At 33.8% G+C, this 57671-nt stretch carries 55 protein-coding genes, 2 tRNA genes, 3 pseudogenes and 1 riboswitch (2 of these 61 only partly in view); of the genes and pseudogenes, 38 read left to right on the top strand and 22 right to left on the bottom strand.

Features of this window, described 5'->3' with window-relative positions; translation table 11 throughout:
• Both fabG and OPR37_RS06335 read right to left on the bottom strand, forming a co-directional pair.
• On the bottom strand, nucleotides 1-701 hold the 5' portion of the coding sequence (gene fabG / locus OPR37_RS04445; RefSeq protein ID WP_007302563.1) for a 3-oxoacyl-[acyl-carrier-protein] reductase. The gene continues 34 nt to the left of window position 1, outside the view; only the first 701 of its 735 coding nucleotides appear in the window; it begins with the start codon at nucleotides 699-701; the stop codon falls past the left edge of the window.
• A 473-nt stretch (nucleotides 702-1174) separates the two neighbouring features.
• Nucleotides 1175-2115, bottom strand: a pseudogene (locus OPR37_RS06335) (IS5 family transposase).
• Nucleotides 2116-2252: 137 nt separating this feature from the next.
• Between OPR37_RS06335 and OPR37_RS04425 the strand changes: the two are divergent.
• The 6 genes from OPR37_RS04425 (at nucleotide 2253) to OPR37_RS04400 (ending at nucleotide 8929) form a co-directional block, all read left to right on the top strand.
• Nucleotides 2253-2384: a hypothetical protein gene (locus OPR37_RS04425; protein WP_007302564.1), complete on the top strand. Its 132-nt coding sequence runs from the start codon at nucleotides 2253-2255 to the stop codon at nucleotides 2382-2384.
• 65 nt (nucleotides 2385-2449) lie between these two features.
• Nucleotides 2450-5104 (top strand): pyruvate, phosphate dikinase, encoded by a 2655-nt coding sequence (gene ppdK, locus OPR37_RS04420; RefSeq protein ID WP_213863927.1) that lies wholly within the window; start codon nucleotides 2450-2452, stop codon nucleotides 5102-5104.
• Nucleotides 5105-5292: 188 nt separating this feature from the next.
• Complete coding sequence (locus tag OPR37_RS04415) at nucleotides 5293-5508, top strand: hypothetical protein (RefSeq protein ID WP_265016836.1); 216 nt, start codon at nucleotides 5293-5295, stop codon at nucleotides 5506-5508.
• A gap of 1 nt (nucleotide 5509) precedes the next feature.
• Nucleotides 5510-6577 (top strand): hypothetical protein, encoded by a 1068-nt coding sequence (locus OPR37_RS04410; protein WP_265016835.1) that lies wholly within the window; start codon nucleotides 5510-5512, stop codon nucleotides 6575-6577.
• A 257-nt stretch (nucleotides 6578-6834) separates the two neighbouring features.
• A complete protein-coding gene (locus OPR37_RS04405; RefSeq protein WP_250147227.1) occupies nucleotides 6835-7869 on the top strand; it encodes an efflux RND transporter periplasmic adaptor subunit in 1035 nt (344 codons plus the stop codon).
• A gap of 148 nt (nucleotides 7870-8017) precedes the next feature.
• Nucleotides 8018-8929 (top strand): hypothetical protein, encoded by a 912-nt coding sequence (locus OPR37_RS04400; protein ID WP_264684832.1) that lies wholly within the window; start codon nucleotides 8018-8020, stop codon nucleotides 8927-8929.
• 57 nt (nucleotides 8930-8986) lie between these two features.
• Here the strand turns inward: OPR37_RS04400 and grxD are convergent, their stop codons facing one another.
• Both grxD and OPR37_RS04390 read right to left on the bottom strand, forming a co-directional pair.
• Complete coding sequence (gene grxD, locus OPR37_RS04395) at nucleotides 8987-9304, bottom strand: Grx4 family monothiol glutaredoxin (RefSeq protein ID WP_007302570.1); 318 nt, start codon at nucleotides 9302-9304, stop codon at nucleotides 8987-8989.
• A 16-nt stretch (nucleotides 9305-9320) separates the two neighbouring features.
• Nucleotides 9321-9539, bottom strand: a complete 219-nt coding sequence (locus OPR37_RS04390) for a BolA/IbaG family iron-sulfur metabolism protein (protein ID WP_007302571.1) — start codon at nucleotides 9537-9539, stop codon at nucleotides 9321-9323.
• A 119-nt stretch (nucleotides 9540-9658) separates the two neighbouring features.
• On the opposite strand from OPR37_RS04390, the gene OPR37_RS04385 reads away from it, so the two are divergent.
• Nucleotides 9659-10573 carry a P44/Msp2 family outer membrane protein gene (locus OPR37_RS04385; protein WP_019236934.1) on the top strand — a complete coding sequence of 305 codons (915 nt, stop codon included), beginning with the start codon at nucleotides 9659-9661 and terminating at the stop codon, nucleotides 10571-10573.
• A 10-nt stretch (nucleotides 10574-10583) separates the two neighbouring features.
• On the opposite strand, the gene OPR37_RS04380 is transcribed toward OPR37_RS04385, so the two are convergent.
• The gene (locus tag OPR37_RS04380) at nucleotides 10584-11906 is read right to left on the bottom strand and encodes a malic enzyme-like NAD(P)-binding protein (RefSeq protein WP_082241867.1); all 1323 of its coding nucleotides are present in this window, start codon (nucleotides 11904-11906) and stop codon (nucleotides 10584-10586) included.
• Between the two features lie 121 nt (nucleotides 11907-12027).
• Between OPR37_RS04380 and pgsA the strand changes: the two genes are divergently transcribed.
• The 8 genes from pgsA (at nucleotide 12028) to OPR37_RS04340 (ending at nucleotide 18122) form a co-directional block, all read left to right on the top strand.
• Complete coding sequence (gene pgsA, locus OPR37_RS04375) at nucleotides 12028-12570, top strand: CDP-diacylglycerol--glycerol-3-phosphate 3-phosphatidyltransferase (RefSeq protein WP_019236935.1); 543 nt, start codon at nucleotides 12028-12030, stop codon at nucleotides 12568-12570.
• Between the two features lie 99 nt (nucleotides 12571-12669).
• Nucleotides 12670-13626, top strand: coding sequence for a hypothetical protein (locus tag OPR37_RS04370; protein ID WP_007302576.1), 957 nt, complete (start codon nucleotides 12670-12672; stop codon nucleotides 13624-13626).
• A gap of 67 nt (nucleotides 13627-13693) precedes the next feature.
• Nucleotides 13694-14380 carry an outer membrane protein assembly factor BamD gene (gene bamD, locus OPR37_RS04365; RefSeq protein ID WP_019236936.1) on the top strand — a complete coding sequence of 229 codons (687 nt, stop codon included), beginning with the start codon at nucleotides 13694-13696 and terminating at the stop codon, nucleotides 14378-14380.
• A gap of 7 nt (nucleotides 14381-14387) precedes the next feature.
• Nucleotides 14388-15128 carry a YebC/PmpR family DNA-binding transcriptional regulator gene (locus tag OPR37_RS04360; RefSeq protein WP_019236937.1) on the top strand — a complete coding sequence of 247 codons (741 nt, stop codon included), beginning with the start codon at nucleotides 14388-14390 and terminating at the stop codon, nucleotides 15126-15128.
• The gene (locus tag OPR37_RS04355) at nucleotides 15125-16165 is read left to right on the top strand and encodes a M23 family metallopeptidase (RefSeq protein WP_019236938.1); all 1041 of its coding nucleotides are present in this window, start codon (nucleotides 15125-15127) and stop codon (nucleotides 16163-16165) included. Before OPR37_RS04360 ends, OPR37_RS04355 begins: the two co-directional genes overlap by 4 nt.
• Nucleotides 16149-17018 carry an SPFH domain-containing protein gene (locus tag OPR37_RS04350; RefSeq protein WP_019236939.1) on the top strand — a complete coding sequence of 290 codons (870 nt, stop codon included), beginning with the start codon at nucleotides 16149-16151 and terminating at the stop codon, nucleotides 17016-17018. The genes OPR37_RS04355 and OPR37_RS04350 overlap by 17 nt, the downstream gene beginning before the upstream one ends.
• Before the next feature lie 76 nt (nucleotides 17019-17094).
• A riboswitch (TPP riboswitch) is annotated at nucleotides 17095-17197 on the top strand.
• The gene (locus tag OPR37_RS04345) at nucleotides 17186-17470 is read left to right on the top strand and encodes a SemiSWEET family sugar transporter (protein WP_026097271.1); all 285 of its coding nucleotides are present in this window, start codon (nucleotides 17186-17188) and stop codon (nucleotides 17468-17470) included. It overlaps the preceding riboswitch by 12 nt.
• The gene (locus OPR37_RS04340) at nucleotides 17442-18122 is read left to right on the top strand and encodes a thiamine diphosphokinase (protein ID WP_213863930.1); all 681 of its coding nucleotides are present in this window, start codon (nucleotides 17442-17444) and stop codon (nucleotides 18120-18122) included. The genes OPR37_RS04345 and OPR37_RS04340 overlap by 29 nt, the downstream gene beginning before the upstream one ends.
• 544 nt (nucleotides 18123-18666) lie before the next feature.
• Here the strand turns inward: OPR37_RS04340 and OPR37_RS04335 are convergent.
• The gene (locus OPR37_RS04335) at nucleotides 18667-20643 is read right to left on the bottom strand and encodes an ankyrin repeat domain-containing protein (RefSeq protein WP_007302582.1); all 1977 of its coding nucleotides are present in this window, start codon (nucleotides 20641-20643) and stop codon (nucleotides 18667-18669) included.
• 78 nt (nucleotides 20644-20721) lie between these two features.
• On the bottom strand, nucleotides 20722-21870 hold the full coding sequence (locus OPR37_RS04330) for a Bcr/CflA family efflux MFS transporter (RefSeq protein ID WP_214303343.1): 1149 nt from the start codon (nucleotides 21868-21870) through the stop codon (nucleotides 20722-20724).
• Between the two features lie 149 nt (nucleotides 21871-22019).
• Between OPR37_RS04330 and ubiE the strand changes: the two genes are divergently transcribed.
• The 5 genes from ubiE to argS all read left to right on the top strand — a co-directional run bounded on the left by ubiE (nucleotide 22020) and on the right by argS (nucleotide 28637).
• Complete coding sequence (gene ubiE, locus OPR37_RS04325) at nucleotides 22020-22718, top strand: bifunctional demethylmenaquinone methyltransferase/2-methoxy-6-polyprenyl-1,4-benzoquinol methylase UbiE (protein ID WP_006012444.1); 699 nt, start codon at nucleotides 22020-22022, stop codon at nucleotides 22716-22718.
• Between the two features lie 159 nt (nucleotides 22719-22877).
• Nucleotides 22878-24575, top strand: coding sequence for an ABC transporter ATP-binding protein (locus tag OPR37_RS04320; protein WP_007302584.1), 1698 nt, complete (start codon nucleotides 22878-22880; stop codon nucleotides 24573-24575).
• Between the two features lie 743 nt (nucleotides 24576-25318).
• Nucleotides 25319-25732 carry a hypothetical protein gene (locus OPR37_RS04315; protein WP_264684830.1) on the top strand — a complete coding sequence of 138 codons (414 nt, stop codon included), beginning with the start codon at nucleotides 25319-25321 and terminating at the stop codon, nucleotides 25730-25732.
• A 257-nt stretch (nucleotides 25733-25989) separates the two neighbouring features.
• A complete protein-coding gene (locus OPR37_RS04310; RefSeq protein ID WP_265016834.1) occupies nucleotides 25990-26757 on the top strand; it encodes a hypothetical protein in 768 nt (255 codons plus the stop codon).
• A gap of 179 nt (nucleotides 26758-26936) precedes the next feature.
• Complete coding sequence (argS, locus tag OPR37_RS04305) at nucleotides 26937-28637, top strand: arginine--tRNA ligase (protein ID WP_264684828.1); 1701 nt, start codon at nucleotides 26937-26939, stop codon at nucleotides 28635-28637.
• Between the two features lie 62 nt (nucleotides 28638-28699).
• Here argS and ccmA read toward each other — a convergent pair whose 3' ends face one another.
• Complete coding sequence (ccmA, locus tag OPR37_RS04300; RefSeq protein WP_007302587.1) at nucleotides 28700-29323, bottom strand: heme ABC exporter ATP-binding protein CcmA; 624 nt, start codon at nucleotides 29321-29323, stop codon at nucleotides 28700-28702.
• A 3-nt stretch (nucleotides 29324-29326) separates the two neighbouring features.
• Nucleotides 29327-29758 carry a hypothetical protein gene (locus tag OPR37_RS04295; RefSeq protein WP_052265043.1) on the bottom strand — a complete coding sequence of 144 codons (432 nt, stop codon included), beginning with the start codon at nucleotides 29756-29758 and terminating at the stop codon, nucleotides 29327-29329.
• 429 nt (nucleotides 29759-30187) lie between these two features.
• Here OPR37_RS04295 and OPR37_RS04290 point away from each other — a divergent pair, with 429 nt between their 5' ends.
• A complete protein-coding gene (locus OPR37_RS04290) occupies nucleotides 30188-32269 on the top strand; it encodes a hypothetical protein (RefSeq protein ID WP_264684827.1) in 2082 nt (693 codons plus the stop codon).
• Nucleotides 32270-32757: 488 nt separating this feature from the next.
• On the opposite strand, the gene OPR37_RS04285 is transcribed toward OPR37_RS04290, so the two are convergent.
• From OPR37_RS04285 to secG, 4 genes are read right to left on the bottom strand one after another with little or no spacing between them, the layout of a single operon-like run.
• Nucleotides 32758-33165: a nucleoside deaminase gene (locus tag OPR37_RS04285; protein ID WP_265016833.1), complete on the bottom strand. Its 408-nt coding sequence runs from the start codon at nucleotides 33163-33165 to the stop codon at nucleotides 32758-32760.
• A 17-nt stretch (nucleotides 33166-33182) separates the two neighbouring features.
• Nucleotides 33183-33476, bottom strand: a complete 294-nt coding sequence (locus OPR37_RS04280) for a hypothetical protein (protein ID WP_007302591.1) — start codon at nucleotides 33474-33476, stop codon at nucleotides 33183-33185.
• A gap of 38 nt (nucleotides 33477-33514) precedes the next feature.
• Complete coding sequence (locus OPR37_RS04275) at nucleotides 33515-35122, bottom strand: CTP synthase (RefSeq protein ID WP_052265041.1); 1608 nt, start codon at nucleotides 35120-35122, stop codon at nucleotides 33515-33517.
• The gene (gene secG / locus OPR37_RS04270; protein ID WP_214303352.1) at nucleotides 35122-35442 is read right to left on the bottom strand and encodes a preprotein translocase subunit SecG; all 321 of its coding nucleotides are present in this window, start codon (nucleotides 35440-35442) and stop codon (nucleotides 35122-35124) included. Before secG ends, OPR37_RS04275 begins: the two co-directional genes overlap by 1 nt.
• Before the next feature lie 116 nt (nucleotides 35443-35558).
• Between secG and OPR37_RS04265 the strand changes: the two genes are divergently transcribed.
• Nucleotides 35559-36083 (top strand): gamma carbonic anhydrase family protein, encoded by a 525-nt coding sequence (locus OPR37_RS04265; RefSeq protein WP_015588396.1) that lies wholly within the window; start codon nucleotides 35559-35561, stop codon nucleotides 36081-36083.
• Here OPR37_RS04265 and OPR37_RS04260 read toward each other — a convergent pair.
• The gene (locus OPR37_RS04260) at nucleotides 36073-37113 is read right to left on the bottom strand and encodes a hypothetical protein (protein WP_264711277.1); all 1041 of its coding nucleotides are present in this window, start codon (nucleotides 37111-37113) and stop codon (nucleotides 36073-36075) included. The genes OPR37_RS04265 and OPR37_RS04260 overlap by 11 nt on opposite strands.
• A 340-nt stretch (nucleotides 37114-37453) precedes the next feature.
• Here OPR37_RS04260 and tnpA point away from each other — a divergent pair.
• Nucleotides 37454-37872 (top strand): annotated as a pseudogene (gene tnpA, locus OPR37_RS04255) (IS200/IS605 family transposase).
• A gap of 16 nt (nucleotides 37873-37888) precedes the next feature.
• Here tnpA and OPR37_RS04250 read toward each other — a convergent pair.
• Nucleotides 37889-38635, bottom strand: coding sequence for a hypothetical protein (locus OPR37_RS04250; protein WP_213863941.1), 747 nt, complete (start codon nucleotides 38633-38635; stop codon nucleotides 37889-37891).
• A 213-nt stretch (nucleotides 38636-38848) separates the two neighbouring features.
• Between OPR37_RS04250 and OPR37_RS06235 the strand changes: the two are divergent.
• A pseudogene (locus OPR37_RS06235) lies at nucleotides 38849-38962 on the top strand (IS481 family transposase); the annotation flags it as partial.
• Nucleotides 38963-39260: 298 nt separating this feature from the next.
• Here the strand turns inward: OPR37_RS06235 and glmS are convergent.
• From glmS to OPR37_RS04235, 3 genes are all read right to left on the bottom strand, one after another.
• Nucleotides 39261-41072, bottom strand: a complete 1812-nt coding sequence (gene glmS, locus OPR37_RS04245) for a glutamine--fructose-6-phosphate transaminase (isomerizing) (RefSeq protein ID WP_007302597.1) — start codon at nucleotides 41070-41072, stop codon at nucleotides 39261-39263.
• A gap of 8 nt (nucleotides 41073-41080) precedes the next feature.
• Nucleotides 41081-41494 (bottom strand): preprotein translocase subunit YajC, encoded by a 414-nt coding sequence (yajC, locus tag OPR37_RS04240; protein WP_006012489.1) that lies wholly within the window; start codon nucleotides 41492-41494, stop codon nucleotides 41081-41083.
• Nucleotides 41495-41624: 130 nt separating this feature from the next.
• Nucleotides 41625-41701 (bottom strand) — tRNA-Asp (locus OPR37_RS04235).
• Nucleotides 41702-41882: 181 nt separating this feature from the next.
• Here OPR37_RS04235 and rpsB point away from each other — a divergent pair.
• From rpsB to OPR37_RS04210, 5 genes are all read left to right on the top strand, one after another.
• Nucleotides 41883-42698, top strand: a complete 816-nt coding sequence (rpsB, locus tag OPR37_RS04230) for a 30S ribosomal protein S2 (protein WP_012482019.1) — start codon at nucleotides 41883-41885, stop codon at nucleotides 42696-42698.
• Nucleotides 42695-43540: a translation elongation factor Ts gene (tsf, locus tag OPR37_RS04225; protein WP_052265040.1), complete on the top strand. Its 846-nt coding sequence runs from the start codon at nucleotides 42695-42697 to the stop codon at nucleotides 43538-43540. Before rpsB ends, tsf begins: the two co-directional genes overlap by 4 nt.
• Complete coding sequence (gene pyrH / locus OPR37_RS04220) at nucleotides 43524-44267, top strand: UMP kinase (RefSeq protein WP_265016832.1); 744 nt, start codon at nucleotides 43524-43526, stop codon at nucleotides 44265-44267. The genes tsf and pyrH overlap by 17 nt, the downstream gene beginning before the upstream one ends.
• 7 nt (nucleotides 44268-44274) lie before the next feature.
• Nucleotides 44275-44832, top strand: a complete 558-nt coding sequence (frr, locus tag OPR37_RS04215) for a ribosome recycling factor (protein ID WP_007302601.1) — start codon at nucleotides 44275-44277, stop codon at nucleotides 44830-44832.
• Nucleotides 44833-45025: 193 nt separating this feature from the next.
• A complete protein-coding gene (locus tag OPR37_RS04210; protein ID WP_012482020.1) occupies nucleotides 45026-46042 on the top strand; it encodes a substrate-binding domain-containing protein in 1017 nt (338 codons plus the stop codon).
• A 102-nt stretch (nucleotides 46043-46144) separates the two neighbouring features.
• Here OPR37_RS04210 and OPR37_RS04205 read toward each other — a convergent pair whose 3' ends face one another.
• Nucleotides 46145-47113, bottom strand: a complete 969-nt coding sequence (locus OPR37_RS04205) for a hypothetical protein (protein WP_007302603.1) — start codon at nucleotides 47111-47113, stop codon at nucleotides 46145-46147.
• A gap of 124 nt (nucleotides 47114-47237) precedes the next feature.
• Here OPR37_RS04205 and OPR37_RS04200 point away from each other — a divergent pair, with 124 nt between their 5' ends.
• Both OPR37_RS04200 and dcd read left to right on the top strand, forming a co-directional pair.
• Nucleotides 47238-48695, top strand: a complete 1458-nt coding sequence (locus OPR37_RS04200; protein ID WP_213863942.1) for a TrkH family potassium uptake protein — start codon at nucleotides 47238-47240, stop codon at nucleotides 48693-48695.
• A 71-nt stretch (nucleotides 48696-48766) separates the two neighbouring features.
• On the top strand, nucleotides 48767-49324 hold the full coding sequence (gene dcd, locus OPR37_RS04195; protein ID WP_006012513.1) for a dCTP deaminase: 558 nt from the start codon (nucleotides 48767-48769) through the stop codon (nucleotides 49322-49324).
• Here the strand turns inward: dcd and OPR37_RS04190 are convergent, their stop codons facing one another.
• The 3 genes from OPR37_RS04190 to OPR37_RS04180 form a co-directional block, all read right to left on the bottom strand.
• On the bottom strand, nucleotides 49325-49630 hold the full coding sequence (locus OPR37_RS04190; RefSeq protein ID WP_264684825.1) for a hypothetical protein: 306 nt from the start codon (nucleotides 49628-49630) through the stop codon (nucleotides 49325-49327). It lies immediately after the preceding gene.
• A 78-nt stretch (nucleotides 49631-49708) separates the two neighbouring features.
• Nucleotides 49709-50350, bottom strand: a complete 642-nt coding sequence (locus tag OPR37_RS04185) for a hypothetical protein (protein WP_264684824.1) — start codon at nucleotides 50348-50350, stop codon at nucleotides 49709-49711.
• A gap of 126 nt (nucleotides 50351-50476) precedes the next feature.
• Nucleotides 50477-51712: a metallophosphoesterase family protein gene (locus OPR37_RS04180; protein WP_052265037.1), complete on the bottom strand. Its 1236-nt coding sequence runs from the start codon at nucleotides 51710-51712 to the stop codon at nucleotides 50477-50479.
• A gap of 190 nt (nucleotides 51713-51902) precedes the next feature.
• On the opposite strand from OPR37_RS04180, the gene OPR37_RS04175 reads away from it, so the two are divergent.
• The 7 genes from OPR37_RS04175 to OPR37_RS04145 all read left to right on the top strand — a co-directional run.
• Nucleotides 51903-51990, top strand: a tRNA-Leu gene (locus OPR37_RS04175).
• Nucleotides 51991-52010: 20 nt separating this feature from the next.
• Entirely contained in the window at nucleotides 52011-53096 is a 1086-nt protein-coding gene (locus OPR37_RS04170) for a GTP cyclohydrolase II (protein WP_213863944.1), read from the top strand.
• Between the two features lie 72 nt (nucleotides 53097-53168).
• Nucleotides 53169-53849 carry a VirB8 family type IV secretion system protein gene (locus tag OPR37_RS04165; RefSeq protein ID WP_007302609.1) on the top strand — a complete coding sequence of 227 codons (681 nt, stop codon included), beginning with the start codon at nucleotides 53169-53171 and terminating at the stop codon, nucleotides 53847-53849.
• Nucleotides 53836-54627 (top strand): P-type conjugative transfer protein VirB9, encoded by a 792-nt coding sequence (gene virB9 / locus OPR37_RS04160; RefSeq protein WP_029237539.1) that lies wholly within the window; start codon nucleotides 53836-53838, stop codon nucleotides 54625-54627. The genes OPR37_RS04165 and virB9 overlap by 14 nt, the downstream gene beginning before the upstream one ends.
• Before the next feature lie 16 nt (nucleotides 54628-54643).
• Nucleotides 54644-56155: a TraB/TrbI/VirB10 family type IV secretion system protein gene (locus OPR37_RS04155; protein ID WP_264684823.1), complete on the top strand. Its 1512-nt coding sequence runs from the start codon at nucleotides 54644-54646 to the stop codon at nucleotides 56153-56155.
• Between the two features lies 1 nt (nucleotide 56156).
• Nucleotides 56157-57149, top strand: coding sequence for a P-type DNA transfer ATPase VirB11 (virB11, locus tag OPR37_RS04150; protein ID WP_007302612.1), 993 nt, complete (start codon nucleotides 56157-56159; stop codon nucleotides 57147-57149).
• A 30-nt stretch (nucleotides 57150-57179) separates the two neighbouring features.
• Nucleotides 57180-57671, top strand: partial view of a type IV secretory system conjugative DNA transfer family protein gene (locus OPR37_RS04145; RefSeq protein ID WP_149168822.1) — the beginning only. 1527 nt of this gene lie beyond the right edge of the window; 492 of the gene's 2019 nt are visible here — the first part of the coding sequence; the start codon lies at nucleotides 57180-57182; its stop codon lies off the right edge, out of view.

Here is a 57671-nt window from a genome sequence, read left to right as displayed (position 1 = left end):
TGTCCCGTTATATATTTTGCCTCATCGCTTGCTAAAAACAATACTCCTGCTGCTATTTCTTTTCCTGTTCCCATTCTTTTCATTGGGATGTTATCTAATATTTTTTCCTTTTGTCCTTCATTTAAAACTTCAGTCATTTTAGTATCTATAAATCCAGGAGCAATGCAATTTACTGTTACACCGCGACTTGCAACTTCTTTTGCTATAGATTTGCTCATAGCTATTATTCCAGCTTTTGATGCTGCATAATTTACTTGCCCGGCATTTCCTGTCAATCCTACTATTGAAGAAATATTTATGATTCTTCCCCAATTATTTTTAATTAATTTCTTGCATGCTTCTCTATTTAGCTTAAATGTGGAGGTCAAATTAATATCAATCACCTTTTGCCATGCTTCATCTGTCATTCTCAACAATAAGCTGTCTTGTGTAATTCCTGCATTGCATATGAGTCCATCAAAGCCTTTCATCAACTCACTTGCTTTATTTATTAGTTGATTTACCTCTTCAGGATTTGATAAGTTGCAAGGAAGTACGTGAATGTTTTTTTCATATTTTTTAGCAACTTCTTCGAGTATTTCTTTTTTTGTACTAGAAATACATAAAGTTGCTCTGGCCTTATGCATAATTTCTACAATTGCCTGGCCTATTCCGCCTGATGCACCAGTAATCAGAAATTTCTTATTCTCTAATCCAAACATAATAATTTTTATTTGTTCCAGCTCTTAACAGAATATTAAAAGACTTGCAATAGATTTTTTGCATAACTTTCATTTAATAGAAGCTTCTTGATAAATCTTGTGTTTATTGGCGAAATTATGGCGGTTGCATGCCTTTTTTTATTTTTTTCTATTCAGCCTAAACACGCTTCGTTTAAGCGTTAGCACATTATCAATTACAGTAATAAAATCAGCACCATGTGGATTCTTTTGCCTTTTTTTGATTGGTAAATTTCTTAATACTTATAGCTAAAGTAATTTAAGAGAGCCAGCGCGTGACTAGTTCTTATTACTTGATCAGTCTTCTGGATCCCAGTGTCTGGGCACTGGGATGACAGGAGTGTGAGATAAGGCTACATTCATACTCTAACAGGTATGACGGTGTCATTCCAGCACTTGACGCTGGGATGGCTTTGTTGCACAGCTCTTCGGATAGTGGGTAATGTATAATAAATTCATGAAGCCATATCAAACTTAGCCATGCCTATTTCAGTAAATTTGTTAAGCAAATAACACTTGAGTAGCAGTTCCTTCTCACGATTAATCTCAGATTTATTCCTAAAACTAAATCCAAATATTTGCTTCAGTCGCGAGAAAAAACTTTCTATATAAGATCTCTTCCAATAATTTATCTCTTTTTTCCACCTCTTCATACCATCTTCATCATATGACTTTATGAGCTTGATTGTAGAATTTCTCTCATTCATATAATCCAACTTTGGATGCTCTACTGCATTATTTTGCGGAGGAATCCTTGTCTTTATGTCAAGCTCATCGCACAGTTTGTATAACTTCTTTCGATCTATCTGCATATATCGTGCTTATGTTATACTTGGTATCCACTCTTTCAATAAGATCACAGGCTCCATAGTGGTCGGAATAAACTCCACTACTGTATTTTGCAGCTATAACTTTTTTACTACCTATCTCTAGCATTACATCTTGTTTGCTCATAGCGGCGATACTTTCTATCTGTACCATTTGCCTTACTATGGCCTGGAATATTATTGTAGATGCTGATACCTGTACTATCTATAGCAATTTCAATATCTTCCATATCGTTCTTATCAACTCTGCAGTCGTTGATTTTGATATTAAGCTTTTTAAACCTTCTTGAAGCCTGCGAATAGCTGATAATTTGCAAAATTTTCCCTATTTGCTCAAGATATTTCTCTATAAATCCCACTGTTTGCCTAAGACCAATCCTGAATAGATAGGTTATTATGTGAATTAGAATCACTACTTTGTCGCTGTAGACATTGTTGCCACCTGCTACTTTTGGACTATTTTCGTACCAATTTTCAATGGCATCGTTGATATAATGAAAAACATTTCCCCTTTCTTGAAGAAATTTGTTATATTCATTGCAGTTACTGACTTTCATTCTTATTGGCATATTTTTCCTTTGTCGGCTAAATATCTATTTTATAACAAATTCCATCAGTAACTGCCTGTTCTTTCCTTGAGTGGTGCAACAAAGCCTGCTGGAATCCAGAAGTCTTTACTATAAATAAGCATATTGAGCACAAAATTATGCTAAAACACAACGTTTTTGTTGAGATTATGGACGAACTGGATTCCAGCGTCATGCGCTGGAATGACATCATAGAGGTCATTGAGATGACAGAAAAGAGTACTGGAATGAAAGGAAAAGAGGCTATTTAATTGTGCTGAATTTTACAAAATTTATTACTCCTGCCTGACAAATTTATTAGAATAGTATGTATAGTATGTTTATTAGTGAAAATCCGAAAAAAATGCAAGAAAAGTTAATATATTACTTTAGCCAAAGCAACTGTGAAGGTAATGCAGCAATGAGAAATCTACTAGGAGGGAAGGGAGCAAATCTGGCAGAGATGTGTAACATTGGCATTCCTGTTCCACCTGGTTTTACAATTTCCACTGCTGTTTGTCAGGCCTATTGTCAAGATAATGAATTGTCTTGTGATCTACGTAACGAGATAAAAAACTACATGGCGATGCTCGAAAGTGACATCGGTTGTAAATTCGGGGATTCAAATAATCCTTTATTAGTTTCCATACGCTCTGGTAGTGTGAATTCAATGCCGGGCATGCTCGATACAGTCCTAAATGTTGGCCTAAATGATGCAACCGTTGTTGGGCTTGCAAAAAAAAGTGGCGAACGTTTTGCCTATGATAGCTACTGTCGTTTCATCATGATGTACTCGAGTGTTGTACTACAGCTTGACCATCACTTATTTCAAGACATTGTTGATAGTGAACAGCAAAAAAGTGGAGCAAAAAGCTTAGCTGATCTTAATGTTGATGTTTTAAAGAAAATTGTTAATGATTTTAAAGAGATAGTATGTGAAAAAACTGGAAAGCATTTCCCGCAGAACGTTGAAGAGCAATTGTTAAACTCGGTTAATGCAGTATTTGCCTCTTGGAAAAACGATAGGGCTGTTTCCTATAGAAGAATACATAATATTCCTGAAAACCTTGGAACAGCGGTCAACGTGCAAGCAATGGTTTTTGGTAATTTAAATGATAATTCTGCAACCGGCGTGATATTTACACGTAATCCTTCAACTGGAGAAAAAAAGCTTTTTGGTGAGTTTTTAGTTAATGCTCAGGGTGAGGATGTGGTTTCTGGTGTTTATACTCCTATGCCAATTGACGGGGAGCAAGAAAGTACCATGGAGAAGTTGCTACCAAGTGTCTACCGAGAATTATGCGCGGTATGTGAAAAACTTGAAAGTCATAATAAGGACATGCAGGATATCGAATTTACTGTACAGGACGGTAAGTTATGGATTTTGCAGACTAGGTCTGGCAAGCGCACAGCCGAAGCTGCTATTCGCATAATAGTTGATATGGTAAACGAAGGAGTGATTACAAAAGAGGAAGGAATATTGAGAATTGATCCAAAAACTTTTGACAATTTATTGCATCCAGTTCTTGATGTTAAAATCGATCAAGAAGTAATAGGCAAAGGACTGCCAGCTTCTCCAGGTGTTGCTTCTGGATATGTAGTATTCAGTGCAAGTGATGCTGAAAAAGCTGCAGAGCAGGGTAAAAAAGTAATTTTGGTAAGATCAGAGACGAGCCCTGAAGATATTAATGGAATGAATGCTGCAAGTGGAATAGTAACAGCGCGAGGAGGTATGACCTCGCATGCCGCTGTTGTAACTCGTGGAATGGGTAAACCATGCATTTGTAGTCTAAATGGACTTTATATTGATAAAGATGAAAAATTTCTTTCTATGGGGGATATAAAAGTAAATAAAGGTGAATCAATCACCATCAATGGAGGAACAGGAGAGGTTATGCTTGGTATTCTTCCTACAATTTTGCCTGAATTATCTCAAGAATTCAAAACGATAATTAACTGGGTAGATGAAATCAAAACAGTGAAGGTGAGAGCGAATGCTGATACTCCAAAAGATGCAAAAATTGCAAAAGAATTCGGTTCAGAAGGTATAGGATTATGTCGCACAGAACATATGTTTTTTGCTAGTGATAGAATCGAATTCATTCAAAAGTTGATAATAGCTGATGATGAAAATGAAAGGACAAATGCATTAAATAAACTCGAAGAAATGCAAAAGTCTGATTTCAAAGAAATATTTTCTATTATGGAGGGCAGGGAGGTTACTATACGTTTACTTGATCCACCTCTACATGAGTTTTTGCCCCACAATCAATCTATTATAGAGAAAATTGCCAAATCACTGAATAAGTCAGTTGAATCAGTAAAAAATAAAATAGCACAGTTATCAGAAAAAAATCCAATGCTTGGCCATCGAGGTTGTAGACTTGCTATTTCTCATCCTGAAATATATGGCATGCAAATTAGGGCAATACTCAGTGCTGCAAGTGAATTAAGGAAAGAAAAGAAGATAGAAGTGAAACCTGAAATCATGATTCCTTTTATCATGAGTGAGAAAGAGTTTATTCTGATATGCGAGTTAATAAAGAAAGAAGCCGAAAATTTCGATGTGAACTATTCAATTGGAACGATGATAGAACTGCCAAGAGCAGCACTTATTGCTGACAAACTCGCAAAACACGCAGAATTTTTTAGTTTTGGCACTAATGATTTAACACAAACAACTATGGGACTTTCACGAGATGATTCAGTTAATTTCCTCGATTCTTATAAGGAAAGCAACATATTCAAAAACGATCCCTTTGAGGTGCTAGATGTCGAAGGGGTAGGGGAATTAATCAGAATAGCTATCGAAAGGGGCAAAAAAACCAGAAAAGAAATTAAACTTGGTATATGTGGAGAGCATGGAGCGAATCCACAGTCCATAGAGTTTTTCATCAAATCAGGGGTTGATTATGTGTCATGCTCGCCTTATAGAGTACTGGTTGCAAAATTAGTGGCAGCACAGCTTAGCATAAGTTTGTTGGGTAAATAGCGATAACTAACTGTGCGAACATAGATTCGGCTAACAAGTAGCGGAATGATGATTTTTCAAATTGTCGATAAATCTAAGTCAGTTTAGCTATTTTGCTGCTGCTTTTTCTTTTCTTAATATCTTAAGAAAGATTGACTTTTTGTCTAAAATAATAAATATAGGATAAAATAATAGTGAGTGAGGTAAAAATGTCAATATCAAAAGAACGTAAGGAATATTTACTAGAAAAGTTTAAATATGCTGCCAAAGAATTTGGCAAGTCTGGTACAAAGTCCAATCATCTAGCAGTACCAAAGGAACAGCAACTCTCTATTGATTTAGGTAATAGAAAAGTTTTTGGTATCATAAATAAGATTCTGTATTGGATAGAGAATAATTTTACTTATTTTTTTTCCACGATATAATTTGTTTCCAGAAGTTGGAGTTGAAGGAAGAAAAATTCCTGGAACTAATACAAGGGTTAAGTATTTTAACTCTGATGAACAATTTGATCAAAGAAAATTTATTGGCGAGCAAGATGGGGAACTTAAGTTATACAACTTAGAGGGCAAATTATATGATACAACTGATAAAATTAGTAAGGGTAAAAAAGGTTGTGTAGCTTATGTTATCACGCTTGATGGAAAATTAGTAACTCATGAACATATTAATGTTAACAAAAGCGAATGGGCTTATCGTCATTCAACTCTTGCAGGCGGTAAGCCGATTTTATGTTCTGGTTTAATGAAAGTGGTAAATGGTAAAATAACTTATATAGACAATAATAGCGGGCATTATAAACCAGAATCAGCAAACTTATACAATGCAGTGAAAAAGTTAGAAGGTCTATTTTCGAAAGATGCGAAAGTTGTTTGCTTACCATATTGGATTAGCTTGAAAAAACAAATTCCGCTTATACGCAAAATTAATCTAGCCAAACGAGAGCCAGTAGAGGAATTCTTGAAAAGGATGGAGAAAAAAGGGAAAGATGGATTGACTCAATATGAAAGACATTTTCACAGGATAAAAGAATTTAATGAAAAATACTCAGAGAAATTAGAAAGCCAGTCGGTTTATGCTAAAGTAGATGCCTGCAGTAATCCTAAAATAATAAAAATGGCAATAGAACACTCAATAAGGAGAATTATTGGAGCAAATTATGGCCATAAGCCTACAGTTGCGCTTGCTAAGGCACAGGTAATAGATAAAGATGGAAAGCTGCAAGAAACGGACGAAATAGTAGGTATAAATGTTGCTTTTCACCATGAGAATGATCGTGATGGCTTTGCTAAACTTCTAGATTTTAAAAAGTATAGCTATATTTGCGAACCTCATTTGCAAGATAAAAAAAATAGAGCAGATATGGAAAAATTAATGCCCAATAAACATGCAGTTTTTATGAGTACAGACCAGGCTAATAAATTTATAAAGGGCACTTTACAAATTAAAATTGATAGTGTTGAGCAATTGGGTGTTGGTTTAGTGATGGGCTAAAGCTCTGTTTAAATATATATTTAGTTTTGTTACAATATTCTTATTTTCATCATATAATATGATGGAAATTTTATGCACAACTTTTTTATTTGATTAAAAATTGCATTTTTGCAATAAAAACTTATTTATTGTAAGAAAACTTGCTCATATAAAACTATTTATAGAGTGACAATAGCTGTGTTATACTTACACTTCTGATTCGAAAATTTATGCAGTTATTTCTAACAAGATTGGTCAATAAATTTTACTGTTTAAGGATGAGAAACAAAGTAATCATCGTTTCCGGTATTGCTCTTATTCTACTGTTTTTTATCAACAGTACATTTTTAAAAAAAGATCAGGCGGTTCATAGTGATAATCCAATTAGTAGTTTTTCATTAAAAACTCAGGATTATACTCCACAAAATCGCACTGTATATTTAAATTTTTCTGGTACGGTAAATCCCTTGCATAGGGTCAGCCTTGTCTCAAGAACAAGTGGTCAAGTTATTGCTATTTATTTGTCTGATGGTGAAAAAGTAAAAAGAGGCGATGTAATTTTAAAGATAGAAGATTATGACAGAGTTGAGCAAGTTGAAAAAGCCAAAGCTTTATTAAATCAGCGTGAAATTGAGTATGATTCCTCTCGAAAATTGAATACAAAAGGGTATGGAGCACAGATAAGAGTGGAATCAGCTTTTACTGCATTGCAGAGTGCAAAAGCTGACCTAAAAAGGCTAGAGTTGGATTTAGAAAATACTGCGATTAAATCCCCTATTGATGGTTATGTAGATAAGATCAACGTAAATGAAGGGGATTTTGTTAATCTTGGACATAAGATAACTGACATAGTTAATTTTGATCAGGTTCTTGTGGTGTTATATGTTTCAGAAAATGAAGTAAATAAAATAAAGCTAGGTAGCACAGCGCAAATTAATTTGCTAGACGGAAGGGAATTAGTAGGTGAAGTGAGTTTTATTAGTAAAATTGCTGAGCCTAAAACTGGATCTTATAGAGTGGAGGTAAAGGTAACTGATAATGAGATTATATCTTTGCAAGGACTGACTGCTAGTGTAAGCCTCCCTTCAGGTGAAAGATTTGCATATAAAATTCCTTCTTCGGCCTTAAGCTTAAATGACGATGGTATTCTTGGAATAAAGATTGTTGATGATAATAATTATGTAGTATTTACAGCAATAGAAATTGTTGATTATGAAGACGATGGAGTTTGGGTAGTCGCAAATAATGAAAGTAAGCCTATAAAGTTAATAACATTGGGTCATCTATTTGTTAAGCCTGGTGATAAGGTTTAGCTTGTATATACACTTTTAGTAAAAATCAGATAAAATTCCGTGTTAGCAATAATTATAAAAATACTTACTAATATACTTATCTAAGTATTGACAATTATTAACAAGAAAGCTAGTTGTATAAATGTTTTATAAAAAAAGAGTGTATTATATGCCACGTATTAGTGAAGAAAAGTATAAGCGTTATCGTGAGTTGAATAACCTTGACTTAAATAAAAAGTTAAAAGAAGCTATAAATGAGCTAGATTATAATAAGATAAGGAGTATTATTTTTGACAATGAATTGGAGTCAATTGACGATGAAATATATGGTGCATTATTTTTGAATAAATATCCTAGCTTTCCCAAATTTTTACTTATGCTAGGAGACAGTAGTTCAAGTGATGTAGTTAACTTTTTTATACAACATGTTCCAAGTAAACTTTTGTGTGGAGAAGGCCCTAGAAATAGTTTGGGTAATATTCCATGCATAGAATTTATCTTTAGTTACAGACAAGACGCAATACCTACTCTATTAGAGGCTGTTTCAAAATCAGACAGAGACGATACTATCGTATTTGGAAAAGGTTTAGTTTCTAGTGTAAAGAAGAGAATAGAAAACATTGAGAGTAATGGGAGCCCTTATTATAGAAATGAATCTTGTGCAGCATATTCTTGTTCTGATAATCCACAAGATTACTACGATGCAAAAGAGGCTATTGAAGAATATTGCACACAAAATGTTAATGGTGATTACGAAATCGTTCCAGACTATCTTTTTACTATAAAAGATCAACCTCGAGAGCTAAAGCGATTGTTTATAGATATTGCTGCTGCCATAAGAAGTGATAGTCTTGATAAAGTGCAAAGTGGTCTGAAAGCAATTGAAGCAAGTGTTCCTAAAGCTGATCTGCGCATTATTGATAAAATCAGTACGTCATTAAGTTCTCTAATAAAAAAGGCTAAACAAAATGTAAATATGGTACGCGCTATTAGTGATGTACAGGCAAATATTACTTGGCCTGGTACATTTCTTAAAGAGAATGTCTTATGTACAAATAGTGTACAAAAGTCAAAAAACTAAAGTTTTTAATCAGGCTAGGTGTGAGGCACGCCTATTTTTTTCTTGCTTATTTCCTTACTAAACAATCTGTTTTTCTTTCAATAAACTCTGTAATTCACCTTTTTCATACATCTCGCGGATTATGTCACAGCCACCAATAAACTCTCCCTTTATATATATTTGTGGAATTGTTGGCCAATCAGAAAAACTTTTTATGGACTGACGTATTTCATCATTCTCAAGTACGTTGATGCATTTAAACTTTACATTCAAATTTTTGAGAATTGATACGACGAGCCCAGAGAATCCGCATTGAGGAAAGTCAGAGGTGCCTTTCATATACAGCACTACATCGTTTTCTGCTATGTCTTTTTTTATTTGTTCAAAGTTGTTCATAAATATCACCTTAATTTTAAGCTCCAGTTTCTAGTTGCAATGCATGTATAGATTGACCTTCAAGAGCCTTATATACCATTCTATGTTGTTCTATTTTTGTCCTTCCAGAAAAACACTGGGAAGTTATTTTTAAATGGTAGTGATCATCATCTCCAGCAAGATCCTTAATCTTTATATCGGCACCAGGGAATGACTGTTTGATAATTTTCTCTAATTCATGAACTGCAACAACCATTGATTCACTTTAAATTACAATACTCTTATTCTAAATCTAAAACAACTGAGCGCAATAAAAAATTGCTACATAAAAAATAGAAGTATGTTAGCATAAAAGTGAAATTATGTGAGGTTTATATGGCGAATAAAAGATTTAAATTTACATACCTACTAACTTTGCTCACTTTTTCATTTAGGTGCTTATCTTATGATAGTGAAATAAATAATTTAAAGAATTTTTATATTCAAGCTAACTATTTTGGAGCATTTTTCAATGCAATAGGTTCTCTAAAAGGAAAAGAAGATGCAGGTGAAAATGTAACGGAAGGTGTTTTTAGCTTTAATGAGGAGGAGAGGATTGAGGCTGGATATAGTCCTAAATACGTTCCAGGACTTGCAGGTGGTGCTTCAATAGGATATGTATTCAAAAATATGAGAGTTGATCTTGAAGTTCTATATTCTCAGACTAACTTAGATGATGAAGATTACTCAGATAAAGGAAAAGCAAGATATATTGAACTTCGTCGTAATGATGATGTTTCTGTTGGAACAGAACGTAAATCACCTTGGAGAAGTGGAAAAGTTGATATTGAAATTCAAGAAAAGCCGCCTAATGTTCAAGTAAAGTTCAAAGCTGCATTTAAGATGAAAAATGAAGGTTTTAATAATTTGGCTGGAATGATCAATGTGTATAATGATTTTAACGTCGGAGAAATGCTCTGCATTCCATATTTTGGAGTTGGTGCAGGTGTAACTAAGGTTAAATTTTTAGGAAAAACCAGATATGCTTTGGCTTACCAAGCAAAGCTTGGTGTTAATTATCCACTTACAACAAACACTCAAGCGTTTGCTGGTTTACGCTATTTTGGTATTCTTGGTAACGAATTTAAAGGTATTCTGCCAGTAGCAAAGATACTAGCTGGCGAAAAATATATTCCTGCTGGTAAAAGCAATGAAGTTGATGAAACTGCACGTATGCAATCAACAACTACAACAATTACCAATAGGTTTGGCATATATGGCTTAGAGTTTGGATTGGTTTATCGCTTTTAAATTTATCCAATTACGTATGTGAAGACAATAAATTGAGCGTGCTGAGAGCCTTAGCGAGGCGAGATTTTAATTGACTTGCATACTCATTCCAGTCCTCTATTTCCTTTCTTGCCACACCTGAGGTAACGGCAGCTTTTGCAACAGCAGGAGATACCATAGAAATTAATCTTGGATCAAATGGAGTAGGTATTATATATTCACGTCCATAGCTCATTTTACGACCGCCATAGGCTGCAGATATCTCATTTGGCACTGGCTCACGGGCAAGCTTCGCTATTGCATCTGCAGCTGCAATTTTCATTTCTTCATTTATTGTCGTTGCATGTACATCAAGTGCTCCTCTGAATATATAAGGAAACCCCATTACGTTATTGACTTGGTTGTTATAGTCTGACCTACCAGTTGCAATTATTGCATCTGGCCTTACAGACTTTGCAAACTCAGGCCTTATTTCTGGATCAGGATTAGCAAGAGCAAAAATGATCGGGTCTTTACCCATGCTTTTTAACATCTCTTCGCTGAGCACATCCTTTGCAGAGAGTCCGATGAATACATCAGCGCCTTTTATGGCATCAAGTAGAGAACGTTCTTTAGTGTCAATTGCATATTTTTCCTTCCACTTATTCATGTCCTCTTTTCTGTCTTTGTGTATTACTCCTTGTTTGTCACATAGCACTATGTTCTTAGCGCCCATGGACTTTAGTATTTCCAAACACGCAATACCAGCTGCTCCAGCACCATTCATGATGATCTTGACATTCTCTAATTTCTTTTCAGCAATATCGAGGGCATTTTCTATACCAGCTGCAACAACTACTGCAGTGCCATGTTGATCATCGTGGAACACCGGAATATCCATCAACTCATTTAGACGTTTCTCTATTATAAAACAATCAGGAGATCTTATATCTTCTAGATTTATTCCCCCCCAACTTGGACCAAGATACCTTACTGCATTGATGAAATCTTCTATGTTTTCTGTGTCAACTTCTATATCAATTGCATCAATGTCAGCAAAACGCTTAAATAAAACAGCTTTGCCTTCCATGACGGGTTTTGAAGCAAGAGGACCGATATTGCCAAGTCCCAGCACTGCGGTGCCATTTGAAATGACAGCCACATAATTGCTTTTTGCCGTGTAATCATAAACAGCTTTAGGATTTTTAGCTATTGCAAGGCATGGGGCTGCAACACCAGGGGAATAAGCAAGTGATAGGTCATGCTGTGTGGATAAGGGTTTTGTTGGTATAACTGATACCTTACCAGGTTTACCACTTTTATTATGGTACTTAAGTGCTTCTTGTTTTGTGGTGTTATCTAAATCATTATTCATGCTTTGAGCTTATTGTTAGTAATTTCCTAAGTATATGGGGTTTTTATGAATGTTCAACTATTAGCTTGTGAACTCTATTGTACTTCTGTATAAATTTATCTACTACGTAGGGTGATGTGACATGCTTAAGAAAAACGTGCCTAATTTGCTAACAATTTCTCGTGCGCTCGCAATACCGGCAATAATATCAAGCTTTTATATAGAGAGTAAGTATGCAAGTCTAATAACAATATTGATCTTTATGTTTGCGTGCATTACAGATTTTTTTGATGGTTATTTAGCGCGTGCATGGAAAGTCCAATCGAATTTTGGCAAATTATTTGATCCAATTGCCGACAAGTTAGTAGTAGCTTCAACAATAATCATGCTAGTTTATAAGCATAAGATAGATGATATTACAATTATACCGTCAGTTATAATTGTTTGTAGGGAGATATTAGTTTCAGGCTTGCGGGAGTTCTTGATAGCTACAAACGTTAGTTTACCTGTGAGTAAGGCTGGGAAAATTAAAACATTTTTGCAGATGGTTGCTATAGTAGCGTTAATAATGAGTGATTATGAAGCAACTAAATATATAGGTGTGGTTTGCTTATGGGCTGCGGCTGTTATGACTATATGGTCAGGCTATAATTACGTTCTAGCTGGCATCAAACAGATTGACTAAATTGCTTAAGAGTATACAAAGAAAGTTAATAATTTCATAACATTGACTTAGTAATTAAAATCCTATATAATGTATTAGTTCATAAGTTGGTCTGTTCATATGACTAGTATTACAGGCACTAAGTTTTTTTTAAAAAGATCCAAAGGTAAAAAAGGTGCTAAAATGGAAGATTTTTTCTGGGATTTTTGGCCAACAGTTGATGAAGAAGTCAGAAAAGAAAGAGAGGAAGAAAAAAGCAAAAAGCTCGAACAAGAACTATTAACACTAAAAAAAAGAGAGCTACATAGGAAATGTGTATCATTGGTAACAATGGTTCCATTTGCATTATTGATGGCAATTGAGCTCGAAAAAACATGTAGCGATCAGGTATTACTTGGCCTTATAAGCAGCTCATTAGGCCATACTATATTACCTTTCACAGTCTTATCCCTTATTTGCACGCTATATTTAATTTATAATAATAGAAAAATAGCACAAAAAGAACGAGAATTGGAGAATATTGAAAGTGGGAAAACAGTAGAAAAAGAAAAGAGAGACCTTCCTTGTACCGTTGATGATTACTTTAACTATGCTGATGCTGCTTTAGTTACATTAGTTATTGTGGCTAGCATAGTAGGTGAAGCATTGGAGCAAGGAATAATAGGAGACGTAGCTTTTTCAATTTCTAGTCTATTTTACTTTGTAGCGAGTGCTACTTTCTGCTATCGCGAGTACAAGAAAAGTAAAAAATATGAAGTAGAAAAAGAGCAAGACTTTGATGAGAAGTTTGAAAAAAAGACAAGCAATATGTCTTCAGCTAAGTTAATGCTCGCTGGTTCTTCTTTATTACTAATCAGGAAAATAATATTGATTTCTGGAGTAGCATTAGCATCATCTGCTGTTGGGCCTGCTTTAGGTCTGGTAGGTATTGCTCTTTTGATGGTAGGAAGTGGATTGATCACACATTCTTATAGTAGAAAGCTAGAGAACGTAGAAGTGAGTGGAAAGGGTGTTGCAATAGGTGGTGGTGCGAGCAATATAGGTAATGGTGGCCAAGAGACGCTTTTCGTTCGATGATAATGCCAAAAATTTGTTTATTTAGGTAATATTTAGTCTATACTTTATTTTGATCAAAAAAAATCTTATGTATAAGACTTTAATCATATGCTTTTTTCTTCTGACTTGCCCCTTCACGCAGTTATATGCGAATGATCTTGAACACACTGAAACTGAACTATATGAGGAGGCAGTTAAGCTTTATGATCAGAAAAAATATAAGCAAGCTATTAGAGCATTTCAAAAGATAGAGGATTTGTATCCTTTATCTTATTGGGCAATGAAAGCAAAATTATTATCTGGAGTTTCTTACTATAATATGGGTAACTACAGCAGTGCTGCAAGTGATATAGATGATTATATATACGTTTATCCAAATGGTGAAGATTTGCCATATGTATATTACTTAAGAGTATTATCTTATTACATGCAAATTAATAAAGTGCAGCTTGGGCAACAAATTGCATATAAAACTTTAGAGCTAGCTACTGAATATATTAATCTTTTTCCGAATAGCGAATATATAGAAGAGATCAAAGAAAAAGAAAAATTAATCACAGAACATATATCAAAAAAAGAGTATTCTATTGGTGAATTTTACCTAAAGCGTGGTGAATATTTAGCAGCAATTAAGCGTTTTCAAGATATGATAAGCAATAAAGATTCTAAATATTCTTCTAGAGTTATTAGTTATTTAATAACAGCTCACTTAGCTCTTGGCCTTGACTTAGAAGCTGAGCAGTATGAAAATATGTTAGTAGAAGGGGTGAATTAGTTTTCTTATGGCTGGTCATTCACAGTTTTCAAATATAAAACATCGAAAAGGTGCTCAGGATGCAAAGCGCTCGCAAAAATTTACGAAGCTCATTAGGGAAATAACAGTTGCTGCAAAACAAGGGCTAACTGATCCCGAGCTTAATCCACGTCTTCGCTCTGCTATCTTTTCTGCGCGAAAGGAAAATCTACCAAAAGATAAAATAGAAACAGCAATAAAAAATGCAGCTGGTAACGTTGCTGGAGAAAGTTATGAAGAAATACAATATGAAGGCTGCGGACCTTCTGGTGCTGCACTTATTGTCCATGCTCTGACAAATAATCGCAACCGAACTGCTTCTGAGATACGTTATATCTTTTCTCGCAAAGGCGGTAATTTGGGAGAAACAGGATGTGTGAGTTACCTTTTCGATCATGTAGGCTTAATTGTCTATAAAGCAGAGGGTATAAATTTTGAAGATTTATTTAACTATGGAATTGAATTAGAAGTATTGAATGTTGAGGAAAATAACAAGGAAGAATTATATGTTATAACTTGTGAAGTGAAAGATTTTGGTAGAGTGCGTGATGCTTTCTATACAAAATTTGGAGAACCAGAACTTGCTCGTCTTTCATGGCAACCAAAGGACCTGATTGAAGTTAGCGACAAAGAATTAATTGATAAATTATCTATATTAGTTGAAGAGCTAGAAGATAATGATGATGTGCAGTATGTTGAAGGTAATTTTATTTTTGCTGATAAACTATGAGGCTGGTAATACTTCCACTGCTTTGTATTTTACCAGCATATGCAACTGAAACATTTGCGCAGAAATACTATTGTCATTCCAGTGCCCAGACACTGGAAATTGATTGTAAACAGCACGCTATACAACATTTTCGATTAAAAAACTGTTCAAGCACTGGAATAACAGAAAGCAACCTAAACCACTTTCCAGCGTTACTTCAGCACGGGATCAGAAAAAAAAAAGCTGCTTTGGTGACAGAAAGTGATAGAAAGTTGTTATTCATATCCAGTGACATAAAATCCTCTTTTTTTGACGCAGAAGGTTTGGCGCCAAATACAGTAATGAGATTAATCGACATATATAAAGGTTATGGTGTAGATTTTAAAAAAGACATTGTGCCCAAAAGCAAGTTGGAAGTTCTGTGTGAGAGTGATCAGAAGGCTGAAGAAAAAATTTTATATACTTCACTAACAACAAGCAATAAAGCTATAAGTTTATATTATTATGAGTCACAAAACGGCAAAGAAGAGTATTTTAATAAAGAGGGGATAAGCTTAAAGAGTTTCGTAAGTCCTTTAAACGGAGATTTTCGTATATCCTCGAATTTTGGTAATAGAAAGCATCCCATTCATGGTAAAATTGCTTTTCATAAAGGAGTAGATTATGCAGCTAAACTTGGCACTCCTATACACGCCACTGCAGAAGGTGTAATAGAATATATAGGAAAGAATGGTGGCTATGGGAATTACATCAAAATAAAGCACAACAATAAATATTCAACTTGTTACGCACATATAAGCAAATTTAGTAGCGATGTAAAGTTAGGCTCTAAAGTAAAGCAGGGACAAATCATTGCTTATGTTGGCAGCACTGGTGTTGCAACAGGACCTCATTTACATTATGAAGTTATATATAATGGTAAACATATTGATCCGCTTACGATAGCTCATGGCAATGAGATAAAGTTGCCTGATTGTGAATTAAGAGAGTTTAAATTATTTGTAAGTAAGGTAGATGAAATAATCAGCAGAGAGGGTGCAAGTGAAAAAGCAATCTGATGAAGACAGTACAGATAAAAATACAATAAATGATAGAAATCTAAGTAAAATTCGGGCTTTTCCTGTACTAATAGCGCTAGGGTTAATTTTATTGGTACTTTTTGTGTATGACAGCACAATTGCACTTGGAGTTGCTGCTGTTTCAATATTGACTTTTTCTCAAGGATTTTTCGTTAATGATCCTAATGAAGCAAGAGTGATAGAGTTTTTTGGTCATTATATTGGAACTTATTTTAAGTCTGGAATATGCGTAACGCTTCCGTTTTCGAGTAAATATAGAGTTTCTTTGAAATTTCAGAATATCAATACAGAAAAAATTAAAGTTAATGATGCTAATGGAAGTCCGATAGAGATTTCAGTAGTAATTGTTTGGAGAGTGAGCAGTCCTGCGAAGGCATATTATAATGTTAATAATTATCATGATTTTGTTTTTGTGCAAAGTGACTCGGTAATTAGAGAACTGGCAAGTAATTATCCGTATGATAGCGAAAACGATGAAGAATCTTTGCGTAAAAACTCTGACAAAATTTCAAATGAATTGCGGTCAATGCTACAACAAAGATTGAATATTGCTGGAATTGAAATTGCAGAAGCAAGAATATCGCATTTGGCCTATTCATCTGAGATTGCACAAGCAATGCTGAGGCGTCAACAAGCACATGCCATCACCTCTGCAAGAAAGCATATAGTGCAAAATGCAATAGGAATTATCGAAGAAGTAATAGCCCATTTTGAAAAAAATAAAAGCTTACAATTGGATGGAAAACAAAAGGTTCAATTGATAAACAATTTGCTAGTTGCTCTGATCTCTGAGCAGGATGCACAGCCGACTATTAGTTTGGATAATAATTAGCATAGAAGCCGATTGGGTTTCATGAATGCAAGTCACTGTTAATTTCTTGATTAATAGACTAAATGATGTTATAAATTACACGCATTAGGGGTGCTCTAAAAAAGCTGAGAGTACATAAAGTACAACCCTTTGAACCTGATCTTGTTAAAACAAACGTAGGAAAATGTATGTATATAAATATTGAAGAATGCTTTGGCTTCATCGCGTTCATTACATCTCTCATTGGGTTATTGCCTCAAGTATATAGAGCATATATCACAAAACTTACTCGTGACGTATCGATGCTAATGTTGGTGAATTATCTTATTTTTTCATCATCTTGGCTTATTTACGGTATTTGTCAGGGTTTAACTTTTATGATACTCAGTAATATTGCTGGATTAGTGATCAGTATAATATCAATTGTTCAAAAATGTTACTACGATGCAAAAACTGCACGAAGCGTTTTATAACCATATGCTACATTGTAGCGTGGAGCAAGAATATCGTTCTATTGTAGTACTAAATGGAGAAATACCTGATTCATCGTTTTTTAAACAAGATATACCTGTTATTGCTGTAGATGGAGGAGCAAATAAGCTTCTATCAATTGGCGTAAAACCTGATCTTGTAATAGGAGATTTGGATAGTATAAATCCGAATTTACGTGCTAACTTAAATACAGTATATCTACCTGATCAAGATTATTGCGACTTTTCTAAAGCAATGGCTCACTTAAAAACAGTAAAGTTATTGCCATCAATAGTAACGGGTATTACTGGAGGAGCAATTGATCATATACTACAAAATATCAACATTTTTTCAAGTACAGATAGTATCTTTTATATGCCTTCGCCTTCCATGGTGGGGTACGCCTTACAAAAAGGTATTAGCTATTTTTCCTCTTTGCTAAAAAATACTAAAATATCCTTACTTGGTATACCGAAAGCTCAAATATCAACTAAAGGATTACAATGGGAACTATGCCATAGTAACCTTGCTTTTCCAGGAAAGAATTCTTGCTTTAATCGAAGTCTAGGCAATGAGTTATCTATAGAAATACACAGCGGCGTGTGTTTAGCAATGATATATTTAGAAGCAGTAAATGATGATGGTGTGTATTGAGTTAAAACATTAAGAAAAAAAAAGTAGAAAAACCGTGTTAACACTAATTCTAAAAACTACAGGCGCCTGTTGTTAGCTAAAGTAAAGGTCAAATATCTGGAATTCTGGACATAAAATCCTCCTGTATAAAAAAGATTCAGAATGTACACACAACAGATGTAGCTGAATTTTTATTGAAAAATTGGTTAAAAGGTCTGCAGACCAAGATAAATTTTGAGCTCTCTAAATATCTCTACCATCATTATAATGGCATCTTGAGTATGCGGAAGCAATTTTTTCATTAAAATAAAAAATTTTATTCTACAGCTTAAAAAGGAGTTTGCTAATTTTCACACTGAATCGGATTTCACTACTCAAACCTAGAAACTTTAATGTATCAAGGTATCTGTTCAGGGGAATGTTCAAGTCAGTGCTCCCTTTCTTGTCATTCCAGTGCTTGACACTGGAATCCATTATACTCCGTAAATTTAACTGGGTGCCAGTGTCAGCTACTTTCATGACATCAACTGATTTTCCTTTGAATGCCAGTTATGCAAGAAATCTATTATATAATATTATTGTCACCCTCTTGATAGTTTGTTAGCTCCTCTCCTCCTGAGTTACTTGGTGCAATTATTTGATCATATTCAGTTGATGGTTCATCAGATCCAAACAACCATGAAAAAAAGCCACCAAAAAATGATGCAATTAAAGAAAAGGGCTTCATAATTATATTAAGCAAATTATCGAAAAAAGAGCTCGGTTGCTCTTCATTTGTCGATACTCTATTTTGTGTAGGTTCTGCATAAGGAAGATGTCCATTATCAGCAGCTTCAATTTTTACATCACTTTCTTCTTCTGCACTGATCTCCTGTGATTCTTCCTCTTGTTCTTGTAAACTTAGTTGGGCATTACCTTCTTGCTCAGCATCTTCCTCTTGACCTACTTCATTATCTTTTGATGCTATACTGTCATCAATTTTTTTGGGGGGTTTTAGTAATAGAGTTTTTATTTCTTCTGTGCTAGCTAAATCTAAAGGAGTCTTTCCATATTTATCTTGTGCATTAACATTTGCTTCTGCGTTTATTAGAGCTTCTACTATCTCTTTTCTATCATAGTTTGCAGCCCAATGTAAAGGAGTCCTCTCATCCTTATCTACTGCGTTAACATTTACTTCTGCGTTTATTAGAGCTTTTACTATCTCTTTTCTACCATATCCTGCAGCCCAATGTAAAGGAGTCCTCTCATCCTTATCTACTGCATTAACATTTGCCTTCATTCCTATTAGAATATCGACCATCTTTTCACGGCTCCACGATACATTAGGCAATGTATTCCAGTTGTTTTTTTCAATTACCAGGTGTAAAGGAGTCTTTCCATCTATATTTTGTAAATTAACATTGATACTTTCTACTTTCAGTAGATCGTCCAATTCAGGTATCTCCATCGCTTTCTTTTTTAAAAAAAAATGCAAAGGAGTCTCTTTATTTTTATCTGTTAGATTAACATTGATGCCTTTTTTGTTCAGTAGAGTATAGAATTTATCTGTATCTATATCTAGGTCTATTTTTTGAAGAATTAAATGTAAAGGGGTTTCTCCTGCATTATTTTGTGCATTAACGTCTGCTCCTTTATCAAGTAGAAATTTTACTATCTTTTCTGTATCTTTATATCTACTTTTAGCAGCAAAATGTAAAGGGGTACTTAGATCATCACTTTGTGCATCAACCTTTGCTCCTTTGCTGAGTAGAAATTCTACTACGTCTTTATGTCCATATTTAGCAGCAAAATGTAAAGGGGTGCTTAGATCATCACTTTGTGCATCAACCTTTGCTCCTTTACTGAATAGAAATTCTACTACACCTTTATGTCCATTTTGAGCAGCCAAATGTAGAGGAGTCTCTTCAAATTCATTTTTTGCATCAATTTTTGCTCCTTTGCTGAGTAGAAATTCCACTACGTCTTTATGTCCATTTTGAGCAGATAAGTGTAGAGGGGTCTCTTCAAATTCATTTTCTGCGTTAACCTGTACTTTTTCTTCTCTATTTAACAGATTTTCTACATCATCAATATTACCGCTTTTAGCAGCTTCAAGCAATTTGTCATTGGCATCTTTTATGCTTTGTAATAGATTTTTTATTTCTTCTGTCTTAGCTAAATCTAAAGGAGTCTGTCCTTTATCATTTTTTGTATTAACATTTGCTTCTTTCTTTAATAGGTCTTCTACTGCTTTCAAGTCGCCAAGTCTGGCAGCCAGATGTAGAGAAACCTTACAATGCTCAGCTTTTACTTCTTCGTATTTATTTAACACGTGGCGTTCTCGAGAAGAGTCATAAGCAATAAAATCTGCTCCATTATCTAATAGAACTTTTGCTATATAAGAATGATTATTTTTAACAGCCCAATATAGAGAATTACCTTGAGATCCATCATATGCATTAACATCAGCTTCTTCAATTATTAGGCGCTTTGCTTCATTAAGATCACCTCTTTTAGCAGCATCAAGTAAAGCAGCATCTATATTTCTGATTGAATAATTCATTTAACACTTCTCTATAAAATTGCATTACTATAGTAAGGTAATTAATAATTCATGAAATCTGGGTTGTAGAAATAATGATTATCCTTCGTGTTTTTCAGTATATTTAAGTAAACTATATATAAGAATTGCAATTATAGAACATACAACTGTTAATAGTAAATTTGGTAAAATGCCATAAGAAAAGAATTTTCCTACTATGTATATTCCAACAGCCCCAAACATCATATTGCAAAATGAGAGAACTGCACTACCAAGCCCTATACTTTTGACCGTTTCTAAAGCAGAAGTTACGTTATTGCTGATTACGAGTGCAAGTCCTATATTGCTTGGAATCCAAAGAACTTGAAGAATAAGTACGTTCAATTTGTTCATGAAATAAAAATATACCAATAAACCATCAGATATTATTGGTAATACCAAACCTATGATTAGCATCTTGCTCACTCCTATTTTTGGTACGTACCTTCTGTTAATTAAAGTGCCGATTACGTAAAATATGACTATGATTGATATGAGATAGCCAAAATATTGTACTTCAATACCCATTGATTCAAATATGAACGGATAGTTAGCAATGTATGCCCAAAGCCACATGAAAGTTAATCCATGAATGGCTGAAAACCCAAGAAAACGATAATTCTTAAATATTAATATATACTGCTTGAAGATATTAATGCTGGCTTTACTTTTATTTACGGTCACCGTTTCTTGTAGTTTCGAGTAAATAAAAATGAGCATAATAATTGCAGCAAGTGATATGATAAAAAACAAAAATTTCCAACTATAACCATGTGAAATTATATAACTGCCTACCACTGGAGCTATTCCAGGTGAAAGCGCTACTACCATATTTAACTTTGAGATTACTCTTGAGTATTCACTACCTGAGTACATATCCCTGATTGCTGCATATCCGACAACGCCTGCAACACCAGCTCCAGCTCCTTGTATAAAACGGATTAATATTAAAAGTATAATATTATCAGCTATGCAACATACAATACTTGCCAAAGTAAAAATTGTCATACCAATAAGCATTATTAGGCGCCTACCATAATAGTCTGACAATGGGCCATAAATTAATCCAGATATTGCAATTCCTAATAAATTTAAACTGATCGTAAGCTGCGCTATATTACCTTTCACCTTAAAATAGTTGGCAATACTTGGCAATGCAACTGAGTATAAGTCTGTTGCCATATCAACAACTGCTACAGATAATATCATAATAAGAGAGATGATATTTTGTGAAAAAGCTGTCGACACTAATGATTTACTGGATTAAATATGTTTAATTGTAGTATATTTTTCTCATTAGTATATTAATTTAACTGCTAAAGTTTAAAATAATTATGTAAGCAATCTCTATATAAAATATGGATAAATCACAACTAGTTAAAGAGGTTTTCGATTCTGTAGCAAATTGCTACGACATCATGAATGATATAATGAGTCTTGGAATGCACAGGCTATGGAAAGAGAAGATGGTAAGTAGTGTGCATTTTAAAAAGAACTCCAAGGTTTTGGATATTGCTGGAGGAACCGGAGATATAGCTATAAGAATAGCAAGAGGTGAACCAAGTGCTCAAGTTACAGTATGTGATATAAATCAAAACATGCTGGACAAAGGGCGTGATAAAGCAATAAATTCAAATCAGCTAAATTTCAATTGGGTATGTGCAAATGCAGAGAGCTTACCATTTGAAGATTCTGAATTTGATTATTATACAGTAGCTTTTGGTATTCGAAACTTTTCTGACCGTAAAAAGGCTTTAAGTGAAGCATATAGGGTATTGAAGCAAAATGGACAATTTGTCTGCTTGGAATTTGCCCCTATGCATTATCAAAATGAGATATTCACCAAATTTTATGACTTATACTCATTTAAAGTAATTCCTAAAATTGGCAGCATAGTTGCTAAAGATAAGGGTTCTTATGAATATCTAGTAAAAAGCATAAGAGAATTTCCAACTCAGACTAACTTTAAAATGGAAATTGAAGAGGTAGGCTTTAAGAATGTTGAGTTCCACAATATGAGTTATGGAATAGTAGCATTACATATTGGAACAAAATAAACTCTGGTCTATTCAGTAGTTTTTTTGCTAACTTTCTGTAATTTCGCAGCGTTTTTCCTTCAGAAGCTAAAGTTTCTTGAACGTATTGTTCTAAGGAAGTACACTGTAGACTAATGCTGTAACTTTTTCCTGAAGCTAAATACTTAACTTTAAAATAAAATGCAATCTAACATTAAGCAGTTATTTTACTATATAAAACCTAGTTTACATTATTTTACCGTAGCGTTTATTGCAGTTCTATTTTCAGCTTTAACGATTCTTCTTTTTGGTAGGGGCTTAAGCAACATAATTGATTCTGGCGCAGAGCATAATTTTACTACTAATCTATTAGTTGCAATACTGATAGTTTTAGGCATCTCTCTCACTGCATTTATTCGGTTATATTTCATTGGCATTGGAAGCGAAAAAGTTATCGCAAGAATCAGATATGACTTATATAGCAGTATTACTGATTTACAACCAAGTTTCTTTGAGAATACAGGTGTGCAAGATGTTATCTCAGCACTCATTACTGATACCTCTGCATTGCAATCGATAATAAACAGCAGCTTATTGACAATATTGAGGAATTTTGTGGTACTAACTGGTAGTGTTGCAATGCTGTTGTATACAAATCTACATCTAACCGCATATGCAGCTGCAATAATACCTATACTGCTCATTGTCATGACTTCACTTGGGAAAAAAGTACGCAATTATGCACGCTTTGCTCAGGATAAATTAAGTGAGCTTGCATCATTTAGTGAGGAAAATTTTAGATCTATAGTAACTATCAAATCGTTTGTACTCGAAGAAAATGAAAAAATTCGTTTTCAGAAACATCTAAACTCAGTATCAAAATCATACGTAAAATTAGTACTCTTGCGTGCTATTTTAGTAACTCTAGTTATCACGTGTGTGATAGGTTCGCTAGTTGTTTTGCTTTTTTTGGGAATAAAAGAAGTCTTAAGTAATAATATGACCATTGGAGAACTCTCCTCATTTGTGTTTTATTCAGCACTTGCTGCAGGGGCTGTAAACAATCTAAGCGATAACATCAGTGATTTGCAACGAGGTCTTGGAATTGTAGAGCGTTTATTTGAATTTATGAACATGAAAAGCTCTATATTAGATAATGATAATCCTATAAGGATCAATAGTGTTCAAAAAGGAATTTCGTTTAACGATGTAACATTTTTTTATGCTGATAAGCCAGCATTAAATAACGTATCATTTTCTATAGAGGCAGGTCAAGCAGTATCAATTGTTGGACCATCTGGCAGTGGTAAAAGCACCATTTTAAAGCTTCTCCTCCGTTTTCACGATCCAAGTGAAGGCAGTATTACTATCGATGGACAGAATATTAAGACAATTGCGCTAAATGATCTAAGATCGCTGTTTGGCTTAGTACCACAAGATCACATGATATTTTCTTGCTCAATAATGGAAAATATACTATATGGTAAACCAGATGCTGAATATGAGGAAGTCAGGCGAGCTGCTATCAGCGCTTATGCGATGGAATTTATTGATAAGCTGCCGGATAAATTTGATACATTTGTAGGAAAAAGAGGACTAAAGCTTTCCGAAGGACAAAAACAACGTATTATAATAGCAAGAGCAATACTGAAAAATCCTCAGGTTTTAATACTGGATGAAGCAACTTCCGCCCTCGACTATAAAAGTGAAAGCCTAGTGCAAAAAGCACTGAGCAAATTAATGCAAAACAGAACAACAATTATAATCACACACAGACTATCAACCGCACTCAAAACTGACAAGATTATAGTGATCAATCATGGAAGAGTAGAGGAAGTAGGAACTCATGACTCTCTAATGAGTAAAGATGGGCTATATGCAAAATTGGTGAAGATATAGTAAAAACTGAAGGAAAATTTGAGTCATACTTGTTGGTTGTTATGCTAGATTGATAATGACAATTATTAAATCTTTAATCATTTTAACTTATAATAATATCATAGTATTTTTTTAAGGATTATTATGGTTTATAATTATAGTCATTTACCAAAACTACCATGCACGGCTTTTAACTTGCCAGTACCGAACTGTGCACAAACTTGTACACCACCTGCATGTGCACAAACTTGTACACCACCTACATGTGCACCTTGTGCTACTAATTTGTGCCAAAATCATTTTAACTCGTATCATAACTATTATGACACATGTCATAATCCTTGTGATGGATTTGGGTTTCTTTATTAGAAGATTGTTTTTAAACAACTCATAAACGCACGTCTAGTTGTGCGTGCTTCTCAGAGCACATGGGGGTGTTGTTTAATAACACCCCCATGTGTTTCGCATTTTGCTTGAAAATATAATAAGCAGGTGCTTGCTTGTTATTCGCAGTGGCCATAGCAGTTCTACCAAAATTTATTTCAGTAACACAGCTAATTTGACTACTAACAGCTCCTTCTTGGAATCTTATCATAATCTGCCATTGTAAGACTTCTAACTCTAATATCTGCTATATTAGAGTCGTATTTTGAAATGTACTGTAAGTGAAGGACTTTGTGTATGCTAACTTTAATATTAGAGTTATAAAATTGTTAACTATTTTGTCCTATAATGATCTAATAGTTATTTTTTAAAGGATATTTATGACTTACTATCGAACTTCACAACCATATTTCCCAAATTGTAAACCTATGTACATACCTGATAAAAGTGATCATTGTCGTATCCCTAACTTGTGTCACAGTTATGATCCTTTTCTCAATCATTGCCATAGCCCATATCACAGTGGTCATAACCCGTTTTACAAGAATAATTGTGTTCCATGCCAAGCTGATTGTCGTCCACACTATAATCATGGTCATGATCCATACTACGGCAATAATCATGGTCATGATACAGCATCGTGGTACCATGCTCACGATTCTGGTAACACAGTAGTATTAAATGTACCACCATATTGGACTGTGGGAACAAAAGCTGGAATAGGAACTGAAATAGCAAAATCGGAGTCACAAGATTTGGGACATGGATCAACTACAGGTGACGATCTTTTGTAAGGACGATAGAATTTAGTAAAGGTACAAAAGATGTGAATAGGGTGTTGAGGGATACTCTGTGCTGAAAACATAATGAGTTAAGTATAGCACTGATGTGGTATGTTGATAGCATAACAAGCTATATTATGATATGGGGGTATATTATGCCCCTTTGTCTATTAATTTAGAGAGTCATTAATAACTAATGCAGAATGTAGCTTTTTTCGCTTATTTTATTGATAATTTTATATATAATTCTAATTTTATGGGAGATTTCTATGTTAAAGAATAATCTTAATAACAGGTATGATGATAAAACATATGCTAGTGTTAATGATGATTTAATGAATGCTGTTCAATATGGAGGAGAAGAACCTACTGGAGGAGAAGAACCTACTGGAGGAGAAGAACCTACTGGAGGAGAAGAACCTACTGGAGGAGAAGAACCTACTGGAGGAGAAGAACCTACTGGAGGAGAAGAACCTACTGGAGGAGAAGAACCTACTGGAGGAGAAGAACCTACTGGAGGAGAAGAACCTACTGGAGGAGAAGAACCTACTGGAGGAGAAGAACCTACTGGAGGAGAAGGAAATAAAGTAAAACCTCCTATAGATGAAGGAAATAAAGTAAAACCTCCTATAGATGAAGGAAATAAAGTAAAACCTCCTATAGATGAAGGAAATAAGGTAAAACCTCCTATATATGAAGGAAATAAGGTAAAACCTCCTATATATGAAGGAAATAAGGTAAAACCTCCTATAGATGAAGGAAATAAAGTAAAACCTCCTACGGATGAAGGAAATAAGGTAAAGCCTTCCGTAGATGAGTGTAAACTACACCCATGCTGCAAGTATTATTATAATTTATGTTTCAACGATTGTTATGATTCATATTGTAGTAATCATAATGTAGCGTGGTCTAATACTTGCGATGCTGGCAACACAGTAGTGCTGAATACAATTTGGGATTGGGAAAAAGAACTACCTGGAACTATATGGTATTCGGAGTTTTTTGACTTTGGTTATCCTGAATTAATGTTGATCTAAGTTCATGATTTCAGAGTAAATACTATTATATATGAAGAGCTGCTTTCTCAGTTGAATCTATCAAGTGTTATATCAGCCTGTTAAAGCAAAAGAGAAAATCAAGGTGAAATAGTTAAGATAACCTTCAACTTCCCCCATTTATTCGCTATACTGCTACAGGTCTTATAGCTTTTTAGTTAATGAATATTTTCAAGCAGGTTTCCTCTCTCATTTCCAGCAAGTTAAATGAGTTGAAGCAAAGGGGTATTATAAGCACGAATGCAACAAACTTTATCCTAGAGCCTCCAAGCAATAGAGCACATGGTGATATTTACACAAACGTTGCTATGGTACTTGCAAAACACGAAAAGAAGAATCCCATCGAAATTGCAGAGGTTTTAGCCAAAGAATTTGAACTTTTTGATGAAGTTAAAAAAGTAGAAATAGCAAGCCCCGGTTTTATCAATATGCACTTAAAAATAGAAGTGTGGCATGGGATTTTAAAACAAATAAATGAGCTAAAAACGGAGTTTGGCACTCTAAATATTGGAAATAATCAGGCTGTCAATGTTGAATTTGTATCTGCAAATCCAACTGGTCCTCTGCATATTGGTCATGCAAGAGGGGCAGTGTTTGGTGATGTTTTAGCAAATTTACTAAAGAAAGTTGGCTATAATGTTACTAAGGAGTACTACATTAATGACGCTGGAGCGCAGATAGATACACTAATAAAGTCAGTATATTTGCGGTATAAGGAAGTTCTGGGAGAGAAAATTAGCATCGAAAAAGGTTTATACCCAGGTGAATATTTAAAACCAATAGGGGAGGCACTAGCTAAAAAATATGGCAAAGAGCTTAGAGAAGAGGAGGATAATCAAATAATTAGAGAGTATACTTTAAGTTCCATTTTAGAGATAATAAAGGAAGACATGAACTTACTTGGAGTAAGTCATGATGTCTTTACTTCAGAGTATGAGCTACGTGGCAAAATCGAAGAGAGTATAAAGATATTATCTGACAAGGGTCTAGTGTATGAAGGGTACCTGGAGAAACCAAAAGGCAAAGAAAGTGAAAATTGGACTTCCAGAAAAGAAATGTTATTTCGCTCTACAAAATTTGGCGATGATGTTGACCGCGCATTGAAGAAAGAGGACGGCAGTTGGACTTATTTTGCCTCAGATATCGCTTACCATTTTGATAAGATATCGCGTGGTTTTAACAATATGATCGTAGAGCTCGGCAGTGACCATGGCGGTTATATTAAAAGGCTTAGAGCAGTTGTCTCTGCGCTCAGTGATGATCAAGCAAAAATAGAGGTAAAACTGCATAATATTGTGAATTTTTTCGAGAATGAAAAACCTGTTAAGATGTCCAAAAGATCAGGAAATTTTCTTACAGCTAGGGATGTAGTGGAAGAGGTTGGCAGGGATATAACTCGTTTTATAATGTTAACACGCAAGAATGATATGGTCTTGGACTTTGATTTTGCTAAAGTTAAAGAACAGTCAAAAGACAACCCTATTTTTTATGTGCAATATGCGCACGCCCGTGCTCATTCGTTAATGCGTAATGCTCCAAAAGAGCTCCCAACAGCAGACCCTTCACTTTTAAAGACAGATGGGGAGCTATTCCTCATAAAAACCTTAGCAAAGTGGCCAGATGTGGTAGAAATATCTGCAAGGCTTTGTGAGCCACATAGAATTACTTTCTACTTACTTGAAGTTGCAGAAGCGTTTCACGTTTTATGGGGATATGGCAAAAGTGATTTAAATATGAGGTTTATACTGGAGAATAACTTAAATCTCACCGCTGCAAGAATGTTTCTCGTCCAAGCCTTAGCACACGTCATTGCTTCTGGACTTTCGATTTTTAATATAGAGCCTTTGAAAGAGATGAGTTAATTTTAATGCGTAATATTAAATGTGATAATAAATTATTGATGTAAGTACAATAAGGCCAAAAATTATACAAGAGGTCTGTTAAAATCACGTATGTCGATTGTCTTGAAGTCACACAATTGTTCTGTAGAGCTATGTCCTGTAATAATTACTGTACCGTTCTGCTCAGAGCGTATTGAGATTAGGTTCAATACTAATTCACATGTTGTGCTATCAAGATTACAGAAAGGTTCATCTATCAGCCAGATATTTGCATTAGAAATTAAAAGGCGGGCAAGCGCAACTCTTCTTTTCCAGCCTGCAGAAAGTTCACCATATCTAATGTTAAATACAGGTTGCAACTCTAAACAATAAGCAGCTGCCATAACTGATTCTCTAGTGTTCCGTATTCTTGCCCAGAATTCTATGTTTTCACCAATTGTTAAGCTATCTTTACAGGCGTTTTTATGTCCTACGTAAACCATGGAAGATATAAAGGATTTTGGATCATCATATATGTCTTTTCCGTAGTATCTTATATTGCCTGATACTGGCGGTAAGAGTCCAGATAAACTTCTGATTAAGCTGGTTTTGCCGCTACCATTTGGACCAGTGATTAAGATTTTTGATTTTGGCTCAGCTTTAAAATTGAGGTTTTTAAATAATACTTTGTTATTACGAGCACAGGATAGATTTTTACATTCAAGCATGGATTATCTGCCTTTTCCTTTATATTTACCCTTAGTTGAAGACTGAGCTTTTATAAATAGCTCCCAAAATCCTTTCTTATCACCTTCTCTGTGTATCAATTGTGCAAAATGTTTCATTAAACTATTACCCATCATAACCATCTTTGTCCATTTACCTAACGGTTTTGCTATATCAACTATTTCTAGATCTTCTTTGTAAACTTGCATATTCTTTTGTTTCTCCCTTAGCATTTCCTGTTGTTTCATCAACTCTTTTTGCTTATTTTTTTGATACAATTCATTAAATCTTCTATTTTCTTCCCACTCTTCTTTGAGAACTTTTAGAGGAAATATAATTTTCCTAATATGATTTTTGTATATTTTTCTCAAAAAGAGAGATACTGCAATTATAGCAAGTAATATCGTGCTATATGTAATGATTTGTCCGAACGGCATTTTTATACTCAGCTTATTGGCAAGCGGTATTTACAATTATACCATAACTATAGAAATTTTACAATTTTTTTCTGGATAAAGATAGTAGACTAAAAATTTCTAAAGGACAAAAGCAACGTATTTACGTACAGGCTATCAACTACTACACTCAAAACTGACAAGTGATTAATCATTGGAGAGTAGAGGAATCACGGCTCTCTAATGAATAAAGATGGACTGTGTCAAGCTGGTGAGTAAGGTGGAAATTGAATAATTGTTGGTTATCATGCTAGATCTACAATATAAGTTATAAAATTTTTAATCATTTTGGCTTATAATAATTTCTGAGTTAACCTTAGATTTCCTGAGCTGTGGTTTCTTTTACCCATGTTGAATTCCTAGCTTTTATACTCTAATTTAATTCCAGTTTTGACTATATAGGAGGTCACAATGTCAAACAATATCTATAGCGATCAAGTTAATAATAGTAATTTATATGCCAACAAACTTTTTTATGGTGAAGAGGGTGAGCAAGTCGAAAATCTAGGAGATCAGGTTGCGGAAAAAGAGGATGATAAATCAGAAGAAGATTTACTTCGTGACTGTAGAGATGAAACTAAGAAGGCAAAAGATAAGTTAATACAGTGTAAAAAAGATGCTGTGGAATCACAAAGAGAAATTACAAAATTAGAAGCAGAAGCTAGTGAATTAAAGTCACAGGTTCAAGAAGAAAGAGAGAAGGTAGAACAAACTAAGAATGAAGCTGAGGCAAAAGTTGATAAGTTAAAATTACAGGTTCAAGAAGAAAGAGAGAAGGTAGAACAAACTAAGAATGAAGCTGAGGCAAAAGTTGATAAGTTAAAATTACAGGTTCAAGAAGAAAGAGAGAAGGTAGAACAAACTAAGAATGAAGCAAAAGCAGAAGTTGATAAGTTAAAATTACAGATTCAAGAAGAGAAAGGGAAGGTAGAACAAACTAAGAATGAAGCTGAGGCAGCAAAAGCAGAAGTTGATGAGTTAAAATTACAGATTCAAGAAGAGAAAGGGAAGGTAGAACAAACTAAGAATGAAGCTGAGGCAGCAAAAGCAGAAGTTGATGAGTTAAAATTACAGATTCAAGAAGAGAAAGGGAAGGTAGAACAAACTAAGAATGAAGCTGAGGCAGCAAAAGCAGAAGTTGATGAGTTAAAATTACAGATTCAAGAAGAGAAAGGGAAGGTAGAACAAACTAAGAATGAAGCAAAAGCAGAAGTTGATAAGTTAAAATTACAGTTTCAAGAAGAAAGAGAGAAGGTAGAACAAACTAAGAATGAAGCTGAGGCAACAAAAAATGAGTTAATACAGTGTAAAAAAAATGCTGAGAAGATGAAAGAAAACGGTGGACAGGCAATTAATCAGGAAAAATGTGATGATATTAAAGCAGAAGCTGAACAAGCAAAATTAGAAGCTAAACTAGCAAAAGAGGAAATTTTGAGGTACAAAATTGAACAGGAGAAAGAAGAAGTGATGCAGAGTAAGATTGAAGAAGTAAAAGAAGAACTTTTAAAGTGTAAAATTAACATGGCAAAAGCAGAGACTGAGTGGTATAAAAAAGCAGCTGAAGAATGTAAAAATGAGAAAAGAATCGGTACAGATAAACCTAGTATTAAGGTAGGGAATGAAAATGATAGAGGCAAACATGTTACCAATGAAGTAGGGAATGAAAATGATAGAGGCAAACATGTTACCAATGAAGTAGGGAATGAAAATGATAGAGGCAAACATGTTACCAATGAAGTAGGGAATGAAAGTGGAGAAATTACATCTCGAGAAATAACACCAGATCTTAGCCTGCCAGGAATTTGTGGGCCTAAGGCTACTTTGTATAAATCGAATAATAAGATAGGTTGTCAAGGTTTTAATACATCTGATTTATTAAAAGAACTCTATCCTGAGATGTATAGTAATTCTAAAATTGTGCCATATATAGAAAAGGGATCAGAGGGTGTTTATGGTGCAGTAAATTTTAAATTTGCCTTTACTGATAATATTAGTTCAGCAGCCAACTTTAGTAATACGAAATGTCTTAAATGTATTGATAGTCCACTAGAGTTAGCTTGTCAGGACGAGAAGGTTAAGAGTTTCTGCCAGTTTGGCACTGATTATGATAATAAAGAATTAAACAAGAATTTTTTTTCTAGAGAATCATGTCCTGATCTCATCAAAGACCCCGGTGGAGCAAATATTGTGAAAGCGAAACAAGTTGCACCATTGATAATTGTTAATAACGCAGGGAATATGATAGATAAAGAGGGCAATAATACTCAAGTACACTATAATTCATTAAAGCCTTATCTAAAGCTTAATGGTAAAATCAGGGACTGTGGAAATGATCAAAAGTGTAAAGATTATAATGCAATTATGGAGAAAGTTGCATGGGATAGTGATAAGGAAGTACTATTAAAAACTGCTGTTAATAATACGCAAGAAGCAAATCCTTATTATTATGAAAATGAGGATAATTCTACTTTCGTTGAATTTGGTTCTATATAAGGCTGAATTTGTCTAATTTTTTCTACACTAGACACAATTTAGTCGTATCTGAACAAATACATAATCTATATAACGAGGACGTAGGTACCATTTGTCCTTTTAAGGCATTTATGTCAATGATATGCGTAATCCATGATTTTAAACATGATGATCCTCCTAAGTAATACAAAAAAACTCAGAAAAATGTATATAGCTATGATAGAAGTTATCTATACCAATATACTTTAACTAGAGATTATAAATTAATGAAGTTGAAAAGTCTGCAGACGAAGATAGATTTCGAGCTCTAGAATATCTTCACTATCAAAATAACAAAGCTGTCAAAATTTGTCAAGTAATTTTTATCGCAACTGTACAAACATTGCACAGGACAAATTTAAAATGCTGTCTGTTCAGACGCATGTGAAACCAGTGCTTCTTTTCATCCCACTTCCATGCGGCTAAACCCTTTTCATAATCTCCTATCTATCATTTCTTAAACCACTTCCCTAAGTTCTCAATTTCTCAAAGAAATCTTTTAACAAAAGAGAACATTTTGTTTCTAATATTCCACCATAAACTTCAGGTATGTGGTTACAGAATTGAAATATTCTAGTGCCGTTTTCAACTCCTCCACCTTTGGGATTGTAAGCCCCGAAGTACAGACGTTTAATTTTTGCAAAAGAGATAGCTTGAGCGCACATCGGGCACGGCTCTAACGTTACGTACATTTCAGCTTCATAAAGCGTGGAAGTTGAAAATGCTTGTCTAATTGTTAACATTTCTGCATGTGCAGTTGGATCATTAGATATATTGTGTGCAGAGGAGATGATATTGTTTCCATTAACTATTACAGCGCCTATTGGCACTTCGCCATCTTTCTGAGCAAGGTTTGCTTGCTCTATGGCAAGTTCCATGTATTGGTACTTAAACATTAGGTGCTTGGGTAAATATAATTTTCTTTTCTTGGCTTTTCTATTTTTTCTAGGTTATAGAATTCACTAAGGACTATTGTCCTTTTTACAAGGCTATCTATTTCTCGCTTTAAATATTTTTTTATTTCTTCTACCGATTTTAGTTCGTTTATAGCTACAACTACTTCTTCCATTATATCCTCTATAATTTGATCCTCCTCTAATTTATATATTATTTGTTCTACATGCCTATTCAATTCCTCGAAGGTCGCAGATCCATATGTAATGCTATCTTTACTATTTCTTAGTAACATTTTTACCTCTCTATTAGAATAGAGTTTATTAAGTTCTATTAAACTCTATTGTCAATAGTTGCCTTAATAAATGATGTAAAGAGAGGATGAGGAGAAAATGGTCTTGATTGAAATTCTGGATGAAATTGCACACCAATAAACCATGAGTGATTTTTTAGCTCCACTGCCTCTATGCATGTTTTATCTTCTGATATACCACTGCATATCATTCCATTCTCTTCTAAGTTATTTTTATAATCTAAATTAACTATATATCTGTGTCTGTGTCTTTCTGAAATAGTGACACTACTATACACATTTGCCATTTTTGAATTTGGATTTACATTACACTTGTATGTTCCAAGTCTCATGGTTCCACCAAGATCAACGTTCTTACCATCAGCGAGCTTGATGATTGGGTGTTTGCAAGTATAAAATTCTTCAGAGTGTACATCTTCAAGCTTAATAACGTTACGAGCAAATTCAATCACTGCAAGCTGCATACCAAGACATATTCCTAAAAAAGGAATGTTATTTACACGGGCATAGTTTATTGCTAATATTTTACCTTCTATTCCATTATCACCAAATCCTCCTGGAACAAGGACTGAATTAGAGCTTTGTAATTTTTCTCTGATAAACTTTGCATCTATAGATTTTCCATTCTCTTCTCTTGAGTTGACCCAATTTATCTTCACTCTAGCTTTATTACTAATTGCACCATGGTTTAATGCTTCAATCAGTGATTTATATGCGTCAGGAAATTCAGTATATTTTCCTACTATGGAAACGATAACTTCTTGTGTTGGATGTTTCATAGAGTGTACTATTTGGTCCCATTCAGGTAAGCTTGGTTTTGGCTTACTTAAGTGAAAGTGATCCAAAATTTGTGTCCCGAGCCCACATTGATTATACAAGGACGGTAACTCGTATATATGGTTTACATCAGGAGCAGGTATTACGTTAGATAAAGAAACATTGCAAAGATTGGCTATCTTTTCTTTTTGATTATCGGAAATTTCTTTTTCACTGCGACATAATATAATATCTGGTTGTAACCCCGCAGAGTTTAACTCTCGAACTGAATGCTGTGTCGGTTTTGTCTTTAATTCTTGTGCTGCAGTGAGATATGGTATTAAAGTTAAGTGAATAAGGATAACTTTTTGCTTTCCTAGTTTATAATTAACTTGGCGTATAGCTTCCAAAAACGGTTGGCTTTCAATATCACCTACGGTTCCGCCTATTTCGCATATTACAAAATCTAAATCTTCTGTACCATTAAAAATGAAAGATTTGATTAAATCTGTCACATGAGGAATGATTTGCACAGTTTTGCCTAGATAATCACCACACCTTTCCTTCTTTAATAATTTATTATATACTTTACCAGTTGTTATATTGTCGTCCTTGGTTGCTTTAATTTTAGTAAAACGCTCGTAATGTCCAAGGTCTAAATCAGTTTCAGCACCATCCTCAGTAACAAATACTTCCCCGTGCTGAGCTGGGCTCATTGTTCCAGGATCAATGTTGAGATATGGGTCAAGCTTTCTGATGCGAACATTGAATCCATGAGCTTGAAGAAGTGCTCCCACACTTGAAGCAACTAAACCCTTACCAAGTGATGAAACAACTCCACCTGTAACAAAGATAAACTTGGTTTCTTTCATTAATTTTCAAATGGAACAGAAGTTGATTGGCCTTCTTGCTTCTTTTCTGATATAATCTTCTCTGCAATTGATTTTTTATGTACATCTTTTGAACATAATCCTGATAGTAACAGTGTATTTATAATGAACAGCCCAGCAACTATAGAAGTTATTCTACTGAGTGGATTTTCAGAAGACTTTATCGGAATTATTGAATTCATTCCCTGTTGTGAATTACTAAAGCCACTTAATGAACTACTTCCAGGTGGCTGCAGGAGCACTAAAATTACCAATACAACAACTAATATTATTTGAAGTACACTAAGTACTGTTACTGACATTATGAATAGAGCTAAAAATAAAGATTTTAGGAGCATAAGGATCATAAGTCAAGAATATATTTACCCGAGTAACTTGACTACTGGAATCCAAGTATGTATTAAACCTTATTTAAATTATGAGCTATCACATTTTAAAATACAAAGATTATGAACCAAAAATGGATGAAAGTTCTTTTATCGCAGATGGTGTGCGTATCATAGGTAACGTTGAAATAGGAAGGAATGCGAGTATCTGGTTTAATTGTGTGATCAGAGGAGATGTTGGATCAATCAAAATAGGTGATGAAACGAATATTCAAGATGGCACCGTAATTCATGTAGATAGAAATCCAGGCGGTGATACGATTATTGGTAGTATGGTGACGGTTGGACATTTTTGTGTGTTACATGCATGCACGATACATGATAAAGCATTTATTGGTATGGGCTCTGTTATAATGGATCATGCGATTGTGGAATCTGAAGCTATGGTAGCTGCTGGCTCACTGGTAACGCATGGGAAAGTGATAAAAAGTGGTGAAGTATGGGCTGGCAGGCCAGCACAATTCTTCAAAAAAATGTCAGATGAGGAAATTAAACATATTACACAATCTGCACAAAATTATATCATGCTGATGAAAGAATATAAAGCTATATGCTAGGTTGAGAAATCTTCAGCTCTGATGCACATTCTACGTTAACTACTTCAAAAGCTTCTTCAACTATAGAATGCTTATCAATATAAGGCTCAATCACTTTTTCAACTCTAGTTTGCTTATCAATATGCTGATTAATAAAACTACCTCTGACTAGAATATCCTTTATTGGCCAGTTTGTTTCTGTTGGAGTACCTGATAATTTAGCTGCAAATTTTATCGGTGCTGACGTTAGAAAAAGAGATATAGTATTATTTGAATTAAGATAGAAGTTTACATGATCTTTACAATCTTTTAGATTTATATCTCCCGGAAAATCTGGTATTTGAGATTGTATATTTGCTTTTATGAAGTTCATCCGACCGAATTTTTCAGTAAGTATCCCTACCTCTTTTGGAACTTCTAATGGGATGATAATATCATTGCTAATTCCATTTTCTTCTTGAGAAAAAAGTTCAGTGTATGCTCCTTTTTTTCTGTGTTTCTCAAAATACTTAGGAAAATACATATTAAGGTATTCAGAGTGTAGCTCTATACGATTTTTCTGGTCATCCTCTAGAGTAAATGTGTATTTACCACGATTTTGCTTAAGCTCGCACAATTTAAATTTACTAAGGTCAGAGTCTGGAAATGGCTTTTCAATTTCAAAAGCAAGTGTAAGAGTGTGCGTTGTGTGATCAAATTCATTTTTTTCTTGTAGACTATAGTACTTATTTTTTTCATACTCTTTTCCTTCTATGTTAGCACTCACTTCCTCTTCATCCAAATTTTCAATAGCATCAAAAAATTCTTCTTCATCCAGATCTCTTTCTTTTTCACCTGGCTCTTGTTCTTTCAGAGAATCATACCATACATCCTCTTCATTAACTTTCGCCTCTATTGTATTTTCTACACTTATTTTTCTTGTATGATCATTTCCATTGCTAGCAGTTGTTTGATGATGTGTATCGTTAGTTTGAAAAAAGCTCTTTACTTTTGATATTAAGCTAATCCATGAAAGTCTGACTTGATTAAGTAGCCATTTAAAACTCTTCATTGTTTTACCTCAACCTAATTAATAAAAATTGTAACAGAATAAATTAAATATGTCAATAATATACACAAATTGTACTAACTGGGAATTAGTGGCAGCACTTAACATCTGTGTAAATTTTGACATAGGCATTTTCTGCATTTTAACCAAATCAGTAAGGAGGACACCATTAATATTCTCCTTTTAGAAGCAACTTGAATAAAACTGATAAAGTTTGAATTAAAGTGTGATTAGGAAAGTGAGTGATGAGAACTCTTTATTGTCCCAAATTTGGGAGAAAAACCCTGGACTTGAAGTCCATCCTTTTAAGAATATAATTTTAAGGTGAAAAATCTGAAAGAATGTGGAATATTATAGAAAAAGCAGTCACTCTGTATATATATCACATAGTGTGGATAACAAAATATCGATATCCAGTACTAGTTGGAGATATTGGACAGAAAGCTAAAGAAGTTGTACAAGAAGTATGTACAAATAATCAAGTAGAAATTATCAGAGGTAGAGTTGCGTCAAGTCATGTACACGTATACGTTTCTGTACCCCCATACTTAAGTATTAGTAAGTTAGTGCAGTTAATAAAAGGAAAAAGTTCCAGAAAAATCCAGCAAAACTTTCCAGAGCTAAAAAAGAGATATTGGGTTGTGGGCAGTAGGCTACTTTGTCAGGACTAGCGGAAATGTAACTGACGAAATGATAAAAAATTATATTGAAAATCACTCTAAAAAAGAAGATAAATTTGGTGACTTTCAAGTCGAAAGTTAGCATTCTATGCTCTCTCTCAATCTTTGGATTTTAATCCATAGTGGTTGAATTGGACTTCTTTTGATTCATCTATTTTAGTATTAGGTCTTAGTGCTTCATATGTAGCACCACCAGCTACGAGTGCAGATGCTGTAGCTATGCCAATTATTGCTAATATACTTAGTCTAGTTGTATGTTCAAGTATAGTACTTGCTACCAGCCCAACAGCAAGACCAATAACAGCAGTGTACAACATTCTAGGATTATTTGAATTAGGCATATAGCTCACTAACTCTCTGCAACACTTTTCTGATTCTTTCTTTATGTCCTCGAGCTTATTTAGATCTTCTTTTTCTATTTTAGCATTTAATTCTAGTTTCTTACATAATTCTTGCATTTCTTTTACTTGTTTTTCTAATTTTTTTAAAAAATTTATTATTTTTGTTCCTTGTAATTTTATTATTGTTTCCTTAAGTAGTAACGTTGATATTGGCATTGCTATTTCTTCTATCTCTTTTTCTATTTTCCTTTCTAATTCCACTACTTTTTCTATTCCTTCTTCTGATATTTTAGTGTCTTTTTTTAGTTCTATTTCAAACTTTCTTTTTTTCAACTCTGATTTTGCTTCTTCTAATGATTCTAATACATTCCATAGCTTTTCACCAGAATTCTGACTCCGTTTTGGTGACATAGACTGACTGCCTTTGAACTTTTTTGGTGATATGGGCTGATTTTTACCATCTTTAAGCTTTTTTGAGTTTTCACCAGCACTTACTTTAGCCATAATAAACCTTGCATATTAAATAATGCTATTACATAATATCTTTAAAGCTCAAGGTCAAATAGTATCTTTACATAATATAAATCATAAACAGAAAATTTTAGTGTAAATTGCCATATTTACTTTGTGCTACGGTTTGAGATAGAATAACAACTTGCTTCAAATATGGAAAGGCAGTACAACTCTATAATCAAGTTACTGAACTCTCATTTACTCCTCTTTTTTTGTAAAACAATCTACAATTCATTAGAAGATCTTCAGATAGACGTTGATCATTGGTTGTGTTTTTACAATGAGACAAGACCTCATTCTAGTAAATATTGTTATGGCGATGTAGACTTTCCTGAATAGAAAACATATTAGAAAAATATTAGTAACATTACATAAGAGACTGATATTAGTTTTCAATTTTTCTGTTAGTTAATTCTTGCTTGCTAGGTTAAGTTGTGTCTGGTAACCATAATGGCAAATCTTGTTAATTTGAGGCGTGGATTTTAGCCTCTCTCATCCTTACATTAGTTACATATTCTTTCGCAGAGGGCTAATGATAGCAATGAATTTATTAGTAAAATTCAGTAATTTATAACTGACAATTAGAGCTGTTAATTAGCAACTCACTTTAAATAAGTTACTCAACTGTGACAGATTTAGCTAAATTTCTCGGACAATCTACATCTAACCCTTTTTTTTCTGCAATAGAATAAGCAAGAAATTGCATAGCAACACTGTAGATAATTGGAGAAACAAAATTGTCAACTTCTGGAAGTTGCACCACATCTATGCAAATTCCCTTTAAGAGCGGTGCTCCTTGCTTATCACTAAAGGCAATTACTTTACCTTTTCTTGCAATAATCTCTTGTATATTGGATAGCGTTTTAAAGAATAAATTATCGTAAGGAATAATTGCGATAACAAGTACAGTAGAGTCTATCAAGGCGATAGAACCGTGCTTCATTTCTCCCGCTGCAATACCAATTGTGTTGATATATGAAAGCTCTTTTATCTTCAATGCACCTTCCATTGCAACTCCATATGAGCTTCCTCTCCCAATTATAATTATATTATTGTGCTCTAATATACTGCCTGATATATGTTGTATTTCCATCACATTCAAAACATGCTCTACATGTTCGGGAATGGAATTAATAGCACCGCTTAGTTCCTTTATCCTCTCTCTACCCAGTATACCTTTTATTTTTCCAAGCTCTACAGCAAAGCATGCTAAAATTGCAAGCTGCGTAGAAAAGGTTTTTGTCGAAGCAACACCAATCTCAGGTCCAGCAAGAGTATGCAATACAATATCTGAGGCTTTTTCTATGCTGCTATTAAATGTATTAATTATGCTAATGATCATTTGTTTCTGCAATCTCGCATAACGTAGTGCTTCCATAGTATCTGCAGTTTCACCAGATTGAGAAATGAATAAGCCAATACTACCTTCTTCGAGCTTGACGCTGCTATACCTAAATTCTGACGAGATTTCTAGATATACCCGAATTTGAGCAATACTTTCCAGCCAACACTTTGCTATTAGTCCAGCAAAATAGGATGAACCGCATCCAACTATAGTAATGTAACCTAGTTCAGAAAATAATTCTTTGTTGATTTCTTTATATTGTTTATAAAATTGATTTATTGTTTTGTTTAATGCATACGGTTGCTCAAAAATTTCTTTTAGCATAAAGCTAGGGTAACCATTTTTACTAATTAGAAAATTTCTTGGACTGCTATTTTCTGTTCTGCGTTTAACTTGTATACCATTATTATATATACTGAATTCGTTAGATTTTATTACTGCAATATCATTATCTTCTAAATGCAATATTTTTTCTACAAATGAATTCAAAGTATTAGTATCAGAAGCAGCAAACACTTTATTACAGTTATATCCTATTGCTAAAGGCAAATTTCTTTTTGCAACAAATAAAGTATCTGGATATTCTGCAAATAATAAAGCCAAAGCAAGTGAACCTTGTAAATTGTTTAGACACTGTAATATAGAATCAATTGGTGATAACCCTTCATCAAGATATGAAGTTAATATGTTTGGTATCACTTCTGTATCAGTATCGGTGTGGAAAGATACTCCCTTTTCCTCCAGATCCTTTTTTAATATATTGTAATTTTCAATTATGCCATTATGAGCAACAACAACATTATTTATATAAATGGGATGAGCATTTTTAAGATTTGGAGCTCCATGTGTAGCCCAACGAGTATGTGCTATACCAACTTTGCTACTAGATATCTTGCTCTCATGAACAACTTCACACAATCTTTCAACTTTACCTTCTGATTTTTTTACTTCTATCTTACCTCTATTATTTATAATTGCTATACCTGAAGAGTCATAACCTCTGTATTCCAATTTTTGCAACGCGGTTAGTAAAGTTGGTATTACTGAATCACCGCTACTTACTATACCTAATATTCCACACACTTCTTAAATTATGAAGCATTTTTGTCTTTTTTACTTTCCTCTAGTTTATTTTTCTTGCCATTCTTTTCAACTTTGCTTTTTTCAATAGATTTAGCTACTGGCTTTTGAATTTCTTTATTTAAGATTTCAGATATAGCAGACTTTAGGATTTTTATTTCAATTTTTGGTGCTATTTCTAGTATTAGTTGTGCATTTACTTCGTCAACTTTGTTTACTTCACCTATTATTCCACTAGAAGTAATAACCGTATCACCACGTTTTATTTGATCTATCATCCTTCTATGTTCTTTTAGTTTTTTGTGATTGGGACGAATAATGAGAAAATAAAATACTACAAATATTAAAATGAGTGGAATAAAGCTAGCAACAGATGCTGATACATTGTTAGTCGCATCTGCCGCAAAAACCTCAGAAATGAACATATTTAATCCCAATTATTAACGATAAAGTTAAATAGATTAAGCAGCAATTACAATATCATGTCAAGTCTCTGAAAGAAATTAATTCAAATTAATAAGAAAGTTAAGGAATTTTAAGGTGTTTCTGCTGTAATGGCGGGAGTGATGAGACTTGAACTCACGACCTCATGCGTGACAGGCATGCGCTCTAACCAACTGAGCTACACCCCCCATTGCTTTTTAACGTTTGCAATCTTAAAGCTAATCAACGTGTTGCTACTTGTCAATATTTTTTGTTTGCGCTTTTTTGTCTTTTTTATTACTATGTAAATAACTTAATTTCACACATGGCTTATGCAAGTAGTCCCGTTAGGGTTATGCCATGGAGGATAAACTATTTGGAGGAGTAAATATGACAAATTTGCCTAAAGTCACTATACGTGATTTAGCTGAATCTGGTGTGCATTTTGGCCATAAAGTTAGTCGCTGGAATGCGAAAATGGCCCCATATATATATGGTGTACATCAACAGAATCGTATACACATAATAGACTTACGAAAAACATTACCATTGTTAGAGGCGGCAATGAAAGCTTTATACGATGTTGCATCTCAAGATGGTCGCATTTTATTTGTTGGTACGAAATTTCAAGCTTTAGATATTGTTGCAAGTGAAGCGGTTCGTTGTGGTCAATATTATGTAAATGATCGATGGCTTGGTGGTATGCTTACTAATTGGAACACTGTTTCTTCTTCGATAAAAACTTTGATACAATATGAGAAAATATTAAATGATGAAGATAGTATCTTAACAAAAAAAGAATTAGGAAATATTGAAAAGAAAAGAAAAAAGCTTGATAAAGAATTGGGTGGCATTAGAGAAATGGGAGCAGTTCCTGATATTTTATTCATTATTGATACTAACAAAGAGCATATAGCGGTTAAAGAGGCTAAAAAACTGGGTATTCCTGTAGTTGGAGTACTTGATACCAATTCTGACCCAGATGATATTGCCTATCCTATATCAGGAAATGATGATTCAAGAAAATCAATAGAGCTCTACTGTAAATTAGCTGCTGATTCTATATTAGCTGGAATAGAGTCTAGTTTGACAAGGTCTAGAGTTAAGGATGATGAGCTTATTCAAGAAAAAGAAGGGGGTATTGTGCAAACTAAAAAGAAGCGTATGAAGGATGAAACAGAAAGGGAGGTAATAGTAAGTAAATGAAGATGGATTCAAGTAGTATAAGGGAATTACGCGATAGAACAGGGCTTGGCTTAAGCGATTGTAAGAAAGCGTTAGAAGAGTGTGATGGTGATATTAAGAAAGCCGTTGATAGGTTACGTACAATAGGATTTGCTAAAGCTGACAAAAAGTCTGATAGAGTAGCTTCAGATGGGCTTATTGCTATGTGCTTGGCTAAAAATTATGGTGTATTGGTTAAAGTCAATTGTGAAACTGATTTTGTTGCTAGAAATGAGAAGTTCATAGCATTAGTTTCAAATTTAGCATCAATTGCTTGTCAAGAACGTTGTACTAGTCTTGATGAGTTAAAAAATGCCAAATATGAAGATGTTGGTACAGTACAGGAAGCTATTATGAGTGGTACATCGGTTCTTGGTGAGAAGTTAGAGTTAAGCAATCTTTGCTACCTAGAGACTAAGGATGGGATTGTTGCTGGCTATGTACATGGTGATATGCATGGCTTAGGTAAGATTGGTGCTTTAGTAGCATTGCAATCATCTGGTGATAAACAAGAGATTGGAAAGCAAATAGCTATGCATGTAGTTGCTATGAAACCTGAAGCTTTATCTATAGATGATTTAGATCAAGAAAAATTAAACAATGAGCGTTCTATAATTGAGGAGCAAGTAAAGAGCTTAAATAAACCTGAAGAGGTAGCGAAAAAAATAGTAGATGGACGAATGGCTAAATACTATGAAGAAGTTGTTCTACTAGAGCAGAAGTTTATAAAAGATGATAAAATGAAGATTGCTGATTTTATAGAATCAAGTGCTGTTAAATTAGCTAATTATAAGTTACTTACTTTGGATGGTGCAAATAAGTAACAAAACTTCAGAAGTAAAGTACCCCAGAGTGTTATTCAAAATCTCTGGGGAGGCTTTGATGGGATCAAAGCTATTTGGCCATGATATGGAAGTTATAGATAAACTATCCAAAGACATAGTTGAAGTTTGTAATCTTGGAGTTCAAGTTTCTATTGTTGTTGGTGGTGGGAATATTTTTCGTGGTGCATCAGCATCTTTAAGTGGCTGTGAAAGAGCAAGCAGTGATTATATTGGAATGCTTGGTACTGTCATTAATGCTTTAATTTTGCAAAATTTTTTAGAAAAAAGCTCTATAGTCTCTAGGGTGTTGTCTGCTATACCCATGACTACTATATGTGAACCTTATATAAGAAGGAAGGCTATTCATCATTTAGAGAAAGGTAGAGTAGTCATTTTTGCAGCAGGCACAGGTAACCCATTTTTTACTACAGATACAGCTGCAGCTTTACGTGCTGTTGAAATGAATTGTGATGTTATTTTAAAAGGTACTCAAGTAAGTGGTGTATATTCTGCCGATCCAAAAAAAAATGAGAATGCTGTGATGTATGATAGGCTTTCTTATACAGATCTGCTAACTCGTGATTTAAAAGTTATGGATGCATCAGCAATTTCACTTGCTCGTGAGAATTCTATCCCAATTGTAGTTTTTTCTTTAAAAAGAGAAAAAATGGTTGATATTATTAAGGGTCAAGGCACTTATACTATAGTTTCAGATTGTAAACATTAGGTAATTTATGTTAAACGAAATAAAAGCTAAAACAAAAGAAAGAATGCTAAAAACTATTCAGTCTTTTCACGATGATATGAAAGGTGTACGTACTGGTAGAGCTAACGCATCATTACTTGATGGTATAGTTGTAAATATCTATGGTGGACATCAAAAACTGAACCAAGTTGCAGGAGTTTCAGCTATAGATAACAAAACTCTATCAGTTAAAGTTTGGGATGCTACTGCTATCGGTGAAGTAAAAAATGCGATAATCAATGCTAACCTGAATTTAAATCCTGTTGTTGAAGGAAATACTATACGTATAGTTCTTCCAGACTTAACACAAGAAACTCGTGAAAAATTAGTGAAATTATTGCATCAATTTTCTGAAAATGCACGAGTTGCAATTAGAAATATACGCAGAGATGTTATGGAAGAAATAGAGGAAATGAAGAAAAATAAGGAAATCTCAGAAGATGATTTTCATGTTGCCAAAAAGGAAATACAAAACATTACTGATGATAATGTAAAAAAAGTCGATGATGACTTATCTATTAAAGAAAAGGATATATTGCATCATTAAGTTAATATGAAAGAATTTTTCAGTATTGAAAAACATAAGAGGATTCGATATAGATACAGTTGTATGAATGCTGTGATTCAGATCTCATCATTACGCACACATTTGATCGTTATACCTTTTGAAATCTAGAAAAAAAGCTTTTCAGTTTGATTTTTTATTACGATAATTAAGTTTACACTCTTGAGCGAAAACGATGCTGAAACGCCTTTTCCTTATTTTTGCATTTGTATTACTCATCCCACTGTCAAATGTTGATGCCAGAAGATATATCAGAATTGTTGGATCTTCAACTGTTTTTCCTTTTATCTCATTTATATCTGAAGAATTCAGCCGTATATTTTCCTTTAAAACTCCAGTTGTAGAATCGATAGGAAGTGGATCAGGGTTCAAAATGTTTTGTTCAGGAATAGGGGAAGGCACACCAGATATCACTACTTCATCCCGCCCTATGAAGGAAGTAGAGAGAGAATTATGTAAAAGAAATAAAGTGAATGAAGTAATAGAGATAATAATTGGCTATGATGGAATTGTTATTGCAAATTCAAATCAAAGCCATAGATTTGATTTTACAAAAAATGACCTGTTTGAAACTTTATCTTCATATTCTGAAGACAATGATAGATTAGTAAAGAATAACAAGAAATTTTGGTCTGATGTAAATCAAGCTCTACCAAAAACAGAAATTAAAATCTATGGCCCACATCAAAATACAGGTACACATGAAACTTTGATTAATTTTATTATGCTTGATCAATATTCATGTATGAACTCAAGGATTTTCAAAGAGAATTATCAAGACCAAGAAAAAAGAAAGAAAGCATGTAGTAATATCAGAGATGATGGAAGATATATAGAAGTTGGAATTAATGAAAACATAATAATACAAAAATTGAAGAGCAATAAAAATGCTTTAGGAATATTTAGCTTCAGCTTTTTAGCGAAAAACCAAGATGAGATTCAAGGAAGCACAATCGCAGGAATTGAGCCAACTTATAAAAATATATCATCGGGGGAGTATATGTTAGCAAGGCCTTTATATCTTTATATAAAGAAAGAACACTTAGATACTGTTGATGGATTAAGGGAATTCATTAGAGAAGTTGTAGACTCTATTAGTACTGAAGGTGGATATTTATCTAGGCTTGGCTTAATTCCACTTTCAAGCGAAAATATAAAAAAAGTCTTGGAAAAGGTTCGTGATATAATATGATGACTTTGATATTTTTTTATTCTGGATACTAGGTTAAAAATAGAACGTTTAAATTTCTTGTTTTTATTGTTATCATACTTAGATTTCCTAAGAACTTATTTACTACAAAATACAACAAGTTCTATTTATTTGAGAAAGTTGTGCGTCTTGTAGAACAGATTTTGTTGTAGGTTTCTCTGTAGCTATTTCAAGGTTTTCTTCTATGGTTTTTTGTTCTCTGTAATCTTTAACTTCTTGAATGAAATCTTCAAGCCACTTCTCACTACCTATCTTGGCATGTCGTTGTTGCTCACCTTTAAGAAGTTTTATTACAGCTGCATCTTGATTTTCAGGCACTCTTTGATATTTAAGCCACAAGTCACGAATATCAGGAGGAGCTTTTTTCAAATGAGCTTCAAAGGTTGCTTTTGTGTCTTTTGTACTTTCTTCTTGTTGATCTTGATGGAATTTAAACCAGAAATTGCGAATATCAGGAGAAGCTTTATCCCAAAGAAGTTTAGTAATTTCTTTTATATTTCTCAGATCTTCTTGTTTCAATCTTTTACCATCACCTATATATCGTTTATTAAGACCAACTTGCAGAGGATAAAGTAAAAGGGTAGTTTTGCTCTGTGAATGTATAGGTCTATTTAAAATCATTGCTAGATTTGTATCACAATCTTCTAATACTGCTTTAACTTTTTTAACATCTAAATAATCTATTGCTTGACGTAATTTGTGGTGAAGATCACTTGTTCTCTTTAAGTTTTTCACTTTTTGCATATGCGAATCATCATTTCCTTTCGCTTCTTGCATAGCTATATCACACGAAATACTCTCAATTTTTTGCTCCATTTTCTGTATACATTGATTAATTTCCTTTTGATTTTTTTTGAATATAATCAACTGTGAAGTGGTACAAGGGTTAGGTAGATCGTCTTTAAACTCTTTTTGTATATTACTAGGTAATTCGCTTTTCAAAACTTCTTGTATATCGCTATCGTAATTATTTTTTATATTCTCAAAGTTGCCTTGTATAGCTTCACTAATTAATGAATCTCGAATGTTTTTTTGTCTGTCAGTTAATAACATACCTTACCTCTATCTCTTATGGCAAATTTAGCGCTATAATTATACGTATTTATAATCAAGTCAAGAGAAAAAATTAGCAAAGCGGTTGAAGTTTTAATAACATATAGCTTTCACAGTACTGTCTATGGAAAGTCTGCAAGTTTTACGTTCAATTGCGTTTATTGTGGGAATTTTTCTATTGTTGTTTGGCGTAGCAATGCTTATTCCTGCTATTACTAATAATTATCTAGGTTACGAATGGAAAAATTTTCTGGTTGGATTTATAGTTACCTGCACATTTAGTGCGACTTTTATTCTACTGGGTAAACTAAATAGGGTACATGGAATGCCGGCAATTTTTGCGATTACCAGTTGTACCTGGATTGCATTATCTCTGTTTGCAGCTATTCCATTTTATCTTGATAGTTTAAGCTACATTGATGCACTGTTTGAAGCAGTATCTGGGATTACAACCACAGGAGCAACTGTTCTAAGTTACATCGAGCAACAATCTCCGGGGATACTACTGTGGAGAGCAATGCTACACGGTATAGGTGGTTTTGGAGTAATTACAGTAGGAATTGCAATTTTTCCCATATTTAAGGTTTTGAGCTTAAATAATTTACTCTATTCTGAGTACTCAGATGCTCTTAAAAGAAAGTTACCACATACGCGAAGCGTAGTAATACATATTGCAGAAATATATTACTGCCTAATTTTATTGTGCATATTTTCCTATTATCTAGCTGGCATGCCATTATTTGACGCAGTATGTCACGGAATGTCCGCTGTATCAACTGGTGGATTTGCTAACTATAACGATTCTATAGGCTACTACAATAACCCTATATTGGAGGTAATAACAATTATCTTTATGATTTTAGGCTCTTTACCTTTTCTGAGCTATTTAAAAATTGTAAGACGATTAGACGTTTGTTATGATGAACAGGTCTCTTACTTTATTAAGATAGTTGTTATTTCATCTTTGCTTGCTTGTTTTTGGTTATATAAAAATTTTGACTTAGGAGTATTTTTATTATTTAGGTACAGCACATTCACCATTACCTCCTTTATCACATCAACTGGCTATATAATGTGCAACTACTTGAATTGGAGCTTTATTTCAGTCTTAGCTTTCTTTTTAGCCTTTATTGGTGGATGTGGTGGTTCTGCTAGTGGTGGAATCAAAATCTTCCGTTTAGTCATTTTTCTAAAATCTATAAGGAATTACTTTAGCTCTTTATTAAATCCAAGTGAAAGCGATAGAGTAAAACTCAATGGTAAAATACTGGAAAATGATGAAGTTCAATCCGTCTTTACGTTTTTTGCGATTTACATGTTAACGTTCACTATATCATCAATAGTGATGTCTTACTTGAGCAATGCGGACTTTATAACTAGCATCAGCTCTGTTTCTGCAATGCTTACAAATTCTGGCCCAGGATTTAGTAACCTAATAGGTCCTTCAGGTAATTATTCCTCCTTTAGTGGTGGAGTAAAGCTATTTCTATCGTTTTTGATGCTGCTTGGCAGGCTTGAAATATTGCCAATTTATTTTTGTATAGGTAGTTTATACTGGAAACTTTGCCATTCCAGAGTGTAACGCTAATTCAGGTTTACATTTAAATTCTATTACATATTATTATAAGTATTACAAAACTTTAAAGGACAATTATGGCAGTTATGCCAGATAAATGGATAAGGGAAAAGGCTGAAAACTCTAGAATGATAGAGCCTTTTGTGAATCATAAAAGCAGTAAGGGTGTTGTATCTTTCGGATTATCATCTTATGGCTATGATGCAAGAGTTAGTAATAAGTTTAAGATTTTTACTAATGTTAATTCAGCTATTGTAGACCCAAAGAATTTTTCTGAGAATAGTTTCATAGATAAGGAAACAGATGTATGTATAATTCCACCAAATAGTTTTGTGCTTGCCAGCACAGTGGAGTATTTTCGTATACCAAGGAATGTACTAGTAATTTGTGTTGGCAAATCAACTTATGCAAGATGTGGTATCATAGTGAACGTCACACCTTTAGAACCTGGATGGGAAGGTCACGTCACACTTGAATTCTCTAACACTACTCCACTTCCTGCAAAAATTTACGCTAATGAAGGAGCATGCCAATTTGTGTTTTTAAGCGGCGAAAGTGAGTGTGAGAAGTCATATGATGATATGAAAGGAAAATATATGAATCAACATGGTATCACTTTGCCGTTAGTTAAGTGATTACTTTATAAAGCAAGATATTGTTGGTTTATATTGAAGATTACCAAAATACTCTTTTATTAGTTCATCACATCTTTTATCGCCTAAAACTGCACGTGCAGAGTGATTTTTAAATGATTCTATAAAGCTAATAAAGAAATTTGTAGAAGGATTACTTAAAGCTTCTGCAACTTCTTTTTTTTCTTTATCATTGGAAAGCCGATTAAATAATTCTTCACCTTTTTTTTGTAGATCATTTTCAAACTCTTGTTTTACAGTAGCCTTATCCGCTCTTTGCAAGAAGAAAAATTCTTCAAAAGTGTACAAGGAAGAGACAATACTGTTAAAGGTACCAGTAAAACATGTACTGCCAACAGATACTCCATATTCTGTTTGCGATTCTACTCAATGTTTAACCAGTTGATATTTTCTCTGTGATATGCGGGTATTAATATCTATATTATCATCAGCACTTTTTTTATTTTCATCTTTACAAGCTTTCCAAACCAAATTTAAAACTTGCTTCAATGTTAATCCGCTTCCACTATGTGTATCAGGGTTGTTTTTTATACGCTCCAAGCACTTAAGTGCATGTTTTTTCTCATCTTCTGTGAGTTGATCTTTATCCACAGCTTTTTGTGTACCATTTGCTATACACTCTAACTGATTAATAAATCCTTCTATTTCCTCTATAAACTTATCATCAACATCAGGCTCGCCATAGTTTTCTTTTAGCTTTTGAACGTTAATATTAATTGCATCATTTACATTAGTATCATGCGTTGTTTGTGGGACACGCACTGCCTCCATAAATGCTTCAGTTCTTTGCTCTAACCATTCTGGTAATTTGCCTCCTGCAAGAAGATATAGCTTACCCAATGCTTGAGCAACTAGAATTAACGCTATGACAAAAACAATAAATGCTATGAGTAATACTACAGCTAAACCAATGACTAGCCATCTCACAGGGGCTAGTAAAATATCTCTTGCCTTTTTAAATTTCGACATTCTTTGTATGTTATCTGGTGTATTTACTGCTACTGGCATAATTAATTTTAAATACTCTTACTACCATTAATATACTATATTTCTCTTATTTTGTCAACTCACATTTCTACTTCTCTACTTTTTCTCGGTAAGGTCAGTAATCGATAACAACAAATAGTCCTAATTTTAATTTGTTTTAAGTTTAAAGTCTTTCGTTAGGTTTGCAGAATACATTTCCTTATTATCTTGGTTATAGAAAGTAAATTTGTGATCGTCTAAACCTAATATTGCAAAGCCAAAGCCGAAAAAGTTTCTAACTTCGTGTGCTAAGTAATTTCTACTATTTGGATAGTTAAATTCTACGTTTTGATAAACAGGTTCTTGATCTTGAGCGTGTAATAATGCACCGCCGTTTCCAACTATAATCTGATCTGGAACATTATCCATTAATAAAATCTGGGCTATATGAATGTGGCCAGAAACTATGGTAGTAACATTGCTTGGAAATTTATCTCCAAAAGCTTCAATTTGTGTAAGATTGCCATGGCTTTTTAATGTCAAAAATTCTTTTTTTGGAGATCTCCAAAGTGGTTTATGAGTCAAAAACCACGTGGGCTTATCTTGTATCAATTTATCAAACTGCCTCTCAAAAGCATCAACTGTGCTTTGGGTTGTAAAAATTTCCTCACCGGATGAAGAGTCGAAGATAAAAAACTTCATCGGCCCAGCATCTAAGAACCAACTGGAAATAAGATCTTCACATTTTTGAGGGGAAAAGGGGTATGAATCTAAATATCTGAACCATCCTTCATAAGCTCTATTACAACTCTCATGATTTCCACGAACAAAAAGAAAAGGAGATTGTGTTAAAATATCTTTTGCAGGCTCAAACCAATCAGCGTACCAAGCTTCTTTGCTATATCCATAAATATCGCCGCACTTTTTTGTGTTTCTACATTTTGTTTGTCTATAATGATAATCACCAACATGGATAATTAAATCTGGTTTATGAAAAGCGATTGAATCTAAATTTTTTTTCAAAGGCCAGTTATCTACAGAATTACATTCTTGCTGAAATAACATATTTATTCTACATCCTGTATCGCCAATGAAGGCAATTTTGCTGATCTTTTCCGCTAATACGGGAACTTTTATATTGTCAATACTAATGTTTTGAGCATTTGTTTCTACTATCAGTTCACAAACTGTTTCGGTATTGTTAATTGAGCTGCGACTTAGCATTTCTACTGCCTTATTATCGACGTAAGCAATGGGACACATGTTATTGTCTATAATCGCACGTATGCTTAATTTATTTTCTGGAATGATTTGAGACCATGTGTACAATATTTGTGCATGATTAGAGTGAAAGCTAATTGTAAGAGATAGAATTAAAAAAATGAAGATATTAGCTACTTTCATTTGTATAAAAACCTAAATTAAGAATTAGTATTAAGATTATCTTAAATGATTAAAGTTTGTAACCATAAAATTCATAGTTAAATTATACAGGCATTTCCTAAATTATCCTAGTATCAGATTGACACTTTAGATGAAAAATCCTAAAATGATTAAGTAATTTAAAGTAATTATATAGAAACTAGAATAAAGTGCGGTCGTGGTGGAATTGGTAGACACGCAGCGTTGAGGTCGCTGTGGCTCACAAAGCCTTGGAAGTTCAAGTCTTCTCGACCGCACCAAGTTGTTTGGTGTAGGTGAAATGTTTATAGGAAATCAAAGTAGAAATAAAGTAGAAAGGGCCATCAGTGAAGTCAGGCGTGGTCTTCCAATTTTAATATATGATGATGAAAATAACTATCTATTGCTTGCTGCTGCTGAAACTTTAGAAAAAAATTTATTTAGTCAATATAAGCTTATATCAGGTAATGTGTATGTTACTTTGACTGCAAGTAAGGTAAAATACATATGTCAGAGTAAAGAACATAGTAGCAAACGTCTGTTGATAAGCAATTTTGATGAACTGCTCCATTTAATAAACTGTTCAAAGGAAGATTGGATAAAAGAGTTGCAATGCTCAAAGACAATAGATGCGTATGCTGTTGCCTTGCTTAAGTTCTCAGAATTATTGCCATACGCGTTAGTGGCTGATATGACTTTTGAGAATAAACATGAAATGCGAAATTGGTGTGAAGAAAATGACATTATTGCACTAAATACGTTACTTGTGAATGATTTTCAACAAAATCATAGTGTGTATGAAGTGTGCAAAACATCATTATTTTTAAAGCAGACTCAAGAAGTAGATATCATATCTTATAGAACCAAAAGTGGCGGAAGAGAACATTATGCAATTATCATTGGCAATCCAGATAAAGATAATGAGCCATTAGTGAGAATTCATTCTGCATGCTATACAGGAGACTTATTAGACAGCTTATCATGTGATTGCAGAAGCCAGTTACATCAAGCGATTCAAATAATGACCGACTTTGGGAATGGCATTATATTATACTTGATGCAAGATGGGAGAGGCATTGGTTTAACTAATAAGTTAAGAGCATACAGTATGCAAAGAAAATATAATCTTGATACTGTTGATGCAAATAGAGTATTGGGTTTTGAAGATGATGAAAGGAGCTTTGCTGTTGCAGCTAAAATACTTAAGAAATTGAACATTAACAAAATACAATTACTTACAAACAATGGTAGAAAGTTATCAGAGTTGAAAAATAACGGTATAGAAGTTACAAAGTGTGTACCACTTATTATGGAACGCAATGAATATAATCATTCATATATGGAAACAAAATTTGGCAAGTTAGGCCATGGATTAAGGGTTTATTAGCTTTTTTGTTATAACTACTTTGTTAGCTTGCTATGTTAATTAATATAAGTTAAGATTTTTAAGAATATTGAGATGCTGAAATTTTTAAAACAAGAAAAAAGTAATGAGTCATTGGATAAGGATATAAATTGGAATTCAAGTCGCTATAGCACAGTTGTTGCTCAGAGAAATACTTTACTTTTATTTACATTAATATTACTAGTTGCAATTTCTATAAGCATATTAGCTATATTTAAAATTAGCACAAGTAGCACTATTGAGCCATTCGTTATAGAAATTGATAAAAAGTCAGGAATAGTGCAATTGGTTGATCCTGTTACAGTAAAACAATATTCTGCAAATGAAACGCTGAACGATTATTTTATTTCAGAGTATATAAAAGCAAGGGAGGTTTTTGACCCATATAATTATAATTATAATTATTATACAAAAGTAAGGTTGTTTTCTTCGCCTAGTGTATATAGTGAATTTAGCAATTATATAAAATCGCAGAATATGAATGACCTTTTTAATTTATATTCAGATGCTAAAGGTGAGTTGAAAATTCGTTCAATTCAAAAATTAGGTAATGATGCTCTTCAAGTGAGATTTTCTATAGAATTTACACGAAAAGATGGAAATTCCTCAAGGAAAAATAAGATAGTTGTGATGTCGTATAAATATGCATCGCTTGAAATGAATGATCAGCAAAGATATATTAACCCGTTAGGGTTTCAAGTTATTTCATATAGAGTAGATGATGAATATGTGTAGGATATTGTTAGTTTTAGCTTTACTAATAAGTGGCAACTTAAATGCATCTATTAATAATAAACCTATTTCTGTAGATAGTAGAATAAAGACTTTTGTATATAGCCCTAATGAGGTGTTTACAGTAATTTTTAGTCAAGGTTACTATTCTTATATTGAGTTTGCAGAAGGGGAAAAAGTCAAAAATATTGCTGTTGGTGATGCATCAAGTTGGAAAATTAATCCTTATGATAATAAACTGCTTGTCATGCCATTTGAAGTCAGTAGTCGCACTAACATGATTATTACGACAACTAAAAAGAGAAATTACATTTTTGATCTAATTTCAAGACCAAATTACGATAAATACCCAGATACTGATGCTAAAAAAGTGGATCATGATTATTCCGTTGAAAAGGATATATCTTACGTAATACGTTTTTATTATCCTCAAGAAGAAGATGAATTTGATGTTGATTTAGATGAGGTTTCTTTACCTACTCAAATGCAATACATTACAGAAAAGCCAGAAAAAATAATACAAGAAAATAATACGAGGTACAACTATACATATATTGATGAAGGTGGTAACATAGATATAGTTCCAATTGAGTTATTCGATGATGGTTATTTAACCTATTTAAAGTTTAGAAATAGTAATAAAATTCCTCAGATTTTTATAGAAGGCGAATCCTGTAAAAGGCTGTTATTTGATGATTATGTTGTAATAAAAGGAGTACATAAAAAGCTATTAATGCGTTATGAAGGTAGTGAAGTTGAAGTTATAAATAGGTCACTTTAGTTCTGGTACATATAATATGAGTAAAGAAAGGCATAATAGTGTAGAAGATGAATCAGAGATAGAAAGCAAGGTAGTAACAGTTGGCTCTAATCAAGGTTATAAGGCATTGATGATAGTTATGGTAGCGCTCTTAGTTGGTGGAGTGTACTATCTTTATTTTAGTCCTTCTAATAAAGAGGGTCCAGAGATTGTTAAAAAAGAGGAAACAAAGCAAAACATTCAAGAATTGAAAGGAAAGTTAGAACAAGTTCCAGATAATGTAGTAGTTTCCGAGAGGATAGCAACTGATCTCTTGCCACCCTTACCTCCTCTTCCTATCCCACAAGTCATACCAGAAGTAAAACAAATCAAAAAAGAGGAAGTGACAAAAAAAGAAGAGCAACTAAAAGAAATTCCCTTGTCAAATATACCTGTTTTACCAAAGCAAAATTTTCCTTCTGGTAATGTTATTAGCAATTTGCCTACTTCATTTCCTACAATAGGGGGTGGCGGTTATCCTAGAGACAGACGTAGTGCACAAATGTTAGCAATTTCAGGTAGTAGTGGGGAAGGTAAAGCTACAGATGCTGTTTTATCCAATACCTCAGCACAGTCGAGCAAAGCTACCAAAGCTGGAAAGCTTGGTTTAATGATTATTCAAGGTAAAGTTATTGACGCTATTCTTGAAACTGCAATAAGTTCTGACTTAAAAGGAATGCTCCGTGCTGTTGTTAGTAGAGACGTTTATGCAGAAACTGGTGATACAATTTTAATACCAAAAGGTTCAAGGTTAATAGGTGGTTATTCATTCGACTCAAATGTTGCAAAAGCCCGCGTGAACATAAATTGGAATAGGATCATTCTTCCTCATGGTATAGATGTTGCTATTTCATCATCTGGTACCGATGAGCTTGGAAGGGCAGGGATAGCTGGAATAGTTGATAATAAAATAGCAAGTGCATTATTCTCTTCAGTGGCACTTGCTGGTGTTTCGATTGGCTCAGCCGTTATAGGACAAAAAGCCTCTAATCTTATCGATGCGCTAACTGCCATGGATGCAGTGAAGTCTATTACTGCAACTGAAATAGATATTTCTTCTCTCAAAGGGGCTATTGTTGAGAGATTGGAGAATTCTATAAAAACTGAAGTTGGGAGGGTAGGAGACGAAAAATGGAAATTGGGTATTAGGGCTATTGAAAAAATTCGAAATGCTAAAAGTGATCAGGATTTGCTGAGAATAATAAAGGAAGAAATAGTAAGTGTGATAAAAAGTTCTGGAGCTAGTGGAGTTGATACAATTACTAGTGACAATATCGGTATAACTTTAGACGATGTACGTCAACTGTTGAGGCAAACTCAGAAAAGAAGCAAATCTGTTTATGATGAAGCAATTGGGAAGTCAATCAATGATTTTTCCAAAGACATGCGAGATATAGTTGATAGGAGTGTAGATAAAAAACCAACTATTTATGTTAATCAAGGAACTGCATTGAAAGTATTTGTTAACCAAGATATAGTATTTCCTCCACAGTCAATATTAAATAACTGAAATGAACTATGCTGCACTTGATACATACTTGGAGCCATTACAAGGGATATTTCAAGAGGAAGGTGTAAATGAAATATCAATAAATAAACCGAAGGAAGTATGGATTGAAAATCGCGGTGAAATAAGATGCGAAAAGTTAGAAATATTTGATCTTAATCATTTAAAATCTCTTAGCAGGTTGATTGCTCAAGCTACAGAACAAAAACTGAGCGAAGAGACACCGCTGCTTTCAGCTACATTACCAAATGGTTATCGTATACAGATAGTGTTTCCTCCAGCATGTGAGCCTGATAAAGTAGTCATTTCAATTCGTAAACCTTCTTCTATGCAATTGGCATTGGATGATTATGAAAAAATGGGGGCTTTTTCTGAAACTGTTATAGGAGTGACCGATAATCCAGTAGATCGTCACCTAGATTTGCTACTGAAACAAAAAAAAATAAAAGAGTTTTTAGAATATGCTGTAATAAGTAAGAAAAATATCATAATTAGTGGTGGAACTTCCACTGGTAAAACCACTTTTACTAATGCTACTTTGCGTGCTATTCCATCTGAAGAAAGAATTATTACTGTTGAAGATGCAAGAGAGATAGTTTTGAATGATCATCCGAATAGAGTACATCTTATTGCTTCTAAAGGAGGTCAGGGTAGGGCAAAAGTGACCACTCAAGATTTGATAGAGGCATGTTTACGTTTAAGACCAGATAGAATAATAGTTGGTGAGCTGCGTGGAGCAGAAGCTTTTAGTTTTCTTAGAGCAATAAACACTGGCCACCCAGGGTCAATATCAACTCTTCATGCGGATAGTCCGGCAATGGCTCTTGAGCAAATAAAACTTATGGTTATGCAAGCAAATCTTGGAATTCCCCCAGATCAGATCATACCATACATTAGAAATGTAATTGACATTGTTATTCAACTCAAAAGGACCAGTGGTGGAAAAAGAAGCATTTCTGAAATATTATTTACTAGATCTTCAAATGAAAATACTTAAATTTATACGTAAGTTAAGAAAAAGTAGTTTATGAGTAATGGAAATCACCTACGCAATATTCTCATAGGAGGTGTAGTATCTTTTAGCATACTTGAATTTTGCTTCTATTTGTCTGGTATATTATTCTACCTGTTTGTTGACGGTCCAGATGGTGTAGATTTTAGAGCAATTAATCCTAGCTTGACACCTTTTCCTCAAGCTCTCTGGCCGACAATTTTTGATCATATACAATATTGTTGGCATCATCCAGAGCTATATAGCTTTGAGCTCAAAATTAAATTAGTTGTATCTTCTATACTGCCTCAAATTGTTTTGATGATTATTTTGTGGAATGTGAGAGAAAGACTAATTGAGTGGCGGCCATTTAAAAAGAAAGAATCACTTCATGGAGATTCACAGTGGGCATCAGAGAAAGACATACGAAAAGCGGGATTAAGAAGCAAAAAAGGTCTATTGCTTGGTAAAGATAAGAGAGGATATTTTATTGCTGATGGGTTTCAGCATGCATTGCTCTTTGCACCT

It is taken from the genome of Wolbachia endosymbiont (group B) of Lycaena phlaeas, assembly GCF_947251875.1.
Classification (GTDB): domain Bacteria; phylum Pseudomonadota; class Alphaproteobacteria; order Rickettsiales; family Anaplasmataceae; genus Wolbachia.
Note: the sequence above shows the minus strand (reverse complement) of the source record. Positions and strands in the feature narration are given on the sequence as shown.

What these genes read in the sequence shown, in the direction of transcription:
- OPR37_RS04320 (WP_007302584.1), top strand. Translation starts at nt 22,878, where the DNA reads ATGCAATCTAACATTAAGCAGTTATTTTACTATATAAAACCTAGTTTA.
- OPR37_RS04310 (WP_265016834.1), top strand. Translation starts at nt 25,990, where the DNA reads ATGTTAAAGAATAATCTTAATAACAGGTATGATGATAAAACATATGCT.
- OPR37_RS04285 (WP_265016833.1), bottom strand. Translation starts at nt 33,165, where the DNA reads ATGGAACTTGCCATAGAGCAAGCAAACCTTGCTCAGAAAGATGGCGAA.
- OPR37_RS04170 (WP_213863944.1), top strand. Translation starts at nt 52,011, where the DNA reads ATGTTTATAGGAAATCAAAGTAGAAATAAAGTAGAAAGGGCCATCAGT.
- argS (WP_264684828.1), top strand. Translation starts at nt 26,937, where the DNA reads ATGAATATTTTCAAGCAGGTTTCCTCTCTCATTTCCAGCAAGTTAAAT.
- OPR37_RS04250 (WP_213863941.1), bottom strand. Translation starts at nt 38,635, where the DNA reads ATGGCTAAAGTAAGTGCTGGTGAAAACTCAAAAAAGCTTAAAGATGGT.
- ccmA (WP_007302587.1), bottom strand. Translation starts at nt 29,323, where the DNA reads ATGCTTGAATGTAAAAATCTATCCTGTGCTCGTAATAACAAAGTATTA.
- rpsB (WP_012482019.1), top strand. Translation starts at nt 41,883, where the DNA reads ATGACAAATTTGCCTAAAGTCACTATACGTGATTTAGCTGAATCTGGT.
- OPR37_RS04400 (WP_264684832.1), top strand. Translation starts at nt 8,018, where the DNA reads ATGCCACGTATTAGTGAAGAAAAGTATAAGCGTTATCGTGAGTTGAAT.
- OPR37_RS04180 (WP_052265037.1), bottom strand. Translation starts at nt 51,712, where the DNA reads ATGAAAGTAGCTAATATCTTCATTTTTTTAATTCTATCTCTTACAATT.
- OPR37_RS04205 (WP_007302603.1), bottom strand. Translation starts at nt 47,113, where the DNA reads ATGTTATTAACTGACAGACAAAAAAACATTCGAGATTCATTAATTAGT.
- OPR37_RS04415 (WP_265016836.1), top strand. Translation starts at nt 5,293, where the DNA reads ATGTCAATATCAAAAGAACGTAAGGAATATTTACTAGAAAAGTTTAAA.
- grxD (WP_007302570.1), bottom strand. Translation starts at nt 9,304, where the DNA reads ATGAACAACTTTGAACAAATAAAAAAAGACATAGCAGAAAACGATGTA.
- OPR37_RS04355 (WP_019236938.1), top strand. Translation starts at nt 15,125, where the DNA reads ATGAGGCTGGTAATACTTCCACTGCTTTGTATTTTACCAGCATATGCA.
- OPR37_RS04265 (WP_015588396.1), top strand. Translation starts at nt 35,559, where the DNA reads ATGAGCTATCACATTTTAAAATACAAAGATTATGAACCAAAAATGGAT.
- OPR37_RS04295 (WP_052265043.1), bottom strand. Translation starts at nt 29,758, where the DNA reads ATGCCGTTCGGACAAATCATTACATATAGCACGATATTACTTGCTATA.
- OPR37_RS04370 (WP_007302576.1), top strand. Translation starts at nt 12,670, where the DNA reads ATGACTAGTATTACAGGCACTAAGTTTTTTTTAAAAAGATCCAAAGGT.
- OPR37_RS04260 (WP_264711277.1), bottom strand. Translation starts at nt 37,113, where the DNA reads ATGAAGAGTTTTAAATGGCTACTTAATCAAGTCAGACTTTCATGGATT.
- OPR37_RS04380 (WP_082241867.1), bottom strand. Translation starts at nt 11,906, where the DNA reads ATGAATAATGATTTAGATAACACCACAAAACAAGAAGCACTTAAGTAC.
- OPR37_RS04340 (WP_213863930.1), top strand. Translation starts at nt 17,442, where the DNA reads ATGCAAAAACTGCACGAAGCGTTTTATAACCATATGCTACATTGTAGC.
- frr (WP_007302601.1), top strand. Translation starts at nt 44,275, where the DNA reads ATGTTAAACGAAATAAAAGCTAAAACAAAAGAAAGAATGCTAAAAACT.
- OPR37_RS04200 (WP_213863942.1), top strand. Translation starts at nt 47,238, where the DNA reads ATGGAAAGTCTGCAAGTTTTACGTTCAATTGCGTTTATTGTGGGAATT.
- OPR37_RS04360 (WP_019236937.1), top strand. Translation starts at nt 14,388, where the DNA reads ATGGCTGGTCATTCACAGTTTTCAAATATAAAACATCGAAAAGGTGCT.
- OPR37_RS04210 (WP_012482020.1), top strand. Translation starts at nt 45,026, where the DNA reads ATGCTGAAACGCCTTTTCCTTATTTTTGCATTTGTATTACTCATCCCA.
- tsf (WP_052265040.1), top strand. Translation starts at nt 42,695, where the DNA reads ATGAAGATGGATTCAAGTAGTATAAGGGAATTACGCGATAGAACAGGG.
- virB11 (WP_007302612.1), top strand. Translation starts at nt 56,157, where the DNA reads ATGAACTATGCTGCACTTGATACATACTTGGAGCCATTACAAGGGATA.
- OPR37_RS04385 (WP_019236934.1), top strand. Translation starts at nt 9,659, where the DNA reads ATGGCGAATAAAAGATTTAAATTTACATACCTACTAACTTTGCTCACT.
- pyrH (WP_265016832.1), top strand. Translation starts at nt 43,524, where the DNA reads ATGGTGCAAATAAGTAACAAAACTTCAGAAGTAAAGTACCCCAGAGTG.
- ubiE (WP_006012444.1), top strand. Translation starts at nt 22,020, where the DNA reads ATGGATAAATCACAACTAGTTAAAGAGGTTTTCGATTCTGTAGCAAAT.
- OPR37_RS04315 (WP_264684830.1), top strand. Translation starts at nt 25,319, where the DNA reads ATGACTTACTATCGAACTTCACAACCATATTTCCCAAATTGTAAACCT.
- OPR37_RS04165 (WP_007302609.1), top strand. Translation starts at nt 53,169, where the DNA reads ATGCTGAAATTTTTAAAACAAGAAAAAAGTAATGAGTCATTGGATAAG.
- bamD (WP_019236936.1), top strand. Translation starts at nt 13,694, where the DNA reads ATGTATAAGACTTTAATCATATGCTTTTTTCTTCTGACTTGCCCCTTC.
- OPR37_RS04405 (WP_250147227.1), top strand. Translation starts at nt 6,835, where the DNA reads ATGAGAAACAAAGTAATCATCGTTTCCGGTATTGCTCTTATTCTACTG.
- OPR37_RS04155 (WP_264684823.1), top strand. Translation starts at nt 54,644, where the DNA reads ATGAGTAAAGAAAGGCATAATAGTGTAGAAGATGAATCAGAGATAGAA.
- OPR37_RS04185 (WP_264684824.1), bottom strand. Translation starts at nt 50,350, where the DNA reads ATGCCAGTAGCAGTAAATACACCAGATAACATACAAAGAATGTCGAAA.
- OPR37_RS04275 (WP_052265041.1), bottom strand. Translation starts at nt 35,122, where the DNA reads ATGAAAGAAACCAAGTTTATCTTTGTTACAGGTGGAGTTGTTTCATCA.
- OPR37_RS04290 (WP_264684827.1), top strand. Translation starts at nt 30,188, where the DNA reads ATGTCAAACAATATCTATAGCGATCAAGTTAATAATAGTAATTTATAT.
- virB9 (WP_029237539.1), top strand. Translation starts at nt 53,836, where the DNA reads ATGAATATGTGTAGGATATTGTTAGTTTTAGCTTTACTAATAAGTGGC.
- OPR37_RS04390 (WP_007302571.1), bottom strand. Translation starts at nt 9,539, where the DNA reads ATGGTTGTTGCAGTTCATGAATTAGAGAAAATTATCAAACAGTCATTC.
- OPR37_RS04280 (WP_007302591.1), bottom strand. Translation starts at nt 33,476, where the DNA reads ATGTTACTAAGAAATAGTAAAGATAGCATTACATATGGATCTGCGACC.
- OPR37_RS04330 (WP_214303343.1), bottom strand. Translation starts at nt 21,870, where the DNA reads ATGATATTATCTGTAGCAGTTGTTGATATGGCAACAGACTTATACTCA.
- secG (WP_214303352.1), bottom strand. Translation starts at nt 35,442, where the DNA reads ATGTCAGTAACAGTACTTAGTGTACTTCAAATAATATTAGTTGTTGTA.
- OPR37_RS04335 (WP_007302582.1), bottom strand. Translation starts at nt 20,643, where the DNA reads ATGAATTATTCAATCAGAAATATAGATGCTGCTTTACTTGATGCTGCT.
- dcd (WP_006012513.1), top strand. Translation starts at nt 48,767, where the DNA reads ATGGCAGTTATGCCAGATAAATGGATAAGGGAAAAGGCTGAAAACTCT.
- ppdK (WP_213863927.1), top strand. Translation starts at nt 2,450, where the DNA reads ATGTTTATTAGTGAAAATCCGAAAAAAATGCAAGAAAAGTTAATATAT.
- OPR37_RS04345 (WP_026097271.1), top strand. Translation starts at nt 17,186, where the DNA reads ATGTATATAAATATTGAAGAATGCTTTGGCTTCATCGCGTTCATTACA.
- OPR37_RS04425 (WP_007302564.1), top strand. Translation starts at nt 2,253, where the DNA reads ATGCTAAAACACAACGTTTTTGTTGAGATTATGGACGAACTGGATTCC.
- yajC (WP_006012489.1), bottom strand. Translation starts at nt 41,494, where the DNA reads ATGTTCATTTCTGAGGTTTTTGCGGCAGATGCGACTAACAATGTATCA.
- pgsA (WP_019236935.1), top strand. Translation starts at nt 12,028, where the DNA reads ATGCTTAAGAAAAACGTGCCTAATTTGCTAACAATTTCTCGTGCGCTC.